Below are 55,560 nucleotides of genomic sequence, written 5' to 3'. Positions count from 1 at the left end.
CGCCGCCCATTCGCTGGGAACGCTTTGGCAGGGGCGAAAGATTGGCACGATTGGGAAAATCGGCTGTTTCTCTTTTCAGTCCTACAAGATGATCAACGCGGGCGAAGGGGGCATCTTGATCACCGATGATGCCGATTTGGTGGCCCGTGCCATCATCATGTCGGGCGCCTATGAGCATAATTGGAAGAAACACGCAGCCCTGCAAGACAGCTTTGCCACGTGGCAGAACCGGCTGCCGCTTTACAATCTGCGCATGTCGAACCTGTCGGCGGCGATCATCCGCCCGCAACTGTCGCATCTGCCGCGCCGGGTGGCGGATGGGCTGCGCAATCATGATCACATGGCCGCGCGGCTGGCGGCCTCACCGTTGATCGATGTGCCAAGCCCGCTGCCCGGAGAGACCCGCGCGCCGGATTCGATCCAGTTCAATCTGGTGGGCCTGCCCGATGCCACGATCCGTGCCTTCGCCGCGGCGGCAGAGGCGGCGGGTGTGAAGGTGCAGGTCTTTGGCCAGAGCAGCGATAACGCCCGGGCTTTTTGGAACTGGCAATTCATCGAAGACCTGCCTGACCTGCCGCGTACCCGCGCCATGTTGATGCGGGCCTGTGACGTGCGCCTGCCGGTTCAGTTGACGCTGGATGAGATCGACGCTGTGGCGGATGTGATCTTGGCGGCGCTGGCCGATGTGGCGGATGCGCAGGCCGCATAGGGTGCACCGAAAGGAGGGAGGGCAGGGCTCCCTCACCGGGAGTGGGTCAGTTCAGCTTTGACAGTTTGTCTTGCAATTCGGCCAACTGCTTTTTGATCGCATCCAGATCATCGCCCTGTTCGGCCTGCTGCTTGGGTGGTTCCGGTGCGGTCGATTTGGCCCAGCCCCCTGTCATCGCTTTCATGAAGGCTTCTTGCTGCGCCTGCATCGCTTCCATGCCGGGCATTTTGGCCATTGGGTTCATCGCGCTCATGTTTTCGACCACTTTGCTCTGCCCATCGCGGAGCATGTCGAAAGAAGCCTGCAAGAACTGCGGCACCACCGAAACATTGCCCGACATATAGCTGCGGACTAGATCGGTCAGCACATCGACCGGCAAGACGGCTTCGCCCCGACTTTCGTGTTCGGCGATGATTTGCAACAGATATTGCCGTGTCAGGTCATCGCCAGACTTCAGGTCAACGATCTGAACCTCACGGCCATCGCGGATGAAACCGGCGATATCCTCCAAGGTGACGTAATCGCTTGTTTCGGTATTGTAGAGCCTGCGGCTGGCATAGCGTTTTATCAGCAAGGGCTTCGGTTTGTCCGCCATGATGTTACTCCCGACCAGTGGTGCTGCATCGCAGCTTAGGACAGGGATCAGCAAATAGAAAGAGCGCATGACAAAAGGGCAGGCCCGATTGGACCTGCCCTTTTTCTAGGCATCATGCCGAGAAGATAAAACCGACGGGCGGTTTACTTCACGGTGGATTTCTTAGCAGCAGCCTGAGCGTTCTCGGCTGTTTTGGTCGCTGCGGCGGTGGCGTCGCTCTGGAATTCTTTGCCAGCCGACATCATCAGCTCAACAGTGTCCATCTGCACCTTTTTCGCGATCTCGGCGAAGGCGGCCATATGCTCGGCCGCGGATTCAGCGGAGGCGGAAGCGAAATCGGTCATCGCTTTGGCGTAGTCTGTGGGCTCGGCTTTGACTTTGGTCATCTCGGTCAGGCGGGACAGAGTTTCTTTGGTCCAGGCGGTGGAGATATCAGCCGATTTTTCAGCCGCGTCAAAAGCAACGCCCGAGAGTTTCTCGTTCAGGGAGGCGGTGTTTTTGAATGCGTCTTGCATGGCGGCGTTATCCACGGGGAAAGCGCCCATAATGTCTTTGAACATCGCGGTCATGTCAGGTGTCTTGGTCATGTCTCAATCCTTTTACTGCTACTGTGGCAAGGGAGCGGGAAGACCCGTCCGTTTCGCGTCTGACCACAATATAGATGCCGCAGTGCAGCATTTCAAGGTTTTTTCTGCATTGCAGCATAAGCTGCTTAGCGCGCTAAGATTACGTAAGGTAATCAGTCATTTGCCTTGCGGGCCACATAGGCGCCCGGCGCGTCGCCAAGTACCTCGCGGCCATCATCGCCGGGAAAGCGCGCGGGAATCATAGTGCCTGCACGTTTGACCAGCCACTTGCCCCACCGCGGCCACCATGACCCTTCGTGATAAGTTGCGGCCTCGCGCCAGGCTGCGTAATCTTGGCTAAGATCACCGTTCACATAGTGGCCGTATTTATTGCGGCTGGGCGGGTTCACGATGCCCGCGATATGGCCTGATTGCGCCATGATGAAGGTCTTGTCCTTTGAACCCATCTGCTGCACGCCGCGGTAGCAGTCTTTCCACGGCGCGATATGGTCGGTCTCGCAGGCCACAGCGCAGAGCGGCACCTCGATATCGTCGAGGGTCAGCCGCTCGCCCAGCAGTTTATACCCGCCCTCGGCCAATTCATTCCGCTGGCACAGGCCGCGCAGATATTGCATCGCCATTTGCCCCGGCAGATTGGCCCCGTCCCCGTTCCAATAGAGCAGATCAAAGGCCGGTGGGGTCTCTCCCATCATATAGCTGCGCACGGCGGGGCCATAGACCAGATCGTTGGAGCGCAGAAAAGAGAATGTCCGCGCCATGACCACGGAGGGCAGGATGCCCTTGTCCGCCGTCTCGGCCTCGATCCCGTCGATGAAGTCATTGGTGAGGAAGGGCTGGAATTCGCCCTGATCCGAGAAATCGGTGAGCGCGGTGAAGAAGGTCGCGGATTTGATCGACGTGTCGCTGCGTTTTTTCAACAGCGAGAGCGTCAGCGCCAGCGTGGTGCCTGCAATACAATAGCCGACGACATTCACGCGCTTTTCATCCGTGATCGCCTTCACCTCTTCAATCGCTGCGAGGTAGCCTTCTTCGACGTAATCCTCCATGCCGATCTGGGCATAGCTGACATCGGGGTTCACCCATGAGACGACGAACAGCGTGTGCCCCTGATCGACAAGCCATTTGACGAGGCTGTTCTGCGCCTTGAGGTCGAGGATGTAGAACTTGTTGATCCATGGGGGGAAGATCAGCAACGGGGTCTTGTGCACCTCTTCGGTGCTGGGCGTGTATTGGATCAGCTCGAACATGCGGTTGCGAAACACCACCTTGCCGGGCGTGGTGGCGATGTTACGGCCCAACTCAAAGGCGCTGTCATCCGCCAGTTTGACGACCAACTCGCCGTTGTTGGCCTCCAAATCAGCGATCAGGTTTTCCAGCCCCTTCACAAGACTCTCGCCTTCTGTCTCTACCGCGCGCTCCAAAACATCGGGGTTGGTGGCAAGGAAATTGGTCGGCGACATCATCGCGATGATCTGCTGGCTGAAATAGACCAGCCGCTTCTTCTCGGCCGGTTCCATGTCTTGGGCGTCTTCGACCGCTTGGCGCAGCGCTTCGGCGTTGATCAGATACTGCTGCTTGATGAAGTTGAAATAGGGATGGGTTTGCCACAGCGGATTGGCAAAACGTTTGTCGGTGGGCGCCTCCCCCTCGACCGGGGCCAGCCCGCCCTTGGCCAGCGCCTGCTGCGCCTCGACGAAATGGGCGACCGATTTGGTCCAATAGCCCATCTGATGCTCCATCAAGCGGGCCGGATTTGTCATCGCCTCGGCCCAGTAAGACTGTGCTGCTTTCGCGAAAAGTTGTTGGTTCGGCCCATCCAACGCGGGCTGATGGCCCTCGCGCTGCGACATCACGCGGGTCAGGCGCTTACTTAATTCTTCAACCTTTTTCAGGTTTTGCGCCATTCGAGACAGGGCTTGAGGCTCAACAATCTCGGGATTTTCGGATTCTGTTGTCATCTTAACCCTTACCTCCTATCTTTGCAGGTGCAGCATAAAGGAGCCCCCACATGCGCTATATGGCCACCTACGACATGATGGAGTCCATCCGGAATACCAATCAATGGCTCGGCGCTTCGGCGCTTGCTATGGCATCCTACCCGGCTTTTTCTCTGTTTCCAAACCCTGCGATGGAATGGTTGGCGGCATGGGGCGAAGTGACGGAGCGTAGTTTCGCCCGCATGGTCGTGAAACCCGACTGGGACATTCCCCCAGTGGTCGGCCCCACGGGCCAAGATTGTCTGGTCAGCATCGAGCCGGTGATGGAACGCCCCTTTGGCGATCTGCTGAAATTCTCGGTCCAAGGCCGCAAAGAGACGGGCCGCAAGGTTCTGCTGGTTGCGCCAATGTCCGGTCATTATGCCACGCTCCTTCGGTCCACCGTGATCTCCCTGCTGCCTGATTGCGACGTCTATGTGACAGACTGGCACAATGCGCGTGATATTCCAGTTAGCGCAGGCAAATTCGACATCGAGGATTATACGCTCTACCTCGTTGATTTCATGCACCACCTTGGCCCCGACACCCATGTGATCGCGGTTTGCCAGCCTGCCCCGCTGACCTTGGCGGCCACCGCCTATCTGGCCGAAGAAGCGCCCGAAGCGCAGCCGCGCACACTGACGCTGATCGGCGGGCCGATCGATCCTGATGCCACGCCGACGGATGTGACTGACTTTGGCCATAGCGTGACCATGGGCCAGCTTGAGCAGATGATGATCCAGCGGGTCGGCTTTAAATACGCGGGCGTGGGCCGCAAGGTCTATCCCGGTCTGTTGCAACTGGCGTCTTTCATCTCGATGAACAATGACACCCACCGCGATGCGTTCACCAATCAGATCACCCGCGTGGCGCAAAAAGCGGCGCATGAGCATGACAAACACAACAAGTTCTACGACGAATACCTCGCCGTGATGGACATGCCGGCGGAGTTCTATCTGTCGACCGTGCAGCGCGTGTTTAAGGAACGTGAGATCGCGCGGAACGTCTTTACCGTGGCGGGCCGTCAGGTCGATATCGGCAAGATTACCACGGTGGCGGTCAAAACGGTTGAGGGCAGCAAGGATGACATCTCTGCTCCCGGCCAATGCATCGCGGCGCTTGATCTGCTGACCGGTCTGCCTGATTCCAAAAAGGCCAGCCATCTTGAAGATGGGGCGGGCCACTACGGGATTTTTGCAGGCAAAAGCTGGCGCAACAATATCCGGCCCTTGGTGCTGGACTTTATCGATGCCAACAATGGCCAGCCCGAGCCGAAAACGCCCGAGCCTCAGAAATCCGAGTCTCAGAAACCCGTGTCTCAGAAATCTGCGCCCAAGAAGGCCGACAAACCGGCAGCGGCCTGAGCCGCCGCCCTATTGCAGCACCAGAGGTTGATGCAGCCAGTCGCGCAGCGCGGCGGTTGTGGCCTCTGGTGCCTCTAGGCTGGGCCAATGGCCTGCATCCTCCAGCACCGTCAGCTTGGCGTAGGGGATCATCTCGGCCATGAAGGCGTGGCGTTTGACGGGGCACAGCGCGTCATGCTCCCCACAAAGCACCAGTGCCGGCACCTTGCATTTGCGCAGCACCGCTTGCTGGTCCCGCCGCCGTTGCAGGGCACGGGACTGGCGCACAAAGGTATCGCCGCCCAGTGTCTCGGCCATTTCCATCGCGCGGGTCAGCACCTCGCCCCGTCCCTTGCCGGGGGCGAGAAAGCCCGAGGCCATCCGCGCCTGCATCGCCTCCCCCAGCTTGCCGGATTGCGCCATGATGATCTGCGGCTCCCGGTCCGCGGCGATGGCGGGCAGTTCGGCCAGCACCTGCGTCGCCAGCAAGGCAATGCGGCTGATCCGGTCGGGGGCGCGACGCAAAAGCTCCAGCGCCACCACACCGCCCATGCCCTGCCCCACCAACGCGAAACGCGGTGGCAGTTGATCCAAAAGGCCCGAGGCGATCTCTTCGATCCGTTCTCCTTGGGTGATCGGAGCCAACACCACCGTGCTGCGCGGGGAGAGCGCTCGGACCTGTGGTGTAAAGACACGGGCGTCGCACATCATGCCGGGCAGCAGAACAAGCGGCTCAGCCATTGCGCAGGATCCGCTGCGGTATGCGGTTGAAATGACGTGGTTTCATGCCGTCCCCCTTGGGTTTGGCGGTCTCTTAGCATGGGTGGTTTGGGGTGGCATCGGGGGCGCGACCTTATCGGCGGTTCCATGCCCGCGCCTTGGGTCAGCCCTCTCTACCGGTAACCTCGTTTATTGCCGCGACGATCATCGCCAGACAGCGCGCATCTGAGAAGCGGTGATCGGCGTCTTTGACCAGCGTCAGTTGCATATCAGGGCTCTGCGCGTGCTCCAGTAGCCGCACCGCCGTGGCCGTGCTGACGGCGGTGTCCGCCGTGCCCTGCAGCAGCCGCACGGGGAACGGCAAGTCGAGCGCTTCCCGCAGCACCAGCCGCTTGCGCCCATCCTCGATCATGCGGCGGGTGATGACATAGGGCTCCATATAGTCCGACGGCAGTTCGACCTGCCCGACCTCTGCCAACGTCTGTTTCTGCGCCTCGGTGAAGTTCGCCCAGTATCCGTCTTCGGTAAAATCAGGTGCAGCCGCGATGCCGACCAGCCCGGCAATACGCTCAGGCCGCTGCCGCGCCAACAGCAGCGCCTGCCAGCCCCCCATGGACGACCCCACAACGATCAGCGGCCCCTCGGTCAGCGCCGTAACTGCAGCCAGCGTATCTTCGTGCCAATCGCCGATGCAGCCTTCGGCAAAGCTGCCCGAGGATTCCCCATGACCGGAGTAGTCGAACCGCAGAAAGGCCCGCCCCTCGGCCCGCGCCCAGTCTTCGAGATAGACCGCCTTGGTCCCCATCATGTCGGACTTCAGCCCGCCGAGGAAAACAACGCAGGGCCCCGCCCCGTCGGTCTTGTGATAGGCGATGCGCCGTCCCTGCGGCGTGTCGATGAATTTACTGTCTGACATGCTGCCTCCGTCTTTGGCCCAATCATGGGCATCGCCGCGGATGAGGGCAAGTCAGTCCTCGGAAAGATGCTCAACCTCCGGCAGCCAATGGGCCAGAACCGCGGCGGCAACCGCCATCACGGCAAAGAGCATTAGCGTCGCCTGCGCCCCGATCAGCGCAGCACCACCGCCCAGCACCCCGGCCAGCAGCAAAAGCAATCCGATCACCGTATTGCTCACGGCGGCATAGGCGGCGCGGTGGTCTTTCGGGGCCATGTCGACCAGATAGGTCGAGCGCCCCTGCCGGACGCCATGATAAGCGATCATCAGGATGAACAGCACGCCGGGCATCGCCCAAACCGCCTGCGCCAAACCAAGGAACCACAGCCCCACCGCCAAGGCGATCGCCACCGCGCCGACGATGCCCGTCAGCATCAGCACCCGGCGGCTCGACATATCTGACAGCCGCCCCCAGACATATGAGCTGACCAAGGATGCCAATGCCGAGGCCAGCACCAAGGCGCCCAACTGCCCCAACTGCCCGCCCTCCGACGATCCGGCCAGCACGACCAGATAGGGCGGCGCAAGGGCGGTCGATACCAAAAGCCCACGCACCAGAATGAACAGCCACAGGTCGCGATTGCCGCGCAGCAGTTTGAAATCCACGCCATCGGCCTTTTCGGTCTCGCTCGGCGTTTCTTTGATCGTTGAAAAAAGCAGCGCCGCCGCGACCCAAAGCCCCGCCGCCAGCGCAATCGCCACCACGACGACACCGCGGCTTTGAAACAGGCCCGACATCAAGAGCCCGGCGAAGATCACCACCCCGACCGAGGACACGGACCCCGCCAAACCGGTCACCGATCCACGCCGGGTTTTGCCCACGGTCTTGCCCAGAATTTCCTTGAACGACACCGAACAGGCGGCGCGGCAAACGGCCAGCAGCGCGAGGGCCGCGCAGATGGCATAGCCCGCCGTGGCCCCCTCAAGGCTCAGCGCGGCGAGGGCGATCAGCGCCGCCGCCACGCCCTGCCCGACCGAGCCCCACACCCAAGCCCATTTGCGCCGCGCCATGCGCTGCACCACGCCCGCCAGCGCGATCTGCGGCAAAAGCGATCCGGCCTCGCGGATCGGCACTAAGGCCCCCGCAAAGACCGCAGGCGCGCCGAGGGCACTCAGCAGCCACGCCAACACCAGCTTGGGATCGATCAGCCCATCGGCCACTTTTGTCATCGACAACGACAGGATATGGCGCAGCCCATTACGCGCCTCGGCCCGCTGCGCCTTGTCGTCCAACCCCGGTGCCGGGTCATCCGCCCCCGAAATCGTCTCGAAAGCGCGCTGCGCCGTGTCGTCTTGCATGCGACCCATCCTCGTTGTTGCCCGCCTGACATAGCGCGCCGCCGCAGGGCCGCAACTTGCCTGCCCAAGGTCCCGCTCGCATTGACAAAACGCCCCCGCCCCGCCACATAGGCGCAACACATAACCCGCAACCGGGCGTCTCGTAGGCGCCAAACCGACGAGGAGCGCCCAAGATGGCCCAAATCTCCCTCACCCTTCCCGATGGCAATAGCCGCCAATATGACGCTGGTATCACCGCTGGCGAAGTGGCTGCCGAGATCTCAAAATCCTTGGGCAAAAAGGCCATCAGCGCCACCGTCAACGGTGCGCATTTCGATCTGGCGTGGCCGATCGAAGCGGACGCCGACATTGCGATCCACACCATGGCCGACGAAGAACAGGCCAATGAACTGGTGCGCCACGATCTCGCGCATATCATGGCCCGCGCCGTGCAGGAAATCTGGCCCGACACCAAGGTCACCATCGGCCCGGTGATCAAGGATGGCTGGTACTACGACTTTGACCGCAAAGAGCCCTTCACCCCAGAAGACCTCGGCGCGATCGAAAAGAAGATGAAAGAGATCATCAACAAACGCGATGCCGTCCGGACCGAGGTTTGGGACCGCGCCCGCGCGATCAAACATTACGAAGACTTGAACGAGCCCTATAAAGTAGAGCTGATCAACGCGATCCCCGGCGATGAGCCTTTGCGGATGTATTGGCACGGCGATTGGCAAGACCTCTGCCGTGGCCCGCACCTGCAACACACCGGCCAAGTGCCAGGCGATGCGTTCAAGCTGATGTCCATCGCCGGTGCCTATTGGCGCGGCGACAGTGACCGCGCGATGCTGCAACGCATCTACGGCGTGGCCTTCACCGGCAAGGAAAAGCTGCGCGCGCATCTCAACATGCTCGAAGAAGCCGCCAAGCGCGACCACCGCAAGCTGGGCAAAGAGATGGGCCTGTTCCACATGCAGGAAGAGGCACCGGGCCAAGTCTTCTGGCACCCCAACGGCTGGCGCATCTACACCACCTTGCAGGACTACATGCGCCGCATGCAGGACCGCGACGGCTATGTCGAGGTGAACACCCCGCAGGTCGTCGACCGCAAACTGTGGGAAAAATCCGGCCACTGGGACAAATACCAAGAGAACATGTTCATCGTTGAGGTCGATGAGGAGCATGCCCGCGAAAAGGCGGTGAACGCGCTCAAGCCGATGAACTGCCCCTGTCACGTGCAGGTGTTTAACCAGGGCCTGAAATCCTACCGCGACCTGCCGCTCAGGATGGCCGAGTTCGGATCCTGCGCGCGCTATGAGCCTTCGGGGGCGCTGCATGGCATCATGCGGGTGCGCGGCTTTACCCAAGACGATGGGCATATCTTCTGCGCCGAGGATCAGATCACCTCGGAAACCGCCAAGTTCATCGCCTTTCTGTCGAAGGTCTATGCCGACCTCGGGTTTGAGAACTGGACCATCAAGCTCTCCACCCGCCCCGAAAAGCGGATCGGTTCCGATGAGACATGGGACAATATGGAGCAGGCGCTTGGCGATGCTTGCAAGGCCGCGGGCTATGACTTTGAGGTGCTGGAGGGCGAAGGCGCTTTCTACGGGCCGAAGCTGGAGTTCACTCTGACCGACGCCATCGGGCGCAACTGGCAATGCGGCACCCTACAGGTCGATGCCAACCTGCCCGAGCGGCTGGAGGCGAGCTTCATTGGGCAGGACGGCAACAAGCACCGCCCTGTGATGCTGCACCGCGCCACTTTGGGCAGTTTCGAGCGTTTCATCGGCATCCTGATCGAAGAACACGCGGGCAAGCTGCCCTTCTGGCTGGCCCCGCGTCAGGTGGTCGTGGCCTCCATCACGTCTGAAGCGGATGACTATGTGGCCGAGGTCGTCGAGACCCTGAAAGCCGCTGGTGTGCGTGCGGAAGCCGACATGCGTAATGAGAAGATCAACTACAAAGTCCGTGAGCATTCGGTCGGCAAAGTGCCGGTGATCCTCGCCGTCGGGGCGCGTGAGGTTGAAGAGCGTACCGTTTCCGTGCGCCGTCTGGGGCAAAAGCAGACTTCGGTGCAGCCGCTGGATGCACTCACCGCCGAACTGGCGCAGGACGCGACCCCGCCTGACCTGCGCTAACGGCTTGTAACAAATCTGCGCTCCGGCGGTCTTGCGGGCAGCTTGCCCCCTGCCCGCCGGAGCGTTTTTGTAACAATCATTCCCTTCCTGCGCGGGAAGGTTACAATTTTCGCTAGTTTTCCGCGTGATTTCTGACGGGACCGTGACGCACTCCCTCGTGACTGGCTTGTGAGGAAGCAGGCTGCTCTAGTAAACCTGTTCAAACCATCAGGAAGGAAACGACAATGTCCACCACACTCAAAACCGCCGCCATCGCAGGGGCCGTCGCCGCCGCGCTGAGCAGCCACGCCACCACCGCCACCGCCGCTTCGCAAGAGAAATGCTTTGGCGTTTCGCTGGCCGGTGAGAACGACTGCGCAGCGGGCCCCGGCACCACCTGCGCGGGCACCTCTGTGACCGATTACCAAGGCAACGCATGGACCCTCGTTGACGAAGGCACCTGCGCCGAGATCGACCTGCCCGAGATGGCAGACGGGACCGAGCGGACCGGCTCTTTGGAAGCGCTCGACCGCGACCTGCCCGCTTAATCTATAGCGTTCCGGGCGGCATCCCCGCCCGGAACCCCGCCCCGCAACATGCCGGAGGCCGTTATGCGCGACGATACCCCCCCTGTTACAACACTGCCCAATGCCCCCGGCGTCGGATTTAAATCTCGACATTTCGATGGCTTGATGGCCGATCCTGGCCCAGTCCGCTGGATCGAGGTGCATGCCGAAAACTACATGGGCGACGGCGGCCGCCCCCATGCGCAACTGCGCGCATTGCAGGAACGTTTCGCCCTGTCGGTCCATGGTGTCGGCCTGTCGATCGGGGGCGAAGGGCCGCTGGACGCGGCCCATCTGGCACGGCTCAAAACCCTCTGTGACCGAACGCAGCCCGCGTCCTTCTCCGAACATTTGGCGTGGTCGACCCATGGGATGGAGTATCTCAACGATCTCCTTCCGCTGCCCTACACCGAGGAAACGCTGACCCGTGTGGCGTCACATATCAACCAAGTCCAAGATGTCTTGGGTCGGCAAATGCTGCTGGAAAACCCCTCCAGCTACCTTGCATTCGCGGAATCCGACTTGTCTGAAACAGACTTTTTGACAGAGATTATAGCGCGCACCTCCTGCGGTCTCTTGCTGGATGTCAACAATGTCTTCATTTCGGCCACCAATCTCGGGCTGTCGCCACAGGGCTACATCGACGCCTTTCCGACAGACCATGTTGGCGAGATTCATGTGGGCGGCCATGATGACGACACTGACGATCACGGTGCGCCACTTTTGATCGACAGCCATGGCAAACCGGTCGTCGATCCTGTTTGGGACCTGCTAAGCTACACGCTGGCCCAAACCGGGCCAAAGCCGGTGCTGGTCGAGTGGGACAATGACGTGCCCGACTGGCCCGTCCTACGGGCCGAAGCCACCCGCGCCGCTGAGGTGCTGGTGTGACCGACCAACACAGCTTTCGCGCGGCCCTGCTTGATCCGTCACGGTCTGCACCCGATGGGCTGCGCGATGGCCGGGGGCAACCGGCGGGCGCGCGCTATGGCGTCTATCGCAACAACGTCACGCATTCCCTGATCGCCGCGCTCGAAGTGGCCTTTCCCCTTGTGCGCAAGCTGATCGGCGCCCGCAACTTTGCCGAACTGGCCCCCCTCTACGTCCGGGCGCATCCGCCGACATCACCGATGATGATGCATTACGGCACGGATTTCCCCGCCTTTATCGCGGCTTTCGCCCCTTTGGCCAAGATTGGCTACCTCGCCGATGCGGCACAGCTCGACCTCGCGCTGCGTGCCTCCTATCACGCGGCTGACGCGGTTCCGCTTGATCCGAAGGTCTTTGAAACGCTTGGCCCCGATGCAGTGATGGGGGCAAGGCTCACCCTCGCGCCTGCCACTCGCATCTTGCGGTCAGACTGGCCGCTTTTCGACATCTGGCGCTATAACTTCACCGAGGACGCGCCCAAGCCCCGCAGCGCAGCGCAGGATGTGATAATCACCCGCCCCGCCTATGATCCCGCGCCGCATCTGCTGCCGCCCGGCGCGGCGCACTGGCTCTCCCACCTCGCCGACGGCGTGCCGTTTGGGGCGGCTCATGACGCCACGGTGACTGCCCAGCCAGCGTTTAACCTCGCCGCGGCCCTGACCCTTGCCCTGAGCCACGGTGTCTTCAGCGCAATTTCCTTGGAGGGCAGTAAATGACCCAGCTTCTCACCCTATACCGCAACGCCGCCGACCGTCTGGAGCGGGCCGACTGGCTGCTTCCGACCCTCGCCCGGTTCCTCTTTGCCGCAGTGTTGCTGGTCTATTTCCTGAATGCCGGGCTGACCAAACTCGGGCCCGGCCCCTTGGGCCTCCTTACCCCATCCACCGGAGCCTATGCGCAAATCTTCCCCCGCGTGTTTGAGGCCGTAGGCTATGACAGTGACGCGCTTGGGGTGTTCCATTGGCTCGTCGTCGTCGCCGGAACGGTGGCGGAATTTATCTTGCCGCTGCTCATTGTCTTTGGCCTGCTGACCCGACTGGCGGCACTGGCGATGGTGGGCTTTGTCGTGGTGCAATCCCTCACCGATCTTTACGGCCATGGCAGCGCGCTTGGCGCGTGGTTCGACCGCTTTCCCGATGCCCATATCCTTGACCAGCGGGCGCTCTGGGTGTTCTTGCTTTTGGTACTCGTCGTCAAAGGAGCCGGCCCATTGTCACTGGACCGGCTGATTACAGGCCGAAGTTAAAGCATCGCATGAACGTCAGCTTCTATCTCTTTGTTCCAACCTAGAAATAGCTTGTCACCCACCGAGATCAGAGGCCGTTTCATCAGCGCTGGATGAGCTTCTATCAGGGCGAGCGGGGCCTGCTTGCGCGTCTCTTCATCCAGCCCCCGCCAAGTGGTGGAGCGGGTGTTGAGCAAGGCCGCGCCAAATTGCTCATGGGCCTGCGTTAAAACCGCCCTTGGCACGCCCGCCTCCCGAACATCGACCAACTGCGCCTCTGGCAGCGCCTTTTTCGCCTTGCGACAGCTGTCACAGTTTTTCAGCCCATAAATTAGCACATCCGTCTCCCTCAACCACGCGATCGCGCCCCCAATTGCGGGTTTCGCACCTGATCGCTTGATTTTTTCCAAGTCCGCGCGATCTTTCTATTATGGCGGGTCGCAATTCAATCGCTTTCGCCATTCTGCTCGACGCAGAGACGCAAAGACAAAGGAGGCGCGGAGATTATGCCAACTGGCACCGTGAAATGGTTTAACACCACCAAAGGCTACGGGTTCATCGCCCCCGAGAGCGGCGGTAACGATGTATTTGTTCATATTTCAGCGGTCGAACGCTCTGGCCTGACCGGCTTGGCGGACGATCAAAAGGTCAGCTACGAGCTGACCGAAGGCCGCGACGGTCGGCAGATGGCCACCGATCTCGCCCTGCTTTAGCCACGACAGCGCAAAAGAACACCCGGCGTCCCGCGCCGGGCGTTGCTTGAGAGTTCACTGATACGAACAGCCCTTTGCCCCGACCGGGCAAGGCACGCGGGCTGACCGACGCAGTGCAGCCGTGCGATGGCGGTGAGGGTGGCGGTGGACAACCGGATGCGCTTTGACCTCTGCATAGGTCATGGGCTGGTTCGGTGTCCCGCAGCCAATCGCGCCGCCAAGCGTCACCGGCTGCAATCCAGCCGGGCAATAATTCGCGCTACTAGGATAGGCATAGACCTTAGGCTCGGCCGAAGCCTGACCGGCCAAACCCGCAGAAAGCAGCCCTACCGCCGCGGCAATAGCTGTCGTTAGACGCATGATAATCCTCGCAATTATATACAATATGAACGAAGATTGCCGGGGCGCTTTCATCAAGTCCAGTCTTTTATGGCAGTGCGCCTTTAACTCAACCGCGCCGGAAGCGTCGCATAACCGTGAAAACGGATGCGCCCGCCGCCCTGACGCGCCGCGCTGATTTCATAGTCCGGGTAACGGTTCAGAAAGCGTTGGAGGGCGATTTTCCCTTCCATCCGTGCCAAGGTCAGCCCCACGCAGACATGCGGACCACCGGCAAAGGCCAGATGCCGATTGGGTTTGCGCCCGATACCGAATTTCGTCGGTTCCTCAAAGACTTCCGGGTCGCGGTTGGCCGCTCCGATGCAAAGATGCAGGTTGGTCCCCGCGGCAATCTCCACCCCGCCGATCGTGACGGGGGCCGTGGTCTCGCGGTTGCCGAACTGATTGGGCGAACGGAAGCGCAGCACCTCTTCGATACAGGGGCCGATCAGCGCGGGCTCCGCCAGCAATCGCGCCTTTTGATCCGGGTGGTCATGGAGCAGCGCGAGGGCGCTGCCGATCAGGTTGGTGGTCGTCTCATGGCCTGCGTTGAGAATAAAAATGCAGTTTTGAATCAACTCGATCTCGGTCAACTGCCCGCCGTCATCTCCGGCAATGAGCCGCGTCAGCACGTCGGTTTCAGGATCCCCCGGATCAGCCCGGCGCCGGGCGATGAGGTCTTGCAGATAGGCTTTGAACGCGCGCACCGCAGTATGGCCCGCCTCCAACTCCGCTTCGCTCAAGGTAGGCTCCAGCGCGCCGAGAATTGCCAGCGACCAGTCCCGAAGGGGCCCGCGTTCTTCCATCGGGACGTCCAGCAGGTTGCCGATGATCTGCACCGGAATGCAACTGGCATAGTCCTCAATTAGGTCCGGCCTGGGGCCCAGCCCTTCCAGCAGACGGTCGACCGTGTCGATCAACCCCGGCTCCATCCGTGCCAGCGCCTTGGGCGTCAGGGCCGATGTCATGATCCGCCGCACCCGGGTGTGCAACGGTGGGTCATTGAACACGAGGCTTGTGGTGTGATGCTCAAATAAGGGGCTGCCGGGGCCGAATTTCGGTGCGAAGGCCAGCTTTTTGTCCGAGATATAAAGCGTGGTGTCGCGGTAAATCGCGTTCAGGTCCGCGTGGCGGCAGATCAGCACAGAGCCATCGGGCTGGCGCAGCACCGGGGCCTCGCGCAGCAGGCGGTCGTAATGGGGGAATGGGTTTTCGACAAACCCCTCAGGCGGTGCGGACAGATCAAACATAGGCCGCAGTGATGCGTGCCGCGCGGCCTATGTCAATGGTTGTCACCGGCGGCGCAGCCACTCCCGCGCGATGGCGCGCGGGCCCTTGGCGCGCAGGCAGAGATTGCCAAGCTCAATCCATTCTTCGGGGTCAAACTCGGGGAAAAATGCGTCTGCCGCGTCGATTTCCACGTCGACTTCGGTCACCAAGAGCCGATCCGCCAAGGGCAGAAGCGCGCGGTAGATGCCTTCGCCGCCGATGCCGTAGACCCGGCGATACCCCTCGGCCGCGCAATGGCCCAAGGCCGCCTGCGGGTCGCGCGCCACATGGACGCCCTCAATATCAGTACTGGAAACCACGCAATTCAGACGGTTCTTCAAAGGCTTGAACGGCAGGCTTTCCCATGTGCGGCGCCCCATGATGATGGCACCGCCGGTGGTTTCGCGCTGAAAGAATTTCAGGTCTTCGGGCAGCGACCAAGGGATATCCCCGTCTTTGCCAATGGCACCATTGCGGGCGCGGGCGACGATCAGGCTCAGCATCAGACGGCCACCGGCGCTTTGATAGCTGGGTCGGGGTCATAGCCTTCGAAGGTGAAATCCTCATAGCGGAAATCAAAGATCGAGCTCACCTCGCGGTTGATCCGCAGCTTTGGCAGCGGCTTGGGGGTGCGCGCAAGTTGGGTCTGCACCTGTTCCAGATGGTTGGAATAGATATGCGCGTCGCCCATCGAATGCACGAAATCGCCCGGTGCGTAGCCAGTGACATGGGCCAACATCTCCAGCAGCAGCGCGTAGGAGGCGATGTTGAACGGCACGCCAAGGAACATATCCGCCGAGCGCTGATAAAGCTGCAAATGCAGCTTGCCGCCCGCGATGCGTACCTGCCATAGCGTATGGCAGGGCGGCAGCGCCATCTGATCTACCTCGCCGGGGTTCCACGCCGAAACGATCAGCCGGCGGCTGTCGGGGGTCTTGCGGATCGCCTCGACCAGCTTAGCGATTTGATCGACTTGACCGGCCTGATGCAGCACCGTCCCATCGGGCTGCGGCATCGGCTCACCCACCATCGGAAAACGCCGCCATTGATGGCCATAGACCGGGCCGAGGTCACCGTTCTCATCGGCCCATTCGTCCCAGATGCGAACGCCATTTTCCTTGAGGTAGCCGATGTTCGTGTCGCCCGAGAGGAACCACAAAAGTTCATGCACGATGGATTTCAGATGCAGCTTCTTCGTCGTCACCAGCGGGAAACCATCGGCCATCCGGTAGCGCTGTTGCATCCCGAAATGAGAGATCGTCCCCGTTCCCGTGCGGTCGGTCGAGGTCACCCCCTGCTCCAGCACTTCGCGCAGCGCATCATGGTACTGTTTCACGCAGCCCCCCTCACGTTATCCGTGGCATTTGTCTTTGCATACCCTTCCACGCCACGCGCCTCAAGGCGGCTTTGCGGGGGCAATCGCCTGACAATGCCGTTGCCGCCTTTGACACCCGTGGTTTCGCGCCTAAACTCTCTATCAAAGCGCGGCGGGCATATTTTGCCGCTTCCCGTTTTGTGACGACTTTTTGACGACGAATTTTCGGCCCGAACAGGGTGTTTCATCCCTCCCCAAGCGGCCCAACTGAAGGAAAACCGATGCCCATCAAATACTTGCATACAATGGTGCGCGTGAAGGATCTGGACGCCTCTATCGCATTTTACAAACTTCTGGGCCTTGTGGAACGGCGCCGGATCGACAACGATGGGGGCCGGTTCACGCTGGTTTTCCTCTGCCCGCCGGGCATGGACGATGGCCATGCGGATGTGGAGCTGACCTATAACTGGGACGGCGATGACGCGCTGCCCAGTGACAGCCGCCATTTTGGTCACCTCGCCTATACGGTCGAGAATATCTATGAGACCTGCCAGCACCTGCAAGACAACGGCGTGACCATCAACCGCCCGCCGCGCGACGGGCGCATGGCCTTTGTCCGCTCGCCCGACAATATCTCGGTCGAATTGCTGCAAGAGGGTGACGCCCTGCCCGCGCAGGAACCTTGGGCCAGCATGGAAAACACCGGTCATTGGTAAGGCTCTGCATCAGTGCCCTGCTGGCGCTGATGCTCGCGCCCATGGGCGCAGCGCGGGCGGGCCTTTGTCGTCACGCGCGGCGTCCGGTGCGTGATGTGCCCTCTTCGGTCGCCCCAAAGGAGGGGCCGCCGGGGCTGAACGGATCGCTGGGATGATCCGCGCGGCCCTCGCCCTTTTTCTCACGATCAATGCCATTCCATCGGCCGAGGCCGCTTGTCGGCAGGCGCTTGCCTTGGGGCTGGATGTCTCTGGTTCGGTCGATGCGCGAGAGTATCGGTTGCAGATCGGTGGTTTGGCCGACGCGCTGAACGATCCGCGTGTGCGGGACGCCCTGCTGGCGCTGCCGGAGCATGGCGTCGACCTGATGATCTATGAATGGAGCGGATCCAGTGATCAGACGGTGATCTTACCTTGGACCACGTTGAGCGATGCGGCGGCGCTTGAGGGGGCCATCGCACTTTTGCGCAGCACCGAGCGGCGTGAGGCGTCTCCCGGCACGGCATTGGGGGATGCGATGCAGTTTGGCGCAGGCCAGTTGGCGACGCGCGGCGCCTGCCAGAAACACACGCTGGATATCTCGGGCGACGGCATCTCGAACTTCGGTCCGCGGCCCCGGGATATACGCGACAGGTTGCAAGCCCAGCCCCTTGGGCCGCAGGAGCTGATCATCAACGGTTTGGTGATCGGCGCGGAAGACCCGGCGCTTGGCGACAGTCAACAGGGCGAGGTCGGCGCGCTGGCGTCATACTACCGGGCCGAAGTCATGCTCGGCCCCGGCGCTTTCGTTGAGACGGCAGAGGGGTTTGAGGACTACGCCCGCGCTATGACACGCAAGCTCTTGCGGGAAGTGGAGGGGAGGGTCTACTCGAACCTCATCCCTCCTGCCCGCGATCAGTAGATATAGCGGATCTGATCCGTCCAATACCGCTCCATCCGTTTGAGAGAGCGGGTGATATCCTCGATTCCTGCATCGCCCAGCACGCCCTTGTTTTCCATCCCATCGGCATGGCGCGAGAAAAGCTCGGCCACCACATCGCGGATATAGCGCCCCTTTTCGGTCAGCCGAACGCGGACGGATCGGCGGTCAATCTCGCAGCGCTGGTGGTGCATATAGCCCATTTCGACCAGCTTCTTGAGGTTGTAGCTGACGTTGCTGCCCTGATAGTAGCCACGGCTTTTCAGCTCGCCCGCGGTCACCTCGTTATCGCCGATGTTGAACAAAAGCAGCGCCTGCACGGCGTTGATCTCTAACACGCCGACACGTTCGAATTCGTCCTTGATCACGTCCAGCAGCAAGCGGTGCAACCGCTCGACCAAGGACAGGGACTCAAGATAGCCTGCCATAAAACCCTTTATGGCCATCGGCTGCGCAGCGGGGTCTTGAATGCTCATGCGAAATCTCCGGTTCACCTTGTTCGAACCGGAAACTCGCTGAAAAATCAGAATAATTCGTTAAACCCTTTCGGGTTTTTTGAATCAGCCCCGCGCCTCGGCCAATTGCCCGCGGATATCCGTGACCAATGCTGCATAGTCGGCGGGGGCCTCGGCCTGTCCGCTCACCCAAAGATAGAGGTCGTGGTCATTCTCATTGAGCATCTGATCATAGAGCGTAAGCCCCGCGTCATCCATCTGCGGCAGCCGCGCCTCGGCATAGGCCGATAGGATCAGGTCCATCTCTTTGATGCCCCGGCGCATGGAGCGCATTTGCAGGCGTTTCAACCGGTGTTCATGGACCTCAGGCATCTGCGGGCTCCGTCATAAGGCGCCGAATGCGCTTTTCCATTTTCCCGACAGTCTCGGCCTTTTTCAGCAGGTCGCTGCGCAGGGCGCGCATGTCGGCCAGCACCTCTTCAAGATCGACGCGGCGCGCGGTTTCGCCCGCTTCGGGAGCATCGACCCCTTCGCCTTCGCCATTGATCAGCCACATCATAGAGACATTGAGCAGCCCCGCCAGCATCGAAAGCCGGTTGGCGCGCGGCTCGGACAGGTCTTCTTCCCAGCCGCGCAAAGTCGCCAGACGCACGCCCAGCCGTTTGGCCAGCATCGCCTGTGTCATGCCGGTCTGTTCGCGGGCCGCCGCGACCCGGTCGCCAAAGGTGGCGGCCTCGGGGCCGTACCAGTCAATCTCGTCGGTCATGCTTTATCTCCTGCCAGACACCCTTGCCGGGTGCGGGGACGCCCCCTATGAACGTGGGGATATTCATAAGCAACCCGAGGCTGAAATGGAACTGCTGTCCGCGACCCTTGATCGGGTCAAACCGTCGCCCACCATCGCCGTCACCACCAAGGCGGCAGAACTCAAGGCCGCGGGGCGCGATATTATCGCACTTGGCGCGGGCGAGCCGGACTTTGACACACCGCAGAACATCAAAGACGCTGCAGTGGCCGCGATCAACGCGGGCAAGACGAAATACACAGCCGTCGACGGCATTCCCGAGTTGAAACAGGCGATCTGCGCCAAATTCAAACGCGACAACAGGCTGGACTATACGCCGTCGCAGATCAGCGTCGGGACGGGGGGCAAGCAGATCCTCTACAACGCGCTGATGGCCACGATGAACCCCGGCGAAGAAGTCGTGATCCCCGCGCCCTATTGGGTCAGCTACCCCGATATGGTGCTGCTTGCAGGCGGCACCCCGGTGATTGCGCCTGCGACACTGGAGAATAACTTTAAGCTCACCCCAGAGGCGCTGGAAGAAGCGATCACGCCGAAGACCAAATGGTTCATCTTCAACTCGCCCTCGAACCCCACCGGGGCGGGCTACAGCCGGGACGAGTTGAAGGCGCTGACCGATGTGCTGATGCGGCATCCGCATGTCTGGGTGATGAGCGACGATATGTACGAGCACCTCGCCTATGACGGTTTCGCGTTCTGCACTCCGGCCGAGGTGGAACCCGCGCTTTACGACCGCACGCTGACCGTCAACGGCGTGTCCAAAGCCTATGCCATGACCGGGTGGCGCATCGGCTATGCCGCAGGCCCGGAGAAGCTGATCGGCGCGATGCGCAAAATCCAGTCGCAAAGCACGTCGAACCCCTGCTCGGTCAGCCAGTGGGCCGCGGTTGAGGCGCTGAACGGCACGCAGGATTACATCGCTGAGAACAACGAGATGTTCGTGCGCCGGCGCAATCTGGTGGTTGAGATGCTCTCGGCTATCGACGGGATCACCTGCCCGACGCCCGAGGGGGCGTTTTACGTCTACCCCTCCATCGCCGGGCTGATCGGTAAGACCTCGGCGGCGGGCACCAAGATCTCGGATGATGAGACCTTTGCCACCGCGCTGCTTGAGGAAACCGGCGTGGCGGTCGTCTTTGGCGCGGCCTTCGGTCTTTCGCCGAATTTCCGCGTCAGCTACGCTACGTCTGACGACGCGCTGAAAGAGGCATGCACCCGCATCCAGACTTTCTGTGCCGGGCTGACGTAAAGGCGAACCATGGCAGGCGATCTTCCCGACTATTATTTCAGGATCCGCGAGAATGGCGCGGCGGTGTTTCGGCTGGATGCCGCAAACCGCCAGCGCCGGATCGAGATGGAGCAGATCGCCGTCGTCAACATCCGCAACGGTGAGGTAAAGCCTCACGGGCAGCACCGTCTAACCGATGCCGATAAGTCCGAGATCGCCCGCTGGACAAAGGCGCGCCGCGAAACCCTTGCCGCGCGGGAGATTGACGACATCCGCCGCGCGGTGGATTATCTGAACCTCACCACCCAATGGGCGCAATCGCGCGCCACGGACGCAGAGCTTGAGGCGGTGACGGATGACTTGCTGTTGGCAATGCATGATCTGCGCAGCACGCTCGTGCGCAAAAAGGCGGATCGAATGGATCGGGGCTGAGAGTTACCCGGCCAGCGACTTGACCGTGACGCCCCAGAACCGCGCGTTGAGCAGCAGCCCCGCAACGCCCAGCCCGGCCACCAGACCGGCCCAAATGCCCATCGCTCCGAACCCCAGCGTGAAGCCAAGGAAATAGGAGCAGGGCATGCCGACCACCCAATAGCTGATCGCGGCCATCACCATCGGGATCTTGGTATCCTGCACCCCGCGCAGCAGGCCAAGCGCCACCACCTGCGCCCCGTCGACCAGTTGGAACAGAGCCGCCATCACCAACAGCCCAGTGCCGATGGCAAGGATCTCAACCCGTGCAGGCTCGTCCTCTTGCATGAAAACCGAGATCAACGGCTCGGGCCAGCCCACAAAACCGACCATAGTGATCAGCGCAAAGACCAGCGACAGGACCGTGACAATCACCGCCCCGCGCTTCATATGCGGCACGTCGCGGCGGCCATAGGCATTGCCCGCGCGGATCGTGGCGACATTGCTCAGCCCCAGATGCACCATGAAGGTCAGAGAGGCGAGCTGGATCGCAATCCCATGCGCCGCCAGCGGGATCGTCCCCAGCCAGCCCATCATCAACGATGAGGCCGCAAACAGACCGACTTCGCTTAGCGTGGTCAGACCAATCGGCAGCCCCAGCGTAAAGACCCGCACCAGCATCTGCGTATCAACCCGCCAGAGCCGCACGAACAGACTGTGTTGCGGCAGGGCGATCAGCACGTAGATCACCACCCCGATCAGCGAGACGCATTGCGTCGTGACCGAGGCCACCGCCGCGCCCATCACGCCAAGCTCCGGCGCGCCCCAGTTGCCGAAGATCAGCGCGTAGTTCGCCATCGCATTGATCACGGCGGCCAGCAGCGTGATCCACAGCACGACCTGAGTCCGCTCCAAGGCAGCAAGGTAGGATTTCAGCACCATCACCAGCAGCGCGGGCACAATCCCCCAGCCTGCGACTTTGAGGTAATCACCCGCCGTATCGGCAAGGTTGGGCCCCTGCCCCAGCAGGTCCAGCACCGCAGGTGACCAGATCATCGCGGGCAGCGCGATCATCGCAAAACCCACCGACAGCCACAGCCCCATGCGCGTGGCGCGGCGCAGGCCAATCTCATCATCCTCGGCGTCATAGGCGGCCACCAGCGGCATCACCGCCATGGCAAAGCCCGAGCCAAAGATGAACAGCACGAAGAAATAGGTACTGCCCAGAACAACCGCCGCCAGCGCCTCGACCGAATACCAGCCCAGCATGACCGTATCGGTCACCCCGATGGCCATCTGTGCCAGATGTCCGCCGATCAGCGGCAGGCCAAGCGTCAGGATCGCCCGGACGTGATTGCGGTTGGTCATTACTTTGGTCATGGGCCAGCCTTACGCCGGGCCGCTGCAAAGGGAAAGTCCGGTTTTTGCGCTCTGCCATAGGGTTGCGGGGCTTTCTTGCCCTGATTTTGCCATGAATTCCTTGCGTCTGCGGCCCTGAGCGGCAAAGCTGATGGCAGGAGGGCTCGCGATGGAACCAACACGGACCGAAACCCGCCGCGTGAACGGTCAGGAGATTTTCATACGCCATTGGGGCGATGAGAACCTGCCGCCGCTGCTCATGCTCCATGGCTTTCCCGAATATGGCGGCGCATGGCGCGATCTGGCCCCGCTGCTTTGCCAGCACTTCCATTGCATCGCCCCCGACCAGCGCGGCTATGGCCAAAGCAGCGCGCCCGAAGGGATCGAACCCTACGCGATGGCGCATCTTATGGCCGATATGGCCGCGTTGATCGGGGACAGGCCGGTGACGGTTTTGGCGCATGACTGGGGCGCTTCGGTGGGCTACGCACTGGCGATGTTCCGGCCCGAGTTGGTGGCCCGGCTGATCATTCTCAACGGCGTGCATCCCGTGCCTTTTCAGCGTGCCATGGCCGCAGGCGGTGCACAGTCGCGCGCCTCGCAATATATTAACGCGCTGCGCGCCGAAGGCAGCGCGGTGAGGCTGGCCAAAGACGACTTCGCCGGGCTGCTAAAGCTCTTTTCGGCGTATATGGACCTGAGTTGGCTGACGGCAGAGCGGCTTGAGGATTACCGCGCGGAATGGGGGCGTCCGGGGCGGCTGAGGGCGATGATCAACTGGTATCGCGCCTCCCCCCTGCAGGTCGCGCCCCCCGGCAAGCCCCTGCGCGACCTGCCAGAATTCCCGGTTGAACGTTTGCGCGTGAACTGCCCGCATCTCCTGATCTGGGGGGCCGAGGATACCGCCCTTTTGCCCGAAGCCACCGCGGGGCTGGAAACCTTTGCGCCAGACCTTACCCGGGTTGAGATAGAAGGCGCGGACCACTGGTTGCACCACCAAAAACCGTCGGTTGTAGCACAGGCAATCCTTAATTGGTGCGGGGCGCGGCCCTTGTAAAATGCGCAACCAAATGTATATTGAGATGTGTATTCAGGAGCCACGCCATGACTCGCATCCATACCAACCACATCGCCACCATGACCGAAATGCGCGAACCGCATAAGGTATTGGAACGCTCTGGCGGCAAACCCGTGGCGGTGATGAAGAACTCACGCTGTGTGGGGTATTTCGTACCCGCCGAGGCGACCCTGCAGGAGGAGCCGCGCGTGGCCACGCTGGATGAGGTGATGGAGAGCATTGCCCGCAGAAAGCACATCAACCAGCCGGTTCTGGACTATCTCAAAGATAAATGACCTATGTGCTGCTTTCACCTGACCTCGTCGTCAGGATCCACGATTCCGCGTTAAACCCCGGTGAGTTGGCCGGCATGGCCTTAGACAAATCGCTCGAAGGAGCGCTGGCACGGGTCGACAACCGACTGGTCTACGGCATGATCGAAGATGTCTTTGACCTCGCTGCGGCTTATTGCGTGGCGGTTGCCACTGGGCATGTCTTTAACGACACGAACAAGCAAACCGCGCATCTCGTTCTCGATATCTGTCTTGATCTCAATGGGGTGCAACTTGACCACGACACCGTCGAAGCCGGCGACCTGATCCGCGAAGTCGCTCAACGGCGCATCGACGAAGACACCCTCGCCGATTGGCTACGCGCCAAGGCCACCTGACCACTCCAAATCCGGCCCATTAGACAAACCCGCGATTGCCCCCGGCGCGCGGGGCTGTCAAAATGGCCCCCACCCACAAACAAAGAGCAGGCCCGCATGACCGATCTTCTTTCCGGCCAGGAACCCACCGAATACGATGCCTCCTCCATCGAAGTGCTGGAGGGGCTGGAGCCTGTCCGCAAGCGCCCCGGCATGTATATCGGCGGCACAGATGAACGCGCCCTGCACCACCTCGTGGCCGAGGTGCTCGACAACTCAATGGACGAAGCGGTGGCGGGCCATGCCAACCGGATCGAGGTGGAGCTGAACGCCGATTATTCGGTCACCATTCGCGACAACGGCCGCGGCATCCCGATCGACCCGCACCCGAAGTTTCCCGACAAATCCGCGCTTGAAGTAATCCTCTGCACGCTGCACGCGGGCGGCAAGTTCTCGGGCAAAGCCTATCAGACCTCGGGCGGTCTGCACGGGGTTGGTGCATCCGTGGTTAACGCGCTGTCGGATTCGATGGTGGTGCAGGTCGCGCGCAACCGCGAACTGTTCGAACAACGTTTCTCCCGCGGGATCCCGCAAGGCCCGGTGGAGAAGATCGGCGCGGCGCCCAACCGGCGCGGCACCACGGTGACTTTCCACGCGGATGAGCAGATTTTCGGCGCCCACCGTTTCAAACCCGCCCGCCTGCTCAAGATGGTCCGCTCCAAAGCCTATCTGTTCTCCGGCGTCGAAATCCGCTGGAAATCTGAGATTGAAGACGGCAACACGCCGATGGAGGCGACTTTTCACTTCCCCGGCGGTCTGGCTGATTACCTGCGCGAAACACTTGGCAAATCAACCACCTATGCCGAAAACCCCTTTGCCGGAACCGTCGAGTTCCAAGAACGCTTTGGCGTGCCGGGCAAGGTGGAATGGGCGATCAACTGGACGCCCGCGCGTGACGGCTTCATCCAGTCCTACTGTAACACCGTCCCGACGCCCGAAGGCGGCACACATGAGGGCGGCTTCTGGGCCGCGATCCTGAAGGGCATCCGGGCTTACGGCGAGCTTGCGAACAACCGCAAGGCCAAGGACATCACCCGCGACGACCTGATCACCGGGGGCTGCGCGCTGGTATCCTGCTTTATCCGCGAGCCAGAATTCGTCGGCCAGACCAAAGACCGCCTCGCCACGACCGAGGCCGCACGTTTGGTCGAGAACGCCGTGCGCGACCACTTTGACAACTGGCTGGCAGCAGACACCAAATCCGCCGGTGCGATCCTCGATTTCCTCGTCCTGCGCGCCGAGGAACGGATGCGCCGCAAGCAGGAAAAGGAAACCGCCCGTAAATCCGCCACCAAAAAGCTGCGCCTGCCCGGCAAGCTGACCGACTGCACCAGCAAGACCCGCGAAGGCACCGAGTTGTTCATCGTCGAGGGCGACTCGGCGGGCGGCTCTGGCAAGGGCGCGCGCAACCGCAATACGCAGGCGCTGCTGCCGCTCAAGGGTAAAATCCTGAACGTGCTCGGGGCAGCCTCCAGCAAGATCACCACCAACGCTGAGATTAACGACCTCTGCGAAGCGCTTGGCGTCGGCATGGGCACGAAATTCAACCTCGACGATCTGCGCTATGACAAGATCATTATCATGACCGACGCCGACGTCGACGGCGCGCATATCGCGTCGCTGTTGATGACGTTTTTCTTCACCCAAATGCGGCCGCTGATCGACGCGGGGCATCTGTACCTCGCCTGCCCGCCGCTGTTCCGCCTGACGCAGGGGGCGAAACGGGTCTATTGCCTTGATGAGGCAGAGAAAAACATGTGGTTGGAGAAGGGTCTCGGCGGCAAAGGCAAGATCGATGTGAGCCGCTTCAAGGGTCTGGGCGAGATGGACGCCAAGGACCTGAAAGAGACCACGATGGACCCTGCAACCCGCAAGCTGATCCGCGTGACCGTGGATGAGGACGTGCCGGGCGAGACCGGGGATCTGGTGGAGCGGCTGATGGGGAAAAAGCCGGAGATGCGGTTCGCGTATATTCAGCAGAACGCGCAGTTTGTGGAGGAGTTGGATGTTTGAGGGGTAGAACGCCCCCCGCGTCGATAGCTCGGATTCTTCGTCAAGAGTCCGGCTTTGGATGTGCCGTTTGCGGCTGTCCAATAATCGAATATCATCACATTATTGAGTGGCGAGAAGAAAAACACTTTGATCCCGAGCATATGGTTGCCCTCTGCCCGAGCCATCACTCAGAGTATGGAAAACTCCCAAAGTCCAAATCCTACTCGGTCAAAGCCAACCCAATCAACCTCCGCAATGGAAGAATAAGCGGCTATCTAGGCGGTAACAAAGAACAAAAGCTGCTTAGGCTCGGTTCTATGATCGTAGAGGACTGCGTGTCTGCAATCGACTATGGCGGAAATTCGATTATTTCATATCGCCAGATAGACGGAGAGTTCAGACTAAACGTCTTTATTCCTGACGAAGAATTTTGGCCAGAGGTTGAGATAAAACAAAACAACATGGCTGCTAGTATCGGGCAATTCTGGGACATCGAATTTAAGACAAATTGGGTTAAGTTCCGCCGTGCAAAAGGAAACGTATTTTTGACCATCGACTTTCGAGGGGAGGAGGTTGAAATTGACGGCGAGCTTACGCTAGGGGGAAACCTAATCTCGCTATCTGAAGCTCAAAACCGCATGGGCGGCGGAACCTTTAAGAACGTTAAAATGCAAAATTGTCATACGGCGCTGGCTATAGGTCCAGATGGCCGTGTCTTTCGCCCAAACTACGCCATGCGGTCTCCACGGCCTTGGTATATGCCTAGAAAGCACTAGCCCCCGTCCGTCCCAGGCCGCGCCTGTCCGGGGCTCCGCCCGTTCAGACCTCGAACTCTCCCCCGGAGAGTTTGCGAGACGGTGTTCACCTTCCCCCACGGGGAGGGCGCACATGCGGGCACCCCGCGGCTTGCGCCGCCCTCCGGGCTGAAAAGGTCCACTGGTCCTTTTCTAAGTAGCCCTCCGGCCCGAGGTCGGGCGCGGCCCTACCGTTTCGCACCCAGCCCAATCTTTCCCCTTGATCCGCCGCCCCCACCGGTCCTAACTCCCCCCATGATCCGCGCCCTCCTCTTTCTCCTCCTCCTCACCGCCTGCGGCCGACCGCTGACGGAGAACGAGCGCGCCTATCTCGCCACCATCCACGGAGCTTCCGTCAACTACGACCGCGTGCGCTTGCACGACGGTGCCCCGACCCGCGCCGTTACCTTCACCCGCAAGCCGCGCCCACGCACCACCTGCCGTGAGCGCATCCTGCCGCCGCAGGAAGGTGACACCGTGACCTCCAAACCCGCCGCCGTGGCCCTGTTCAATAACGTGCTTTTCGACAAGGACTGGTACCTCGAAGACTACCTGCCCGATCACCCCGACCGCATCGGGCTGATCGCCGCGATGCTGCTGGCGCATGAGATCACCCATGTCTGGCAATGGCAGAACCGCCGCCTCACCGGCTATTCGCCGCTGCGCGCAGCCTCAGAGCAGTTCACCAGCGCAGACCCCTACCTCTTCGAGGTCGACACCCAGCCGCGCTTTCTTGATTTCGGCTATGAGCAGCAGGGCTCAATCGTTGAGGAATTCGTCTGCTGTCGCGCGCTCGACCCGCAGGCGCCGCGCACCAAACGGTTGCACGCGATGCTGTCCGAAGCCATGCCCGTCGCCCCCCTGCCCCAGAGCCGCCCCTATGACGTGGGCCTGCCTTGGGACGGGGTCGAGCTTGAAAATATCTGCCGGTAACCCCGTCTCGGCTCAGACCGGCACCAGCTGCCCCGCCTCAAGCCGGATCTGCCGGTCCATGCGGGCGGCCAGTTCGAGGTTATGCGTGGCAATCACCGCCGAAAGCCCTGTGCCGCGCACCAGCGCCATCAGCGCCGCAAACACCTGATCCGAGGTCGAGGGGTCGAGGTTGCCCGTGGGCTCGTCCGCCAGCAGCAGACGCGGCGCATTGGCCAGCGCCCGGCAAAAGGCCACCCGCTGCTGCTCACCGCCCGACATGGCGGCGGGGCGGTGGTCGGCCCGCTCGGCGATGCCGACCTGCGCCAAAAGTTCACGCGCCCGCGCCTCGGCCACCTTGCGCGCCACGCCATTGGCAAGCTGCGGCAGCACAATGTTTTCCAGCGCCGTGAATTCGGGCAGCAGGTGGTGGAACTGATAGATAAAGCCCACATCCGCCCGGCGCACCCCGGTGCGCTTGCGGTCGCTCTGCCCCGTCAGGTCATCGCCCGCGATCTCAACCGTGCCGCTGTCAGCCGTATCCAGCAGCCCCGCGATGTGCAGCAGGGTCGACTTGCCCGCGCCCGAAGGGGCAACCAGTGCCACGACTTCACCGGGCGCGACCGTCAGGTCTATGCCGCGTAGCACCTGCACCTCATTCGGCGCGCCGGGGTTGTAGGCTTTGGAGATGCCGGTCAGGCGCAGGACGGGATCATTCATAGCGCAGGGCCTCCACAGGGTTCATCCGCGCCGCGCGGCGGGCGGGGAAAATCGTCACGACAAAGCTCAGCCCGAGCGACAGCCCCACGGCAGAGAGCACATCGCCCAGTTGCAGTTTCGCGGGCAGGAAGTAGATGCCGCGGATCGAGGCATCCCAAGCATTGCCGCCGCTGAGGTAGTTCACGAAGGCGAAAATCTGGTCGACGTAGATCGCAAAGAGCACGCCCAGCACCACGCCTGCGGCGGTGCCGATGATTCCCGTGAACGCGCCGCAGATAAAGAACACCCGCAGCACCGAGCCCTCAGACAGCCCCATGGTGCGCAGAATGCCAATGTCGCGGCCCTTGTTCTTGACCAGCATGATCAGCCCCGAGACGATGTTCATCGCGGCGATCAACACCAGCACCGAGAGGATCACGAACATCACCCGGTCCTCGATATCCAGCGCCGACAGGAACGAGCCGGACGCATCGCGCCACGTCCAGACCTGCGCCCGGTCGCCCGCCGCCTGCATCAAGGCCCGCGCCATGGCGTCAACGCTTTCGGGGTCTTCGACCATAACCTCCAACTCATCCGCGACGCCCTCGCGGTTGAAAAAGCTCTGCGCCTCGGTGATCGGCAGATAGACACGTATTTTATCAATATCATAGCGCCCGGCAGAGAAGATATAGACCACTTCATAACCGTTCACCCGCGGGCTGGTGCCAAAGGCGGTTTTCACCCCATTGGGCGAGATCAGCTTGATCGTGTCACCGACCTGCACGCCCAAGCTCTGCGCCACGCCGCTGCCGATGGCGATGCCTTCCTCAAACCGACCAATGTCACCGAAGGAACGCTCTGAGGGCTGGATGCCGGGGATGGTCATCAGATCATCCGATGCGATGCCAAAGACCTCGACGCCCGCGTTGGACTGCCGCCGGTTCGCCATGACCTGCTGGCGCACCAAGGGGGCCACGCGGGTCACGCCGGGCACTTTCGCAACCTCGGCGGCCATTTCGGTATAGTTGGCGATGGTGCGGTCGATCTGGCCGGTCTCTTGCACCTCGCCCATCGTGTAAACCGTGACATGCGCGTTGGCGCCAAGGATCGTGTCGACAAATTCGGCGCGAAACCCTGAGCGAACCGACAGCGTGGCAATCAGTGCGAAGACCGCGAGCGTGATGCCGATCAGGCTGATCCATGTCATCACGCTCACCCCGCCCTCGGCGCGGCGGGCGCGCAGGTAGCGCCAAGCGATCATCCATTCAAAGGCCGCGAATGGGGCGGTGCGTGTGGGTTTGCTGGCCATGCGGGAGGGCTCCGGTCTGAGGTGCGCGCAACCTGAGGCTTTGCCCCAGAAGGGTCAAGAACGCAATGCCCGGCGGCGGCGGAAGCGCGCGGGCCATGTGGGCAGCCAGAGGAACAGCCGCGCGAAGGCGGCTCCGGCGATGAAGCCTATGGTGGCGAAGATCAATTCGGCACGGCTGCGCGGCGCGGTGGGCGAAAACTTCTGCACGGTTGCGCGCAACGCTTCTGCGTCAGGTGCGCGCAACAGGTAATAACTGCGCAGGAACGGACCCGCCGTTTGCAGTCGCGGCACCTGCGCCTCAAGCGCCATGTGCCTTTCGATGTTGCGGGTCAGATCGATACGTCGGCGTTCCAACAAGGCCGACCCACGCAGCCGCGCAATCGCGGCCACTCGGTCAAGCCCGGCGGTGCGGGCGGCAGCATCAAAATGCGCTACAACACCGGAGAGCGTTCGCTCTGCGGCTTCTAGCTCAAACACATAGGCCCGGGTGAACCCCGGGCCTTGTGCGGCAATCCCTGCCCCTATGATCCCACCGGCCAATGTCAGCGCCCGCAGGATCATCGCAGCGCTCAGACGATACCGGCGTAGATTTTCGCCAGCTTTTCGACCGCCTGCTCGGGCGGCAGCTCTTCGCTTTCACCCGTGCGGCGGCTGGTCAGTTCGACCACGCCGTTTTTCAGCCCGCGCGGGCCGACGGTGATGCGCCATGGCAGACCGATCAGGTCCATCGTCGCAAACTTCATGCCAGCACCGCCTTTGCGGTCGTCATAAAGAGGATCGAGGCCCAGCGCCTTGAGGCTCTTATAGAGCGCATCGCAGGCCGCATCGGCTTCCTCGTCGCCTTGCTTGAGGTTAACGATCCCCGCATGGAACGGGGTCACGCCCTCAGGCCAGATGATACCCTTGTCGTCATGGCTGGCCTCAATGATCGCGCCCAGCAGGCGGCTGACGCCGATGCCGTGGCTGCCCATATGCACCGGCACCTGTTTGCCGTCGGGGCCTTGGACCTTGGCATTCATCGCGTCGGAATATTTCGTGCCGAAGTAGAAAATCTGCCCCACTTCGATGCCGCGCGCGGTGCGCTGGCGTTCTTCGGGCACCTTGGCGAAAAGCTCGGGGTCGTGGGTCTCATCGGTGCGGGCGTAGCGCGAGGTGAACTCATCCAGCACAGCGCGGCAAGCGTCGTGATCGCTGGGGTCAATCTCGCGGTCGCCAAAGGTCAGATCGGTGATCTCGCTGTCATAGAAGACTTCCGATTCGCCCGTCTCGGCCAGCACGAGGAATTCATGCGTGTCATCGCCGCCGATGGGGCCAGAGTCGGCGCGCATCGGGATCGCTTGCAAGCCCATCCGCTCATAGGTGCGCAGATAGCTGACCAAATGGCGGTTGTAAGCGTGCAGCGCGTCCTCTTCGGTGAGGTCGAAGTTGTAGCCATCCTTCATCAGGAACTCGCGGCCTCGCATCACGCCGAAACGCGGGCGGATCTCGTCGCGGAACTTCCACTGGATGTGATAGAGCGTCAGCGGCAGGTCTTTGTAAGACCCAACATGGCTGCGGAAGATGTCGGTGATCATCTCCTCATTCGTGGGACCGTAAAGCATATCGCGGTCCTGGCGGTCGCGGATGCGCAGCATCTCGGGGCCGTAGGCGTCATAGCGGCCCGATTCCTTCCACAGATCCGCCGATTGCAGCGTCGGCATCAGCATCGGGATATGGCCCACGCGCTGCTGCTCTTGGTGCACAATCTCCTCGACCTTGCGCAGCACCTTGTAGCCCAGCGGCAGCCAAGAATAGATCCCCGCGCTGGATTGCTTGATCATCCCCGCCCGCAGCATCAACCGGTGGCTGACGATCTGCGCCTCGGCCGGGTTTTCCTTCAGCACGGGCAGAAAATATTGGGACAGACGCATGGTGTTTCCTCATTGAGCGAATTGCCCCCTGACTAGTGCATGTCAAGGGGCGAGACAATCACATCGCACAGGCCGCGCGAGAGTTTGGCCACCCGCGGCGCACTGCGCCCATCTCTCGAGCGGCCTGTACACAACGGACGACGTGCTGCCCTGATGGTCGCCCGATCTCCCCCCCAGTCAAGCAGCCAAGACTTGAAACGAAACGCCACATGGGCGATGTGAGAACATTCCCTGCCGGAGAGCATCATGGCCCTGCCAATCCGAGACCAACTGAAATACTGGGGCATCGCTGCGGCGGTGTTCATGGTGGCGTTGTGGTTCATGGGCGACGTGCTGCTGCCCTTCCTGCTGGGCGGGGCGATTGCCTATTTCCTCGATCCGGTGGCCGACCGGCTGGAGCGACTGGGGCTGAGCCGTGTGATGGCCACGGCGCTGATCACCGTGGCGGCTCTTTTGATCTTCGTGCTGATGGCGCTTTTGGTCATCCCGACGCTGGTGAACCAAACCGTCAACCTGATCGAGACCGCGCCCAAGGTCACTCGCAATTTCACCGATTTCATCACCGACCGTTTCCCCTCGCTGTTGGACGACGATTCGACGCTGCGCACCTCGCTGACCACCTTGGGCACGACGATCCAAGAACGCGGTGGTGAGCTGTTTCAAACCGCACTGGCCTCCTTTGCCTCGCTGATCAACATCCTGCTCTTGTTCGTCATCGTCCCCGTGGTCGCCGTCTATCTGCTGCTCGACTGGGACCGCATGGTTGCCGCCATTGACCGGCTGCTGCCGCGCGACCATGCGCCGACGATCCGGCAATTGGCGCGGGAGATCGATGCGACACTCGCCTCCTTCGTACGCGGCATGGGCACGGTCTGCCTGATCCTTGGCACCTATTACGCCGTGGCGCTGATGCTGGTGGGGCTGCAGTTCGGCCTCGTCGTCGGTTTCGTGGCCGGTTTGGTTACTTTCATCCCCTACCTCGGCGCATTGATCGGTGGGGCGCTGGCGATCGGGCTGGCGCTGTTCCAATTCTGGGGCGACTGGGTGTCGATCGGGCTGGTCGCGGGAATCTTTGTGCTGGGCCAGATCGTCGAGGGCAATCTGCTAACGCCGAAGCTGGTCGGCAACTCCGTCGGGCTGCATCCGGTCTGGCTGCTGCTGGCGCTGTCGGTCTTTGGCACACTCTTTGGCTTCGTCGGGCTGCTGGTCGCGGTGCCCGTGGCCGCCGCCATCGGGGTGATCGCGCGTTTCGCTACGGCGCGGTACCGTGAAAGCGTGCTGTACATGGGCCGTGAGCCTGAAACGACGGTCGACGAGGACATCCGCTGACATGGCCCATCAACTCGGGTTGAACCTGCCCAGCCGAACGGCTCTGGGCCGCGATGCTTTCTTTGTCGCCCCCTCCAACGCGATGGCGATGGCGATGGTCGACGGCTGGCGGGGTTGGGCCGGCGGCAAGCTGGCGCTGACCGGGCCGCAAGGCTCGGGCAAGACGCATCTGACGCATGTTTGGGCGGACTTGTCGGGCGCCCGCATCATCAGTGCTGCCGACCTGCTGGAGGCCGACATTCCCGCCCTCGCCCGCGGCCCCCTCGCCGTCGAAGATGTCCATCTGATCGCCGGGAACGCAGAAGCGCAAACGGCCCTGTTTCACCTGCACAACCTCGTACTGGCCGAGGGGCAGGCGCTTTTGCTCACCGGCACGGGGCCGGTGGCCCATTGGGGGCTGACGCTGCCCGATCTGGTCAGCCGGATGCGCGGCGCCACGATGGTCGAGATGGAAGCACCCGATGACGCACTGCTTTCCGCACTGCTGGTCAAGCTTCTGGCCGACCGGCAGTTGACGCCGAAACCGGAGTTGATCAACTACCTGATGACCCGGATGGATCGTTCCTTTGCCGCTGCCATCGCGCTGGTTGACCGGCTGGATGCCGCCAGCCTTGCGCAGAAGCGCCCGTTGACTCGCGCACTGGCCGCGCAGGTGCTGGACATCGCCCCGCCCCGCGCGTGATACTGGAATAATTAACGCAAGCCTTCGCAAACCCGTTACATTCCAATGTCATGAGGCCCGCATGACCCAAGCTGATTTCCTGCAAGCGCCCTTTCCGCCCGCCACCGATCTGCCCGAGCTTGATACCGCCGGGCCGGGCCGTTTCTTTAACCGTGAGCTAAGCTGGCTCGACTTCAACTGGCGGGTGCTGGAAGAAGCCGAGAACCCGCGCGTGCCGCTGCTGGAACGGCTGCGCTTTCTGTCGATTTCAGCCACCAATCTGGATGAATTCTATACCGTGCGGGTCGCGGGGCTGCGCGAACTGGCCCAAGCGGGCAATACCACCGCCGCCGCCGATGGGCTGAGCCCCGGTGAGCAATTGGTGCTGATCAACGAAGACGCGCGCAACCTGATGATGTCCCAACAGCGTGTGCTGGTTGACCTCATGACCGAGATGGACGCGCAGAACATCATGCTGGAACGCGCCGCCGACCTGACCGAGGCGGACCACAAACATCTCGAAGGGGTCTTTCTCAACCAAGTCTTCGCCGTGCTGTCGCCGCTGGCGATTGACCCGGCACATCCCTTCCCCTTCATCCCCAACACCGGCTATGCGCTGGCTTTGCAACTGGAACGCAGCCGCGACAAACGCCCCCTGCAAGCGCTGCTGCCGATTCCCGGCCAGATCGACCGCTTCGTGCCCCTGCCCGCGCCCGATGGTTGCCTGCGCTACCTGCAGCTCGAAGACCTGTTGATCATCAACATCCCCAACCTCTTTCCGGGCTACAAACTCAAAGCGCATTTCGAATTCCGCGTGCTGCGCGACAGCGATCTTGAAGTGGAAGACGAGGCCGAAGACCTCGTGCGGGAATTCGAAGTCGCCCTGAAACGCCGCCGCCGGGGGGAGGTCGTGCGTCTGACCCATTCCGCCGGCGCCCCGGAAAAGCTGAAATCCGTCGTCATGCGCGAGCTTTGCGTGCGGCCCCAAGACGTGATCGAAATCGAAGGCATGCTCGGCATCGCCGATCTGTCGAAACTGGTAACCGACGCCCGGCCCGACCTTCTGTGGCCGCAGTTCACCCCGCGTGTGCCCGAGCGCGTCAGCGACCACGATGGCGATATGTTCGCCGCGATCCGGCAAAAGGACATGCTGCTGCACCACCCCTATGAGACCTTTGATATGGTGGTGCGCTTCCTTGCCCAAGCGGCGCGGGATCCCGACGTGGTGGCGATCAAACAGACGCTCTACCGCACCTCACGCGACAGCCCGATTGTCAGCGCGCTCTGCGAGGCTGCCGAGGATGGTAAATCCGTCACCGCCTTGGTTGAACTGAAAGCCCGCTTTGATGAGGCCGCCAATATCCGCCAGTCACGCCGCTTGGAACGCGCGGGCGCGCATGTGGTCTATGGCTTTCTCGACCTCAAGACCCACGCCAAGATCTCGACCGTGGTACGCCGCGAAGGCGATCAACTGGTGACCTATACCCACTACGGCACCGGCAACTACCACCCGATCACCGCGCGGATCTATACGGATCTGTCGCTTTTCACCTGCGACTCGAGCCTTGGGCGCGATGCCACGAAAGTCTTCAACTTCCTCTCAGGCTATGCCCCGCCAGAGCAGTTGGAAAACCTCGCCATTTCCCCCACCACGCTCAAGCCGCGCCTGCTTGAGATGATCGCCACCGAGGCTGACCATGCTCGCGCCGGGCGGCCTGCCGTGATCTGGGCCAAGATGAACGCCCTGATCGACGCCGAGGTGATCGACGCGCTTTATGATGCCAGCCAAGCGGGAGTGGAAATCAGCCTTGTCATTCGCGGCATCTGCGGGCTGCGCCCCGGCGTTAAGGGGCTGTCGGACAACATTCGCGTCAAATCCATCATTGGCCGTTTTCTGGAACACAGTCGCATTGTCTGCGTCGGCAACGGCCACGGGCTGCCGCATAAAAAAGCGCGGGTTTTCATGTCTTCCGCTGACTGGATGGGCCGCAACCTCAACCGCCGGGTCGAGACTTTGGTCGAGATCGAGAACCCGACCGTCAAGGCGCAGATCACCAGCCAGATCATGGCCGCCAATCTGGCTGACGTTGCGCAAAGCTGGGTCATGGGGCCGGATGGCAAATTCACCCGGCCCGCCGTGCCGGAGGGGACGTTCGCGTTTAACTGCCACCGCTTCTTTATGGAAAACCCCTCGCTTTCGGGGCGCGGCAGCGCGGGGGCGTCGGATGTGCCCAAGCTGACCCATACCGAGGATTGACCTATAGAGAGGTCCGTTAGCAATTGACCTCACCGCGCCCCTGCGCCAATTATCCCTTCAAACGGATGGCCCGCAGGAGCATTGATGGCAGACCAGACCGACCCTTCCCGAGCCGCCCCCGTCCCTGAGACCGGCGTGGCGGAACTGGGCCTTTTCGCGAAACCGTTGTTTCAGGATCCGGGTGCGCGCGCGCTGGCGCGGGTGGGCGTGGTGGATGTGGGCTCGAACTCTGTCCGCCTTGTGGTGTTCGACGGCGCGGCGCGCTCTCCGGCCTACTTCTACAACGAAAAGATCATGTGTGCCCTTGGCGCTGGCATGTCTGAGACCGGCCACTTGTCGCCCGAAGGCCGCGCCCGTGCCCTCTCGGCGCTGCGGCGGTTCAGCAAGCTGGCCGATGGCATGGGCCTGTCGGAACTCACGGTCGTTGCCACCGCAGCGGTGCGCGATGCCAGCGATGGGCGCGAGTTCTGCGCCGATGTGCTGCGCGAAACCGGCCTGCGCATCTGGGTGATTGACGGCGAGGAAGAGGCCCGGCTTTCGGCCCAAGGGGTGCTGCTGGGCTGGCCCGGCGCTTACGGCCTTGTCTGCGACATCGGCGGCTCTTCGATGGAACTGGCGGAAATCTCTGGTGGGCGCGTCGGGCGGCGGGTGACCTCGCAACTCGGGCCGCTGAAATTGCGCGATCTCAAGGGCGGTGCCAAGGGGCGGCACGCCCATATCAAAGAGGTCATCACCGGCCTTCAGGAAAAGATGGGCAACCAGCGCGACCGGCTGTTCCTTGTAGGCGGCTCATGGCGCGCTATCGCGCGGATCGACATGTACCGCCGGGGCTATCCGCTGCATGTTCTGCATGAATACCGCATGACCGTGACCTCGGTCCGGGAGACGGTGAAGTTCATCCAAGCCTCTGATTTGGAAGAGTTGCGCAGCGCCTGTGGCGTGTCGTCGAGCCGGATGTCACTGGTGCCCTACGCCGCCGAGGTGCTAAGCCGTCTGGTCAAAACCTTCCGCCCCAAAGACATCGCCATTTCCAGCTACGGCATCCGCGAAGGCATGCTCTATGAGCAGATGCCGCAACGCCTGCGCGACCGTGATCCGCTGATTGAGGCCTGCTATTTCGCCGAAGCCAAAGACGCGCGGATGCCCGGCTTTGGTAAGGTGCTCTATAACTTCATCCTGCCGCTCTACCGCTCTGCCCCGCATGCGCGCAGGCGGTTGGTCAAAGCGGCCTGCCTCCTGCATGATGTCAGCTGGCGCGCGCATCCCGACTACCGGGCCGAGACCTGTTTTGACAACGCCACCCGCGCCAACCTTGGCGGGCTCAAACACGCGGAGCGGATTTATCTGGGGCTGGCGCTGCTGCACCGTTATTCCAACAAACGGGAAAACACCCGGTTCGAAGACCTCTATGAGATGGTCGACGAAAAGACCCGGTTGGAGGCCGAGATCCTTGGCAAGGCCATGCGCTTTGGTGCGATGCTCTGGATGGACAAGGGCGAACAGCGCGGCGAATTGCGCTGGTTCCCCAAGAAAAAGCAGTTGGAACTGTGGCTCACCCCCGACATGGTGCCGCTCTTCGGTGAGGTCGCAGAGGCCCGACTGAACTCGCTCGCCAAATCGCTTGACGCCGAAGTCCATGTGCGCACCGGCAAGCGCCCTCCGAAATAGCCCGGGTTACAGGTCGATCTGGGGGGCAGGCTCGGTCGGCGTGTCTGGTGGCACCATCGGATGATCCGGCTTGCGGCGAATGATGATATCGCCGTTGGGCTGCATCTCGGGCGCTTGGTATGCGCTCCAGTCTTCAACCTCATCCAACAGTTCCGTCAGCTTCGGCCCCATCTCCCGCGCGAAATCACGCAGGGCGGGGCGCATGGCTTCGGTAAAGCCTTCGAAGCCTTCCATGACCGGGCCCATTTCATCCATAATCCCGTCCATGAACATCTGCGCGCCGCGCTCCATCAAGCCGAGGCCGCGTTCTTCGTTGTCCTCTTGCGCGTGGGCCGCGAGCGGCAGCATCGTGCAAAGGGCGATAAGGGGCATGAAACGTGTCATGCAATTGATGTAGGCGGCGCGTTCGGGATTTCTAGTCTTCTGCCGATGCACGGGCACAAGCCCGCCTAAAGGTCGACATCCAGCGTGACCGGAAAGTGATCCGACGCCGCAAGAAGCGCATCACGCAGGGCCACGTTTTGCCAGCAGGCGGGGTCATCCATCGGGTGCCAAATGCGCCAGCGGGCATCCCGGGCCTGAATTTGCGGCGTGACCATGATGTAGTCCAATAGCGCCTGAAGGAAGCGTTCTTCGGGCGCGATCCAAAACCGCGCGCTGGTGGGCGCGGCCCCCAAACGTCGGCTAAGCGCCTGTTTGGCATGCGGATCAAAGAGCGCCCCCGCCCCCTCCCCCAGCACAATCTCGACCGAAGACCGCCCAAACAGGCTCTCGAACTCATCCAGCCCCGGCCCGTCGTTCAGATCACCCATCACCATCACCGGCCGATCTGCCGCCAGATGCGTATCGATCCGCCGCCTGAGCCAGATCGCCTGCGCCAACTGCTTGCGCCTGTTGGCGATGGCGATGCGCAGCACATCGGCCTCCGACTTGGCCCCATGGGGCGCTTTGGATTTCAGATGCGCGCCGATCATCTGAAAAGCAAACCCAGCCTTCGTGGTCACCTCCAACTCCAGCGGCGGTTTGGAGAAGACCACGGCATCCTCTGTCGCATCCACGTCAAGATCAATCCGTAGTGTCTGATCAAAGCGCGGGGCATCAGCAGCGGCCAGCGGCGCATGGCGGGCCGTGAGCTTATCGGGGTCATAAAGCAGCGCAATCTCTTGCTCTGTATCGTTGGAGAACCCCATGACGGCCTCCCGCGCGCGTAAGGCAAACCGCGCGGCGAAATGCTTTAACGCTGCCACGGTGGACTGCCGCCGCCCTTGGTTCGGCGCCTCAATCACCATCACCGCATCGGCATCCAGCGCGCCGAAAACCAGCCCCAAAGCCGCCGTCTGCTGCGCACGGGTCACCTGATAGCGCGAAGACCATTCACCGTCGTCGTAGAGCTGATTGTCATCGTCAAAAAGGCTCGCGAACCACTCGACATTGTAAGTCGCGATGCGCATCAAGCGTGTTTGCCCGAGATCGTTTCCCACGCGCGGTTGATGTCGATCATGCGTTTTTCGGCCATTTTGATGGCTTCTTGCGGCAAGCCCCGCGCCACCAGCGCGTCGGGATGGTTCTCCCGTACCAACCGCCGCCACGCCTTGCGGGCTTCCTCAAGCGTGGCATGGGGGCCGATGCCCAGAACTGTGCGCGGCAGGGGCGAGCTGTCGGGCACGAACCGCGCTTTGAGCGAGGCAAAAGCCTCCTCTCCCATGCCAAAGATCGCAGCCACATCTTCGAGAAAGGCGTTTTCGTTCGGGTGATAGATGCCATCGGCCATGGCGATGTGAAACAGCCCCTCCATCAGATCATGCAGCATCTCGGGCTGGTCGTTGAACATGCTGGCGATGCGTTTCGCGTATTCCTCAAACCCGGTGACATCCTGCCGCGCAAGGTTAAAGACCCGCGCAGCGCCGTCTTGGTCCCCTTCGGCAATCTGGAACACTTCGCGAAAGGCGGTCACCTCGTCGCGGGTCACCAGCCCATCAGCCTTGGCCATCTTCGCGCCCAAGGCGATGACTGCGATGGTAAAGGCGACCGAACGTTCGGGCGGGCTGCGCAGACGGTCAAAAACGGCCGACAGCCCCTCGCCCGCGGTGAGGGCTGACAAAGCTTCGGAGATGCGCGTCCAGATCGACATGGGCTGACCCTTTGGTATTCGGCCCCCAGCTTAACCGCTGGCACCGGGGAAGTCAGGATGCTGACAGGGTTTTTTGCATCAAGATCAGATCAAGCCATTGGCCGTGTTTGCGCCCGACTTCGGGCATCCGGCCCACCTGCGCAAAGCCCAGTTTTTCATGGAAAGTCACAGCGCCCGGATTGGCGCTGCTGATCGCGGCGACCATGACGTGATGGCCCTGCGCCGCTGCCGCCTCGACCGCCCGCGTCATCAAGCCGCGCCCCAGCCCCTGCCCCTGTGCGGCGTCCGACAACACGATGCTATGTTCGACCGTCGCGCCGTAGCCCGGACCGCCGCGAAAGCTGCCGTAGGTGACAAAACCCATGACTTGCCCTGAGTCTTCGGCCACCCAGAAGGCACCGGCGCGGGCGGCGATCAGCGCGGTGATATCCTCTGGCGTCTTTTCGTCGGTGGTAAAGGTCGAGAGGCTGACGCGGATCATGCCGTTCCATAGGCCCGCCACGGCAGCGGCATCGCGCCGCCCTGCCGGGCGGATCGCGCGGCCCGTTTGGGCCGCGCCCGTTTCAGCCTGCATCACTTCCGGGTCTCGCGGATCAGCTTGAGGATATCCTGCGCAGCCGTCGGGATGTTCGTCCCCGGGCCAAAGATCGCCTTGACGCCCGCGTCCTGCAAAAACTTGTAATCCTGTTGCGGAATGACGCCGCCACAGATCACCAGAATATCCTCGGCCCCTGCACCCTTCAGCGCCTGAATAAGTTGCGGTGCCAATGTCTTATGCCCCGCCGCTTGGCTGGAGATGCCGACGACATGCACGTCATTGTCCACCGCATCCTGCGCGGCCTCGGCGGGCGTCTGGAACAGCGGGCCCACGTCCACGTCAAAGCCGATATCAGCGAAAGCCGTGGCGATCACCTTAGCGCCCCGGTCGTGCCCGTCTTGGCCCATCTTGACCACCAACATGCGCGGGCGGCGGCCTTCGGCCTCGGCGAACTCATCGACCGATTTCTGGATGTCAGCAAAGCCCGCGTCGCCCTCATAGGCCGCGCCATAGACGCCCGAGAGCGTCTTGACCTCGGCCCGGTGCCGCCCGAATTCTTTCTCCATCGCCATGCTGATTTCTCCCACTGTGGCGCGTGCGCGCGCGGCTTCAACCGCCGCGTCGAGCAGGTTGCCGCCCTCGGCGGACCGCCGTGTCAGTTCCGCCAAGGCGGCGGTGCATGCCGCGTCGTCCCGCTCGGCCCGGATACGCTCCAGCCGCGCAACCTGACCGGCGCGGACCTTGACGTTGTCCACGTCCAAGATGTCGATCGGCTCTTCCTTGTCGCGGCGGTACTTGTTGACGCCCACGATCACCTCGGTGCCACGGTCGATGCCCGCCTGACGCTGGGCCGCGGCTTCCTCGATGCGCAGTTTCGGCATGCCGGAGGCCACGGCCTTGGTCATGCCGCCCATCTCTTCAACTTCCTCGATCAGATTCCACGCTGCTTCGGCCAGATCAGCGGTCAGCTTCTCGACGTAGTAGCTGCCCGCGAGCGGGTCGACGACGTTAGTGATGCCGGTCTCTTCTTGCAGGATCAGCTGGGTGTTCCGAGCGATGCGGGCAGAATGCTCCGTCGGCAGGCCGATTGCCTCATCAAGCGAGTTGGTGTGCAGCGATTGCGTACCGCCCAGCACGGCGGACAGCGCCTCGTAAGCGGTGCGCACCACGTTGTTGTAGGGGTCCTGTTCCGCGAGGCTCACGCCAGAGGTCTGGCAATGGGTGCGCAACATCGACGACTTGGGGTTTTTCGGTTCGAACTCCTCCATGACCCGCGACCAAAGCAGACGCGCGGCGCGCAGTTTGGCGGCCTCCATGAAGAAGTTCATGCCGATGGCAAAGAAGAACGACAGACGCGGCGCGAAACGGTCCACGTCCATGCCGGCGGCGATCGCGGTGCGCACATATTCGCGCCCGTCCGCGATGGTGAAGGCCAGCTCTTGCACGAGGTTCGCGCCCGCCTCCTGCATGTGGTAGCCCGAGATCGAGATCGAGTTGAACTTCGGCATGTGGTCCGAGGTGTATTCGATGATGTCCCCGATGATCCGCATCGACGGTTCCGGCGGGTAGACATAGGTGTTGCGCACCATGAATTCCTTGAGGATGTCATTCTGGATCGTCCCCGAGAGCTTGGCGCGGTCGTGGCCCTGCTCTTCGCCAGCCACGATGAAATTGGCGAGGATCGGGATCACCGCGCCGTTCATCGTCATGGAGACCGACACCTGATCCAGCGGAATGCCGTCGAAGAGGATTTTCATATCCTCAACCGAATCGATGGCCACACCGGCCTTGCCCACATCGCCCTCAACGCGCGGGTGATCGCTGTCATAGCCCCGGTGCGTTGCCAGATCAAAGGCCACCGAAACACCCTGCTGCCCGGCGGCCAGCGCGCGGCGGTAAAAGGCGTTGGATTCCTCAGCCGTCGAAAAACCTGCATATTGCCGGATCGTCCAAGGACGGCCCGCGTACATCGTCGCCTTCACGCCGCGCGTAAACGGCGCTTCGCCGGGAATGCTGCCGAGATGCTCCAGCCCGTTCACGTCGTCGGCGGTATAGAGCGGTTGTACGTCGATCCCCTCCAACGTCTTCCACGTCAGATCATCAAGGCTGCGTCCGCGCAATTCGCCCGTGGCCAGTTCCTTCCAGCGTGTCTTGGCGTCCTTTTGGTCGGATGTCATATGCTTGTCCTTCTCCCTTAACGCCGGGCGGCAGGCATGGGCCTGCGCATCACCGGCGGCTGAATTGTCACGGGGCGCGCCCTCACGGGGATAAATGCCCCCTGCGGCGCTTTGCCCTTCGCAAAATGGTACAGGCCCCCTATATCTGAAGGGACAGGAGCCTTGATGAAACGTTTGATCTCACTAGTTTTTGCAGGATTGATCGCCAGCACAGCGATTGCCCAAGGGGCCGATACCCTGATGGAGGATCCGCTGTTCCTGCCCGCCGATATGGCCGATATCAGCGTCTTCCAATGGAAAAAGCGGCCCGTTCTGGTCTTTGCCAATTCCGAGAACGATCCGGCATATGTCGCGCAGATGGAATACCTCCGCGACCGCGAGGAAGAGTTGCGGCTGCGTGATGTCATCGTGCTGACCGATACCGACCCTACCGCGCGCAGCGCGCTCAGGCTGCGGATGCGCCCGCGGGGCTTCATGCTGGTGCTGGTCGACAAGGAAGGCCAGATCGAGCTGCGCAAACCCTTTCCATGGGACGTGCGCGAGATCACCCGCAGCATCGACAAGATGCCGCTGCGCCAGCGTGAAATCAGAGAGGCAAAGGAGCGCGACGTCATCCGTTGATGCCCCGCGCCCTGCCCGCCCTGATCGCCAGCGCATCGCACCCTATTCGAACTCCATGATGACATCGTCCACCGCAAGGCTGTCGCCCGCGCCAGCGTTGACCTTGCTGACGATGCCCTTCTTCTCGGCGCGCAGGATGTTCTCCATTTTCATCGCCTCGATGGTGCAGAGCGCTTGGCCCTCTTGGACCTCGTCACCTACTTCAACGTCGAGTTTCACCACCAGACCCGGCATCGGGCAGAGCAGCATCTTGGAGGTGTCGGGCGGCAGCTTCTCGGGCATGAGGGCCGCCAGTTCCGCCTGACGCGGGGTGCGGACATGGACTTTCAGATCCGCGCCGCGGGTGCGGATGCGAAAACCGCCAGAGATTTTGCCAACCTTCAGCACCAAAGGCGCGCCATCAACAGTCATTTCGGCCAGTTGGTCACCCGGTGTCCAATCGCCGCTGACCCGCATTTCGCTGCCGTCGGAGAAAGCCACCGTCGCCCCCTCAGGATCGGCCTTGGTGACCACATCAAAGTTTTCACCCTGCAGCTTGACGTTCCAATCGCTACCGACCTTGCGCTCGTGGTTGTCCATCCGGCCCGAGACACGGGCGCGGCGAATTTCGCCGACGCGGTGCATCGCAGCGCAGGCCGCAGCGATGCGGCGCAGCTCGCCCTCAGGCAGGGTCACACCCTCGAAACCTTCGGGATATTCCTCGGCGATGAAGGCGGTGGTCATCTCGCCCGAGACGAATTTCGGGTGATCCATCACGGCAGAGAGAAACGGCAGGTTATGCCCGATGCCCTCAACCTCGAAACTGTCGAGCGCCACGCGCATCTTCTCAATCGCCTCGGCCCGGGTCGGGGCCCATGTGCAAAGCTTGGCGATCATCGGGTCGTAATACATCGAGATTTCGCCGCCCTCAAAGACGCCGGTATCGTTGCGCACGGCCATCTCGCCGCTCGGTGCATCGCCCTGCCATGTGCCTTGCTCCAGCAGCGGGCCGGCGGCCACTTCCTGCGGCGGGCGGTAGCGGGTCAGACGGCCAATGGACGGCAGGAAGCCGCGGTAAGGGTCCTCGGCATAAAGGCGGTTTTCGATGGCCCAACCGGTCAGGGTCACGTCATCTTGGGTGATCGACAGTTTCTCGCCATTGGCGACGCGGATCATCTGCTCGACCAGATCAACACCGGTGATCAGTTCGGTGACCGGGTGCTCCACCTGAAGGCGGGTGTTCATCTCAAGGAAGTAGAAATTCTTGTCGCCATCGACGATGAATTCCACCGTGCCCGCGCTGGTGTAGCCCACGGCCTGCGCCAGAGCGACGGCCTGTTCGCCCATCGCTTTACGGGTGGCTTCGTCAAGGAAAGGGCTCGGCGCTTCTTCGACAACCTTCTGGTTGCGGCGCTGGATCGAACATTCCCGCTCGCCCAGATAGACGCCATTGCCATGCGCGTCACAAAGCACCTGAATTTCAATGTGGCGGGGCTGGGTGACGAATTTTTCGATAAAGATACGGTCATCACCAAAGGAGTTCGCGGCCTCGTTCTTGGACGACTGGAAACCCTCGCGGGCCTCTTCATCATTCCAAGCGATCCGCATGCCCTTGCCGCCGCCGCCAGCCGAGGCTTTGAGCATCACCGGGTAGCCGATTTCGTTGGAGATTTTCACGGCCTCGTCGGCGTCTTCGATCAGACCCATATAGCCCGGCACGGTCGAGACACCCGCCTCCTGAGCGATCTTTTTGGAGGTGATCTTATCGCCCATCTTTTCAATGGCGCCAACGGGCGGGCCGACGAAAGCCACGCCAACAGCGTCAAGCGCCTCGGCAAACTTGCTGTTTTCGCTTAGAAAACCATAGCCAGGATGGACCGCCTGCGCGCCAGATTGCTTCACGGCCTCCATCACCTTGTCGATGACGATATAGGACTGGTTCGCGGGCGGCGGGCCGATGTGAATGGCCTCATCCGCCATTTCCACATGCAGCGCCTGCGCATCCGCATCGGAATAGATCGCCACGGTGGTCAGACCCATCTTCTTGGCGGTCTTGATCACGCGGCAGGCGATTTCGCCCCGGTTGGCAATGAGGATCTTGTCAAACATCAGCAGTTCCTTTGACGGTAACAGGCCACGCAAAATGCCGCGTCAGCCAAAGCTGCGCGGGTGCCTGTAGAGATAAAGATGGAGGGGGAAACCGCCCTGCCCGCGCCGATGGCAGGCAGAGCGGTTAATGGGGCGAGATCAGTTACATTTGCCGGGGTTAAGCTGGCAATAACCGACGTTAGCTGCGGCGCCGATGGCTGCGCCCTGCGCCAGCGACCCACCTGTGACGGCTGCCGCGCCTGCGCCGACGGCTGCGCCGCCCAAACCCTGTTCGCCGATGGTGTTGCCACATGCGGCAAGACCGGCTGTCGCGCCAAGCGCGAGAATGATGTTACGAATTGACATGTGCCTGTTCCTTCACTGCTATCTACTGTCCGACCAACGCCCTGCCGTTTGACAAGTTCCCGGTCAATTTTCCGGGCCGTTGCCCTGTGGCGCGAAAACCACCCCGCCGAAAAGTCGGGCAGCGCGGCGCGGTTGCGCAGCGGCTGCCCGTTAGGGGAAGGGGTATGGTCTTCATGTCCGACGGCACGAAGAGCAAAAGACGCGCCGCCAGCCACGCAAAACCTGCCCCAAGCCTGCGCCAGCGCCAAGCACGCCCTTTGAGGCGGCCGGACTTCGGCAAGGCTGTGCTGATCTGCGTAGAGGCGGGGCGACATCATGCCGATCAACCCTCGAAAGCTTCGGGGAAGGCGGCACGGGCTGCGGCCACATCGAGCACAAGCAAAGCTTCGTAATCGGCGGGGTCGAAGGGATCAGTGGCCGGCAGCACCTCGCGGCCAAAGAGCCACGACAGACGGCCCGCATCCAGATTGCCGCGCTCGAAAGGATGCTCGCCAAAGGCTTCCCACAGGGCTTTGACAAAAGCGGTGTCAGCACGACGGTCCGGCGCCCGGCGGTCAGGGCGACGCTCACGCCGGGTGATCGGCGTGACCCCCTTGGGGTTCGGACGGCGAATTGTGAATTGGAAATCGGTGCCGGGCAGTCGCCCGGGGAACCCGCGATGTTTCAGCATATAGGCGGGCATCAGACACCCCTCCCGGTTGCAGGGGTGGCTGGGATCAGGGCAGGCGCAAACGCCTGCCCTGCAACGGCATTATTTGTACTTGCCGGTGTAGACGGGCTCGACCGAGATGGGCTCGGGCTCAACCACGACGAACTCTTCTTCTTGCTGTGCGCAGGCCGAAACAGCTGCGACGAAACCGATAGCTGCCAGCAACTTGATGCTCTTGGACATGTATATCTCCTATTAATGTTAAATGAACCTGACGCAACAACATGCCGGCCAAGCCCGGGTTCTGAGGTAAGGGATACGTGGGTATTCCTTGACCGCATCATATGCGATTCACATAGCAATGGATATGGTTGCAAGCGCAATCGGTCGCGCTGTGACTCCAAAGCATCATTCCAATTGGAGGATCGGCGGATTCTTGCAAGATCATGCCTGCGCATCACAAACCCTCCCAGATGCAAGCGTCATCTTGGGCACGGAAAGCTTCGAAATATTGGGTCGCCTCGGGGTCGGCCGCGCCGAATTCCACCGGGCGGTCAGCAAGGGAGACGACGATCACCTGCCCCGCAAGCGCATGTTCGGTCATGTAAGGGAGGGCGACCACCGCGCAGAGATGCTCCATGTCCGGAGCGGCGAGGTCATAGGCGATGGCCTCCGGCCCTTTGGCGATCTGCGGCGCGATGAACCGAAAGCGCAGCCAAGTCTCACCGCCCAGTTCCTCGACAAGAACCTCTTGCAAGTCAATCGCTTGCCCCGATGGAACGTCAATCGCCCGTGCTGGAGACGTGAGCCCCCCCGCCAGCAAAGCGGGCAGGCAAGCCCGGCGCAGCAGAGCGCCTAGTGATTGCGCAAAGCGTCGATCAGTGCGTCCTTGTCCATATCCGAACGCCCCTCGATCCCGAGTTCCTGCGCCCGGTCGTAGAGGTCGTCTTTGGTCCAATCCTCGTAGGGCGGCTGTTTGCCCCCCTTCTTGCCGGGATGCTGGCTGTCGTTGTCCTGCGCATTGGCGATGCGGGCGGCTTTCTCCTTGCTCGCCCCATCCTCGCGCAGGGACTTGTAGGTCTCTTCGTCCTTGATCGATGAATTCGGCATGATCTGGCCCTCCTTTGCAAGGAAAACCACCCAGTTCGCCGAGGGTTCCGCGCGCGGCTTCGGTGGGATCGGTATTTAAGAAAGGATGAAGCTGCATGATGGTGCTCAGAGCGGAATGTTGTCGTGTTTCTTCCACGGGGTCTGCACTTTTTTGTTGCGCAATGACGCGAAGGCGCGGGCGACCCGTTTGCGGGTGCTGCGGGGCTGGATCACCTCGTCGATGAAACCGCGTTCGGCGGCGACAAAGGGATTGGCGAAACGGTCTTCGTAATCCTTCGTGTGTTTGGCGATCTTTTCGGGATCGTTCAGATCCTTGCGGTGGATAATCTCTGTCGCGCCTTTGGCCCCCATCACGGCGACTTCGGCGGTGGGCCATGCGTAGTTGAAATCCGAACGCAGGTGTTTGGAAGCCATCACGTCATAGGCGCCGCCATAGGCTTTGCGCGTGATGACGGTGACCATCGGCACGGTCGCCTCGCCATAGGCGAAGAGCAGTTTCGCGCCGTGTTTGATGACGCCGCCGAATTCCTGACCGGTGCCGGGCAGGAAGCCGGGCACATCCACGAGGGTCAGGATCGGGATTTCGAAAGCATCGCAGAACCGCACGAAACGGGCCGCTTTGCGCGAGCTATCAATGTCGAGGCAGCCCGCCAGCACCATCGGCTGGTTGGCGACCACGCCGACGGTACGGCCTTCAAGACGGATGAAACCGGTGATGATGTTCTTGGCGAATTCCTCTTGGATTTCGTAAAAGTCGCCCTCATCCGCCAGTTTGAGGATCAGTTCCTTCATGTCATAGGGGGTGTTGGCATTCGACGGCACCAGCGTGTCGAGCGAGGGTTCGATCCGGTTGGGATCGTCGAAGAAGGGGCGGACCGGGGGTTTCTCGCGGTTGTTGGCGGGCAGCAGATCGACGAGGCGGCGTACTTCGGCCAGCGCTTCGACGTCATTTTCGAACGCTGCATCGGCGACAGAGGATTTGCGCGTGTGGGTCGAGGCGCCGCCCAATTCCTCGGCGGTGACGACTTCGTTGGTGACGGTTTTCACCACGTCGGGGCCGGTGACGAACATGTAAGAACTGTCTTTAACCATGAAGATGAAGTCGGTCATCGCGGGCGAGTAGACCGCGCCACCCGCGCAGGGGCCCATGATGACGCTGATCTGCGGGATCACGCCGGAGGCTTCAATGTTGCGCTGGAAAACCTCGGCATAGCCCGCGAGGCTTGCCACGCCTTCTTGGATACGTGCGCCGCCGGAATCGTTAATGCCGATCACGGGCGCGCCGTTCTGCACCGCCATGTCCATGATCTTGCATATTTTCTGGGCGTGGGTTTCCGAAAGGGAGCCGCCGAAGACGGTAAAATCCTGACTGAATACATAGACGAGGCGACCGTTGATCGTGCCCCAGCCCGTAACCACACCATCACCTGCGGGCTTTTGATCCTGCATGCCGAAATCGGTGCAGCGGTGGGTGACGAACATGTCGAATTCCTCGAACGAGCTTTCGTCGAGCAGCAGATCGACACGCTCCCGTGCGGTGAGCTTGCCGCGACCGTGCTGCGCATCGATCCGTGCCTGACCGCCGCCCAAACGCGCATCTTCGCGGCGCCGCTCCAGTTGTTCGAGAATGTCTTTCATGACGCACCCCTATTGTGATTTCGACCAGTCTATCGGAGGAGCGCAACTGACCAAAGAGCAATTTTGCAAATTTGCAAAATCAATACAGGCGAACTTAAGCAAAATGAAAAGTTGCAAAACAATCTAGTTAACATGGACATTTCCCATGCCCCCGACTACTTGCATTTGCATGAGCGATATCCCCAAAGTCCGGTATCTAGATCGGACGACCCCGCCCCATATTTCAACGCTGATCCTGCTGGCCGGGCTTTCGGCCATGGTGATGAACATCTTTCTGCCCAGCCTGCCGAAGATGGCAGAGCATTTTGGCACGGATTACGCGGTGATTCAGCTTTCGGTGCCGCTTTATCTGTTCTTCAGTGGCATACTGCAAATCTTCATTGGGCCGATATCCGACAACCTCGGGCGGCGGCGCGTGATGCTTTGGGGGCTGGGCCTGTTCCTTGCCGCCACAGTCGGCTGCTTGCTGGCCCCGAACATTGCCGTGTTCCTCGTCTTTCGTATGGCGCAGGCCGTGATCGCCACGGGGATGGTGCTGAGCCGTGCGGTGATCCGCGACCTTTATACCCAAGACGAATCGGCCTCCATGATCGGCTATGTCACCATGGGCATGGCGCTGGTGCCGATGATCAGCCCGGCTTTGGGCGGCTTGTTGGAGCAGGGGTTTGGCTGGCAGGCGTCATTTTGGGCGATGCTGATCCTCGGCGGGCTAGTGTTCTGGGTGGCTTGGGCGGATTTGGGCGAAACAGCCCGCGCCAGTGGCAAATCGCTGGGCCAGCAGTTCGGCGAATACCCTGAACTGCTCCGCTCGCCGCGGTTTTGGGGCTATGCGCTTGCGACGGGCTTCTGCTCGGGCGCTTTCTTTGCCTATCTTGGCGGCGCGCCTTTCGTCGGCACCGTGGTTTTTGGGATGGAGCCTGCGGTGCTGGGCCTATATTTCGGCGCGCCCGCGATTGGTTATTTCATCGGCAACTTCATCACCGCGCGCACCGCGACCCGCTTTGGCGTCAATACGCTGGTGCTCTGGGGCTGCATCTCAAATGCCGTGGGCGGCACGGTTTCGCTGTTGATTTTCCTTGCGGGATACGGCTCCCCGCTCAGCTTCTTCGGGCTGATGACGCTGGTGGGGCTGGGCAATGGTCTGTGCATTCCCAACGCCACGGCCGGGATGCTGTCGGTGCGCCCGCATCTGGCGGGCACGGCCTCTGGGCTTGGCGGGGCGATTATGATCGTCGGTGGCGCGGCGCTGAGCGCGCTGGCCGGGGCCCTTCTCACGCCAGAGACGGGGGCCTATCCGCTATTGTGGTTGATGCTGCTGACCGCCATCGCCTCGGTCGCCTCCATCTGGGTGGTGATCCGGCGCGAGAAAGCCTTGGGGCTTTAACCTAGCAGTACCCCCGCCTCGGGCTTGCGAGCGGGGGTTTGCAAAGCTACGCTGCCGCGAAATGCAAATTTGCAAAGGTGCGCGGATGGCGATCCAGAAACTCTATGCCGGTGTGAAACTGCGAGAGACCCGCACCCGTGCGGGGCTGACGCAGAAAGACTTCGCCGCCCGGCTTGGCGTCTCCTTGCCCTATCTCAACCAAATGGAGAACAACAACCGGCCCGTCAGTACCAATGTGGTGCTGGCACTGGCGTCGGAGTTCAGGCTCGACGTGACCGAGCTTTCCAGCGGAGATGGAGAGCGATTGGTGAGCGATCTGCGCGAGGCGCTGGCCGATCCGATCTTCGCCGGAAAGACACCCCCGGTGGCCGATCTGCGCCTCACCGCCTCCAACGCGCCGGGTCTGGCCCATGCGTTTCTCGCCCTGCACCAAAGCTACCGGCAGGTGCATGAACGACTGGCCTCGCTGGACGAAGCCTTGGGCCGCGAGGACGCTCGGGCGATGCCCTCCCCTTGGGAGGAGGTGCGGGATTTCTTTCACTATTGCGACAATTACATTGATGCCGTCGACCGCGCGGCAGAGCATTTCGCCACCCGCGCCGGCAGCGGTAACGATACGCGGGCGACCGCGGCAACCGCGCTTGAACGCGCTGGCGTGACCGTGATCTTTGAGGATGACGACCGCCTGCGCGCCTATGATTCCGCGCGCAAAACGCTGCATCTGTCGGCCCGTGCAGCCCCTGAGACGCAGACCTTTCAAATGTTGCTCCAAGTGGCGCTGACCCAGCAGGACGCGCTGCTCGAGGCAACGCTTGATCTTGCCCGGTTCCACAGCGCCGCCGCCCGGGATATCGCCAAGATCGGGTTGGCCAATTACTTTGCTGGGGCGGCGCTGCTGCCTTATGGGCGATTCCTGCAAAAGGCGCAGGACTGCCGCCATGATCTGGAGGTGCTGGCCGGGCGTTTCGGCGCCTCGATTGAGCAGGTTGCGCACAGGCTTTCGACGCTCCAGCGGCCCGGCGCAAAGGGGGTGCCCTTTTTCTTTGTGCGGGTCGATCAGGCGGGCACGATCACAAAGCGCCATTCTGCCACCCGGTTGCAATTCGCGCGTTTTGGCGGGGCCTGTCCGCTTTGGAATGTCCACCGCGCGTTTGAAACGCCGGGAAGGTTCTTGCGCCAATTGGCCGAAACGCCGGACGGGGTGCGCTATATCAGTCTGGCGCGGGACATTTCGAAGCCGGCGGGGCGGTTTGGCGCGCCGGTGCGGCGTTATGCGATCTCGCTGGGATGCGAGGTGCGCCATGCGGCGGCACTCGTCTATGCCGATGGGCTGGATGTCACCCGCAGCGATGCCTTTGAACCAATTGGCATTTCCTGCCGCATTTGCGAGCGACGGGATTGCCACCAACGCTCCGTCCCGCCACTGGAACGGCAGTTGGTCGTCGACCCGCATCTGCGCGACACCCTGCCCTACCGGGTGGAGTGATCAGCGCAGCGCCCGCCGCCAGCCAGCACCGCGGGCTTCTGCTTCGGAACAGAACCAACGCTCCCCGTTGCGGATGCTGATGCGGGTGCGGCTATAGAAATCCTGGCCCGGCATATGGTAAATCTTGACCCCCTTGGCGCTGATATTGCCCTTGATCTGGCAGCTCCCCTCAGGCCGGGCCGGTTCTGAACCGCTGCGGCGGGTCACGCGGTAGCGGGCCGGAGAGACGGTTTTGAACCCATGAATGCCACGCCCTGCGACAAAGGCTGCTTTTTCCTCCAGGTCATAGTCCATCGAATATTTCCGATAGGCAAAGGCCAGCCCCTCTTGCACAAGCGCCTGCCCCACGTCGACACCGCCGACTTGGCAGCGGGCGACGATGCGATCATATCGGTCGCGGTCCAGCGCTTCACAGCGCGCTTCGACCCCTTGGTATCTGTCGCGCACCTCTCTCGTCGTCCAATCACCGCAGGCCCAAGCCTGCCCGTCATCGGTTTCGCAGGTCTGGCTTGCCTCAAGCGCGTCGATTCCGTGCAAGCGGATGCGCGTGCCGCCAAGATCGAAGGTATCCCCATCAATCACGCGCACCACACCCGACACGGTCTGCGCCCCAGCCGATACTGCTGCGAAACTCAGCGTGAGACTGAGGGCGAAAAGTGAACAAATCTTTAACATGGGGCAGGTATGACGCCCTGCCCCACCAGCTTCAAGGGAGGAGATTAAGACAGGTTAATGATCAGCGCTGCGCCACCTGCCAATTGGGATGCAGCCAAGGTTCGTCATTCGCCCGAGGCAGCGGATCGCGGCCCAAAAGCAGGTCCGAAACCTTTTCCCCCACCATGATCGAGGGCGCGTTAAGGTTGCCATTGGTGATGCGCGGAAAGATCGAACTGTCGGCCACCCGCAGCCCTTCAACCCCAATCACCCGCGCCTGCGGATCGACCACGGCGTTCGGATCGTCGGCCGCGCCCATGCGGCAGGTGCCACAGGGATGATAGGCGCTTTCCGCATGTTCGGCGATGAAACTGTCAAGCTCCGCATCCGATTGCAGCGCGTCGCCGGGTTGGATCTCATGTTTGACGAAAGGCTTGAAAGCCTCCTGCGCGAAAATCTCACGTGTGAGGCGGATGCAGGTGCGGAACTCCTCCCAATCGTCGGGATGCGACATGTAGTTAAAGCGGATTTTCGGCGCATCTGCCGGGTCGGCTGACCGCAGGGTGATGTCGCCCCGCGACTTAGAGCGCATTGGCCCTGTATGAGCTTGAAACCCGTGCCCCTCCGCTGCCGCCTGCCCGTCGTAACGCACGGCGATGGGCAGGAAATGGTATTGAATATCAGGGTATTCCACGCCGGGCTTCGAGCGGATGAAGGCCGCAGATTCAAACTGATTAGAGGCGCCCATACCGGTCTTGGTAAAGAGCCACTGCGCGCCGATGACAGCCTTCGACAGCAAGTTCCAATGTTTATAGAGCGTGATCGGCTGGCTGGAGGCCATCTGAATATAGAGCTCCAAATGGTCTTGTAGGTTCTGCCCAACGCCGGGACGGTCCGCGACGACATTAATGCCGTGCTGCGCCAGATGGCCCGCCGGACCGATCCCTGATAGCATCAGCAGTTTCGGCGAGTTGATCGATGACGCGGCCAGCACCACCTCGCGCTGCGCACGGATGACCTCTGTGCGGTTGCCGCGCTTGACCTCGACCCCCACGGCGCGGCCCTCTTCGATCACCACGCGCTGCGCCAGCGCGCGGATCAGCGTCACATTCCCGGTTTTCTGTGCAGGCCGCAGGTAGGCATTGGCCGCCGACCAGCGCCGCCCGTTCCAGACCGTCTGCTCCATCGGGCCAAAGCCCTCTTGCTTCTCGCCGTTGTAATCTTCGGTCATCTGATAACCGGCCTGCGAGCCCGCCTGTACGAAAGCGTCAAACAGCGGGTTCTCGCGCGGGCCGCGGCTGACGTGCAGCGGGCCGTCTGTGCCGCGCCACGCCGCATCGCCGCCATGGCCGTTTTCGTGCCACGTCTCCATGCGTTTGTAATAGGGCAACACGTCGGCATAGCCCCAGCCCTGCGCGCCGCTTTCTTCCCAATGGTCGAAATCCTTGGCATGGCCGCGCACATAGACCATGCCATTGATCGATGATGACCCGCCGATCACCTTGCCACGCGGGCAGACCAACTTGCGGTTGTTCAAATGCGGCTCAGGCTCGGATTTATAGCCCCAGTCATAGCGTGGCATGTTCATCGGATAGCTAAGTGCCGCGGGCATCTGAATAAACGGCCCCGCGTCGCTGCCGCCATGTTCGATGACGATCACCTTCCGCCCCGCCTCGGCCAGACGGTAGGCCATGGCGCAGCCCGCAGACCCCGCCCCGACGATTACAAATTCAGCTTCCATTCCACTTACCTTCCGCAAATCCGCACGGGTGCGGGGCAGCGCCCGACGGTGTCGGCTTTATGCGCTGCGGCCTAATTTTCCGTTGCTTAGAACGGCGCTTCGACATCGCCCATGCGGACGTAGACCGACTTCAACTGGCTATAATGGTTGATCGCCGCCTTAGAGTTTTCGCGGCCCACGCCGGAGTTTTTCATGCCCCCAAAGGGCGCTTCGACGGGCGCGTCATTATAGGTGTTGATGTAGCAGGTCCCCGCCTCAAACCCGGCGGCCACGCGGTGTGCGCGGGTCAGGTTTTGGGTAAAGACACCAGCGGCGAGGCCGAATTCTGTGGCATTGGCACGGGCCATGACCTCGGCCTCATCCTCAAAATCTAGCACGGCCATGACGGGGCCGAAAATCTCTTCGCGGGCGATCACCATGTCGTCTTTGACATCCGCGAAGACGGTGGGCTGCATGTAGAAACCGTCGCGCTCGATCCGTTTGCCGCCATAGACCAGCCGCGCGCCCTCGGCCTCCCCCTTCGCCACATAGTCCAGCGCGATCTGCATCTGGCGGTCGCTGACCATGGGGCCAAAGCTGGTATCGGGGTCCATCGGGTCGCCGATCACGGCGTTATCCAACCGCTCGGCCAGACGCGCAAGAAACGCCTCCTTGATGTCGCGGTGCACAAAGACCCGCGTGCCGTTCGAACAAATCTGGCCGGAGCTATAAAAGTTGCCCAAGATCGCGCCGCTCACGGCGTTGTCGATATCCGCATCTTCAAAGACGATCATGGGGGATTTGCCGCCCAATTCCATCGTGACATGTTTGATGCCCTCGGCGGCGGCTGCATAGACCTTGCGGCCCGTCGGAACGGAGCCAGTCAGCGACACCTTGTCGACGCGGGCATCGGTGACCAGCGACTGGCCCACCTCGCCCATGCCCTGCACCACGTTAAACAGGCCCGCAGGCAGCCCAGCCTCAATGAGTATCTCAGCCACTTTCAGCGCGCAGAGCGGTGTTGTTTCGGACGGCTTGAAGATCATCGCATTGCCGCAGGCAAGCGCTGGCGCGGCTTTCCAGCAGGCGATCTGCGTGGGGTAGTTCCACGCGCCGATGCCCACGCAGAGGCCAAGCGCCTCGCGGCGGGTATAGA

59 protein-coding genes (2 of these 59 only partly in view) are annotated in these 55,560 nt (G+C 61.7%); 25 read left to right on the top strand and 34 right to left on the bottom strand.

Translation table 11 applies throughout. From position 1 onward, the window contains the following. On the top strand, positions 1 to 709 hold the 3' portion of the coding sequence (locus T8A63_RS05015; protein ID WP_322345156.1) for a DegT/DnrJ/EryC1/StrS family aminotransferase. 470 nt of this gene lie to the left of the window's left edge; the window shows 709 of its 1,179 coding nt (coding positions 471-1,179); its start codon lies off the left edge, out of view; the stop codon is at positions 707 to 709. Between the two features lie 46 nt (positions 710 to 755). Here T8A63_RS05015 and phaR read toward each other — a convergent pair whose 3' ends face one another. The 3 genes from phaR to T8A63_RS05000 form a co-directional block, all read right to left on the bottom strand. Continuing rightward, positions 756 to 1,304, bottom strand: coding sequence for a polyhydroxyalkanoate synthesis repressor PhaR (gene phaR / locus T8A63_RS05010; RefSeq protein WP_067622929.1), 549 nt, complete (start codon positions 1,302 to 1,304; stop codon positions 756 to 758). Between the two features lie 143 nt (positions 1,305 to 1,447). Then, entirely contained in the window at positions 1,448 to 1,891 is a 444-nt protein-coding gene (locus T8A63_RS05005) for a phasin family protein (protein ID WP_067622858.1), read from the bottom strand. 152 nt (positions 1,892 to 2,043) lie between these two features. After that, positions 2,044 to 3,849, bottom strand: a complete 1,806-nt coding sequence (locus T8A63_RS05000) for a class I poly(R)-hydroxyalkanoic acid synthase (RefSeq protein ID WP_322345155.1) — start codon at positions 3,847 to 3,849, stop codon at positions 2,044 to 2,046. A gap of 50 nt (positions 3,850 to 3,899) precedes the next feature. Between T8A63_RS05000 and phaZ the strand changes: the two genes are divergently transcribed. Next, positions 3,900 to 5,231 (top strand): polyhydroxyalkanoate depolymerase, encoded by a 1,332-nt coding sequence (gene phaZ, locus T8A63_RS04995; RefSeq protein ID WP_322345154.1) that lies wholly within the window; start codon positions 3,900 to 3,902, stop codon positions 5,229 to 5,231. A gap of 9 nt (positions 5,232 to 5,240) precedes the next feature. On the opposite strand, the gene T8A63_RS04990 is transcribed toward phaZ, so the two are convergent. From T8A63_RS04990 to T8A63_RS04980, 3 genes are all read right to left on the bottom strand, one after another. Then, positions 5,241 to 5,951: an alpha/beta hydrolase gene (locus T8A63_RS04990; RefSeq protein WP_322345153.1), complete on the bottom strand. Its 711-nt coding sequence runs from the start codon at positions 5,949 to 5,951 to the stop codon at positions 5,241 to 5,243. Between the two features lie 142 nt (positions 5,952 to 6,093). Further along, a complete protein-coding gene (locus T8A63_RS04985; protein WP_322345152.1) occupies positions 6,094 to 6,846 on the bottom strand; it encodes an alpha/beta hydrolase in 753 nt (250 codons plus the stop codon). 51 nt (positions 6,847 to 6,897) lie between these two features. Then, positions 6,898 to 8,184, bottom strand: coding sequence for an MFS transporter (locus tag T8A63_RS04980; RefSeq protein WP_322345151.1), 1,287 nt, complete (start codon positions 8,182 to 8,184; stop codon positions 6,898 to 6,900). 173 nt (positions 8,185 to 8,357) lie between these two features. Here T8A63_RS04980 and thrS point away from each other — a divergent pair, with 173 nt between their 5' ends. From thrS to T8A63_RS04955, 5 genes are all read left to right on the top strand, one after another. Further along, positions 8,358 to 10,304 (top strand): threonine--tRNA ligase, encoded by a 1,947-nt coding sequence (thrS, locus tag T8A63_RS04975; RefSeq protein ID WP_322345150.1) that lies wholly within the window; start codon positions 8,358 to 8,360, stop codon positions 10,302 to 10,304. A gap of 224 nt (positions 10,305 to 10,528) precedes the next feature. Continuing rightward, positions 10,529 to 10,831: a DUF2282 domain-containing protein gene (locus tag T8A63_RS04970; protein ID WP_067622878.1), complete on the top strand. Its 303-nt coding sequence runs from the start codon at positions 10,529 to 10,531 to the stop codon at positions 10,829 to 10,831. Positions 10,832 to 10,894: 63 nt separating this feature from the next. Continuing rightward, positions 10,895 to 11,740, top strand: coding sequence for a DUF692 domain-containing protein (locus tag T8A63_RS04965; RefSeq protein WP_322345149.1), 846 nt, complete (start codon positions 10,895 to 10,897; stop codon positions 11,738 to 11,740). Next, on the top strand, positions 11,737 to 12,495 hold the full coding sequence (locus T8A63_RS04960; RefSeq protein WP_322345148.1) for a DNA-binding domain-containing protein: 759 nt from the start codon (positions 11,737 to 11,739) through the stop codon (positions 12,493 to 12,495). The genes T8A63_RS04965 and T8A63_RS04960 overlap by 4 nt, the downstream gene beginning before the upstream one ends. Next, complete coding sequence (locus T8A63_RS04955; RefSeq protein WP_322345147.1) at positions 12,492 to 13,025, top strand: DoxX family protein; 534 nt, start codon at positions 12,492 to 12,494, stop codon at positions 13,023 to 13,025. The genes T8A63_RS04960 and T8A63_RS04955 overlap by 4 nt, the downstream gene beginning before the upstream one ends. Here the strand turns inward: T8A63_RS04955 and T8A63_RS04950 are convergent. After that, complete coding sequence (locus T8A63_RS04950; RefSeq protein ID WP_322345146.1) at positions 13,022 to 13,342, bottom strand: ArsC/Spx/MgsR family protein; 321 nt, start codon at positions 13,340 to 13,342, stop codon at positions 13,022 to 13,024. The two genes, T8A63_RS04955 and T8A63_RS04950, sit on opposite strands and share 4 nt — an antisense overlap. A 168-nt stretch (positions 13,343 to 13,510) precedes the next feature. On the opposite strand from T8A63_RS04950, the gene T8A63_RS04945 reads away from it, so the two are divergent. After that, on the top strand, positions 13,511 to 13,717 hold the full coding sequence (locus T8A63_RS04945; protein ID WP_067262111.1) for a cold-shock protein: 207 nt from the start codon (positions 13,511 to 13,513) through the stop codon (positions 13,715 to 13,717). A gap of 54 nt (positions 13,718 to 13,771) precedes the next feature. On the opposite strand, the gene T8A63_RS04940 is transcribed toward T8A63_RS04945, so the two are convergent. The 4 genes from T8A63_RS04940 to T8A63_RS04925 form a co-directional block, all read right to left on the bottom strand. After that, a complete protein-coding gene (locus T8A63_RS04940; RefSeq protein ID WP_300055700.1) occupies positions 13,772 to 14,077 on the bottom strand; it encodes a hypothetical protein in 306 nt (101 codons plus the stop codon). Positions 14,078 to 14,160: 83 nt separating this feature from the next. Beyond that, positions 14,161 to 15,345 carry a cytochrome P450 gene (locus T8A63_RS04935; protein ID WP_322345145.1) on the bottom strand — a complete coding sequence of 395 codons (1,185 nt, stop codon included), beginning with the start codon at positions 15,343 to 15,345 and terminating at the stop codon, positions 14,161 to 14,163. A 42-nt stretch (positions 15,346 to 15,387) separates the two neighbouring features. Continuing rightward, positions 15,388 to 15,867: a dihydrofolate reductase gene (locus T8A63_RS04930; protein WP_067622893.1), complete on the bottom strand. Its 480-nt coding sequence runs from the start codon at positions 15,865 to 15,867 to the stop codon at positions 15,388 to 15,390. Further along, complete coding sequence (locus T8A63_RS04925; protein ID WP_259945410.1) at positions 15,867 to 16,700, bottom strand: thymidylate synthase; 834 nt, start codon at positions 16,698 to 16,700, stop codon at positions 15,867 to 15,869. Before T8A63_RS04925 ends, T8A63_RS04930 begins: the two co-directional genes overlap by 1 nt. Before the next feature lie 260 nt (positions 16,701 to 16,960). On the opposite strand from T8A63_RS04925, the gene T8A63_RS04920 reads away from it, so the two are divergent. Next, positions 16,961 to 17,395, top strand: coding sequence for a VOC family protein (locus tag T8A63_RS04920; RefSeq protein WP_067942520.1), 435 nt, complete (start codon positions 16,961 to 16,963; stop codon positions 17,393 to 17,395). Positions 17,396 to 17,546: 151 nt separating this feature from the next. Beyond that, entirely contained in the window at positions 17,547 to 18,293 is a 747-nt protein-coding gene (locus tag T8A63_RS04915; protein WP_322345144.1) for a DUF1194 domain-containing protein, read from the top strand. Here the strand turns inward: T8A63_RS04915 and T8A63_RS04910 are convergent. From T8A63_RS04910 to T8A63_RS04900, 3 genes are all read right to left on the bottom strand, one after another. Further along, positions 18,287 to 18,787: a MarR family winged helix-turn-helix transcriptional regulator gene (locus T8A63_RS04910; protein WP_067942516.1), complete on the bottom strand. Its 501-nt coding sequence runs from the start codon at positions 18,785 to 18,787 to the stop codon at positions 18,287 to 18,289. The two genes, T8A63_RS04915 and T8A63_RS04910, sit on opposite strands and share 7 nt — an antisense overlap. 84 nt (positions 18,788 to 18,871) lie before the next feature. After that, on the bottom strand, positions 18,872 to 19,138 hold the full coding sequence (locus tag T8A63_RS04905; RefSeq protein ID WP_067941403.1) for a succinate dehydrogenase assembly factor 2: 267 nt from the start codon (positions 19,136 to 19,138) through the stop codon (positions 18,872 to 18,874). Then, a complete protein-coding gene (locus T8A63_RS04900) occupies positions 19,131 to 19,532 on the bottom strand; it encodes a helix-turn-helix domain-containing protein (RefSeq protein ID WP_067622907.1) in 402 nt (133 codons plus the stop codon). Before T8A63_RS04900 ends, T8A63_RS04905 begins: the two co-directional genes overlap by 8 nt. A gap of 85 nt (positions 19,533 to 19,617) precedes the next feature. Between T8A63_RS04900 and T8A63_RS04895 the strand changes: the two genes are divergently transcribed. Further along, complete coding sequence (locus T8A63_RS04895) at positions 19,618 to 20,820, top strand: pyridoxal phosphate-dependent aminotransferase (RefSeq protein WP_322345143.1); 1,203 nt, start codon at positions 19,618 to 19,620, stop codon at positions 20,818 to 20,820. 9 nt (positions 20,821 to 20,829) lie between these two features. Next, the gene (locus tag T8A63_RS04890; RefSeq protein WP_067622908.1) at positions 20,830 to 21,231 is read left to right on the top strand and encodes a hypothetical protein; all 402 of its coding nucleotides are present in this window, start codon (positions 20,830 to 20,832) and stop codon (positions 21,229 to 21,231) included. Between the two features lie 3 nt (positions 21,232 to 21,234). On the opposite strand, the gene T8A63_RS04885 is transcribed toward T8A63_RS04890, so the two are convergent. After that, positions 21,235 to 22,590, bottom strand: coding sequence for an MATE family efflux transporter (locus T8A63_RS04885; RefSeq protein WP_067622910.1), 1,356 nt, complete (start codon positions 22,588 to 22,590; stop codon positions 21,235 to 21,237). A gap of 148 nt (positions 22,591 to 22,738) precedes the next feature. On the opposite strand from T8A63_RS04885, the gene T8A63_RS04880 reads away from it, so the two are divergent. The 6 genes from T8A63_RS04880 to T8A63_RS04855 all read left to right on the top strand — a co-directional run bounded on the left by T8A63_RS04880 (position 22,739) and on the right by T8A63_RS04855 (position 28,054). Further along, positions 22,739 to 23,626, top strand: coding sequence for an alpha/beta hydrolase (locus T8A63_RS04880; protein WP_322345142.1), 888 nt, complete (start codon positions 22,739 to 22,741; stop codon positions 23,624 to 23,626). Positions 23,627 to 23,673: 47 nt separating this feature from the next. Continuing rightward, the gene (locus T8A63_RS04875; RefSeq protein WP_093926785.1) at positions 23,674 to 23,922 is read left to right on the top strand and encodes a hypothetical protein; all 249 of its coding nucleotides are present in this window, start codon (positions 23,674 to 23,676) and stop codon (positions 23,920 to 23,922) included. Beyond that, on the top strand, positions 23,919 to 24,296 hold the full coding sequence (locus tag T8A63_RS04870; protein WP_322345141.1) for a type II toxin-antitoxin system death-on-curing family toxin: 378 nt from the start codon (positions 23,919 to 23,921) through the stop codon (positions 24,294 to 24,296). The genes T8A63_RS04875 and T8A63_RS04870 overlap by 4 nt, the downstream gene beginning before the upstream one ends. 96 nt (positions 24,297 to 24,392) lie before the next feature. Then, positions 24,393 to 26,348, top strand: coding sequence for a DNA topoisomerase IV subunit B (parE, locus tag T8A63_RS04865; protein ID WP_067940875.1), 1,956 nt, complete (start codon positions 24,393 to 24,395; stop codon positions 26,346 to 26,348). 314 nt (positions 26,349 to 26,662) lie between these two features. After that, complete coding sequence (locus T8A63_RS04860) at positions 26,663 to 27,103, top strand: hypothetical protein (protein WP_322345140.1); 441 nt, start codon at positions 26,663 to 26,665, stop codon at positions 27,101 to 27,103. Positions 27,104 to 27,376: 273 nt separating this feature from the next. Continuing rightward, positions 27,377 to 28,054, top strand: coding sequence for a hypothetical protein (locus tag T8A63_RS04855; protein WP_322345139.1), 678 nt, complete (start codon positions 27,377 to 27,379; stop codon positions 28,052 to 28,054). 12 nt (positions 28,055 to 28,066) lie between these two features. Here T8A63_RS04855 and T8A63_RS04850 read toward each other — a convergent pair whose 3' ends face one another. From T8A63_RS04850 to proS, 4 genes are read right to left on the bottom strand one after another with little or no spacing between them, the layout of a single operon-like run. Beyond that, complete coding sequence (locus T8A63_RS04850) at positions 28,067 to 28,750, bottom strand: ABC transporter ATP-binding protein (RefSeq protein ID WP_322345138.1); 684 nt, start codon at positions 28,748 to 28,750, stop codon at positions 28,067 to 28,069. Next, positions 28,743 to 30,038 (bottom strand): lipoprotein-releasing ABC transporter permease subunit, encoded by a 1,296-nt coding sequence (locus T8A63_RS04845; protein WP_322345137.1) that lies wholly within the window; start codon positions 30,036 to 30,038, stop codon positions 28,743 to 28,745. The genes T8A63_RS04850 and T8A63_RS04845 overlap by 8 nt, the downstream gene beginning before the upstream one ends. Positions 30,039 to 30,092: 54 nt before the next feature. Continuing rightward, complete coding sequence (locus T8A63_RS04840; RefSeq protein WP_322345136.1) at positions 30,093 to 30,599, bottom strand: DUF2937 family protein; 507 nt, start codon at positions 30,597 to 30,599, stop codon at positions 30,093 to 30,095. A gap of 8 nt (positions 30,600 to 30,607) precedes the next feature. Then, positions 30,608 to 31,948: a proline--tRNA ligase gene (gene proS, locus T8A63_RS04835; protein ID WP_322345135.1), complete on the bottom strand. Its 1,341-nt coding sequence runs from the start codon at positions 31,946 to 31,948 to the stop codon at positions 30,608 to 30,610. A 246-nt stretch (positions 31,949 to 32,194) separates the two neighbouring features. Here proS and T8A63_RS04830 point away from each other — a divergent pair, with 246 nt between their 5' ends. The 4 genes from T8A63_RS04830 (at position 32,195) to T8A63_RS04815 (ending at position 37,863) form a co-directional block, all read left to right on the top strand. Further along, entirely contained in the window at positions 32,195 to 33,277 is a 1,083-nt protein-coding gene (locus T8A63_RS04830; RefSeq protein ID WP_067625350.1) for an AI-2E family transporter, read from the top strand. Position 33,278: 1 nt separating this feature from the next. Beyond that, positions 33,279 to 33,959: an HdaA/DnaA family protein gene (locus tag T8A63_RS04825; RefSeq protein WP_322345134.1), complete on the top strand. Its 681-nt coding sequence runs from the start codon at positions 33,279 to 33,281 to the stop codon at positions 33,957 to 33,959. Between the two features lie 61 nt (positions 33,960 to 34,020). Beyond that, positions 34,021 to 36,195 carry an RNA degradosome polyphosphate kinase gene (locus tag T8A63_RS04820; protein ID WP_322345133.1) on the top strand — a complete coding sequence of 725 codons (2,175 nt, stop codon included), beginning with the start codon at positions 34,021 to 34,023 and terminating at the stop codon, positions 36,193 to 36,195. Between the two features lie 84 nt (positions 36,196 to 36,279). Further along, positions 36,280 to 37,863 (top strand): Ppx/GppA family phosphatase, encoded by a 1,584-nt coding sequence (locus tag T8A63_RS04815; protein ID WP_067626893.1) that lies wholly within the window; start codon positions 36,280 to 36,282, stop codon positions 37,861 to 37,863. Positions 37,864 to 37,869: 6 nt separating this feature from the next. Here the strand turns inward: T8A63_RS04815 and T8A63_RS04810 are convergent, their stop codons facing one another. The 5 genes from T8A63_RS04810 to scpA form a co-directional block, all read right to left on the bottom strand. Continuing rightward, positions 37,870 to 38,235, bottom strand: coding sequence for a hypothetical protein (locus T8A63_RS04810; protein WP_322345132.1), 366 nt, complete (start codon positions 38,233 to 38,235; stop codon positions 37,870 to 37,872). A gap of 77 nt (positions 38,236 to 38,312) precedes the next feature. Beyond that, positions 38,313 to 39,314, bottom strand: coding sequence for an endonuclease/exonuclease/phosphatase family protein (locus T8A63_RS04805; RefSeq protein WP_322345131.1), 1,002 nt, complete (start codon positions 39,312 to 39,314; stop codon positions 38,313 to 38,315). Beyond that, positions 39,314 to 39,994 (bottom strand): molecular chaperone DjiA, encoded by a 681-nt coding sequence (locus T8A63_RS04800; protein ID WP_067630240.1) that lies wholly within the window; start codon positions 39,992 to 39,994, stop codon positions 39,314 to 39,316. Before T8A63_RS04800 ends, T8A63_RS04805 begins: the two co-directional genes overlap by 1 nt. A 52-nt stretch (positions 39,995 to 40,046) precedes the next feature. Continuing rightward, complete coding sequence (locus T8A63_RS04795; protein ID WP_322345130.1) at positions 40,047 to 40,568, bottom strand: N-acetyltransferase family protein; 522 nt, start codon at positions 40,566 to 40,568, stop codon at positions 40,047 to 40,049. Next, on the bottom strand, positions 40,568 to 42,709 hold the full coding sequence (gene scpA / locus T8A63_RS04790; RefSeq protein ID WP_322345129.1) for a methylmalonyl-CoA mutase: 2,142 nt from the start codon (positions 42,707 to 42,709) through the stop codon (positions 40,568 to 40,570). The genes T8A63_RS04795 and scpA overlap by 1 nt, the downstream gene beginning before the upstream one ends. Positions 42,710 to 42,874: 165 nt before the next feature. Here scpA and T8A63_RS04785 point away from each other — a divergent pair, with 165 nt between their 5' ends. Beyond that, complete coding sequence (locus tag T8A63_RS04785; RefSeq protein WP_322345128.1) at positions 42,875 to 43,330, top strand: DUF4174 domain-containing protein; 456 nt, start codon at positions 42,875 to 42,877, stop codon at positions 43,328 to 43,330. 42 nt (positions 43,331 to 43,372) lie between these two features. On the opposite strand, the gene T8A63_RS04780 is transcribed toward T8A63_RS04785, so the two are convergent. From T8A63_RS04780 to T8A63_RS04750, 7 genes are all read right to left on the bottom strand, one after another. After that, positions 43,373 to 45,418: an acetyl/propionyl/methylcrotonyl-CoA carboxylase subunit alpha gene (locus T8A63_RS04780; protein WP_322345127.1), complete on the bottom strand. Its 2,046-nt coding sequence runs from the start codon at positions 45,416 to 45,418 to the stop codon at positions 43,373 to 43,375. Between the two features lie 138 nt (positions 45,419 to 45,556). Then, a complete protein-coding gene (locus T8A63_RS04775; protein WP_067630227.1) occupies positions 45,557 to 45,763 on the bottom strand; it encodes a hypothetical protein in 207 nt (68 codons plus the stop codon). 322 nt (positions 45,764 to 46,085) lie between these two features. After that, entirely contained in the window at positions 46,086 to 46,433 is a 348-nt protein-coding gene (locus tag T8A63_RS04770; protein WP_067630248.1) for a hypothetical protein, read from the bottom strand. Between the two features lie 81 nt (positions 46,434 to 46,514). Next, positions 46,515 to 46,655, bottom strand: coding sequence for a hypothetical protein (locus T8A63_RS04765; protein ID WP_162931863.1), 141 nt, complete (start codon positions 46,653 to 46,655; stop codon positions 46,515 to 46,517). A 214-nt stretch (positions 46,656 to 46,869) separates the two neighbouring features. Further along, positions 46,870 to 47,235, bottom strand: a complete 366-nt coding sequence (locus tag T8A63_RS04760; RefSeq protein WP_300055785.1) for a DUF6497 family protein — start codon at positions 47,233 to 47,235, stop codon at positions 46,870 to 46,872. Positions 47,236 to 47,267: 32 nt separating this feature from the next. After that, entirely contained in the window at positions 47,268 to 47,522 is a 255-nt protein-coding gene (locus T8A63_RS04755; protein ID WP_322345126.1) for a Rho termination factor, read from the bottom strand. A 105-nt stretch (positions 47,523 to 47,627) separates the two neighbouring features. Beyond that, positions 47,628 to 49,160 (bottom strand): acyl-CoA carboxylase subunit beta, encoded by a 1,533-nt coding sequence (locus T8A63_RS04750; protein ID WP_322345125.1) that lies wholly within the window; start codon positions 49,158 to 49,160, stop codon positions 47,628 to 47,630. Positions 49,161 to 49,329: 169 nt separating this feature from the next. On the opposite strand from T8A63_RS04750, the gene T8A63_RS04745 reads away from it, so the two are divergent. Together T8A63_RS04745 and T8A63_RS04740 are read left to right on the top strand one after the other, a co-directional pair. Further along, complete coding sequence (locus T8A63_RS04745; protein ID WP_067935149.1) at positions 49,330 to 50,544, top strand: multidrug effflux MFS transporter; 1,215 nt, start codon at positions 49,330 to 49,332, stop codon at positions 50,542 to 50,544. Positions 50,545 to 50,629: 85 nt separating this feature from the next. After that, the gene (locus tag T8A63_RS04740; RefSeq protein ID WP_322345124.1) at positions 50,630 to 52,030 is read left to right on the top strand and encodes a helix-turn-helix domain-containing protein; all 1,401 of its coding nucleotides are present in this window, start codon (positions 50,630 to 50,632) and stop codon (positions 52,028 to 52,030) included. Here the strand turns inward: T8A63_RS04740 and T8A63_RS04735 are convergent, their stop codons facing one another. From T8A63_RS04735 to betB, 3 genes are all read right to left on the bottom strand, one after another. Then, positions 52,031 to 52,705 (bottom strand): thermonuclease family protein, encoded by a 675-nt coding sequence (locus T8A63_RS04735; protein ID WP_322345123.1) that lies wholly within the window; start codon positions 52,703 to 52,705, stop codon positions 52,031 to 52,033. A gap of 61 nt (positions 52,706 to 52,766) precedes the next feature. Continuing rightward, the gene (gene betA / locus T8A63_RS04730; protein ID WP_322345122.1) at positions 52,767 to 54,425 is read right to left on the bottom strand and encodes a choline dehydrogenase; all 1,659 of its coding nucleotides are present in this window, start codon (positions 54,423 to 54,425) and stop codon (positions 52,767 to 52,769) included. A gap of 86 nt (positions 54,426 to 54,511) precedes the next feature. Further along, positions 54,512 to 55,560, bottom strand: the 3' portion of a protein-coding gene (betB, locus tag T8A63_RS04725; protein ID WP_322345121.1) for a betaine-aldehyde dehydrogenase. 409 nt of this gene lie beyond the right edge of the window; 1,049 of the gene's 1,458 nt are visible here — the last part of the coding sequence; the start codon falls outside the window, past its right edge; it ends in the stop codon at positions 54,512 to 54,514.

Source organism: Sulfitobacter sp. OXR-159 (genome assembly GCF_034377145.1).
Lineage (GTDB): Bacteria > Pseudomonadota > Alphaproteobacteria > Rhodobacterales > Rhodobacteraceae > Sulfitobacter.
The sequence above is the reverse complement of the archived record's forward strand: the minus strand, read 5'-3'. Positions and strand labels throughout refer to the sequence as shown.

Coding starts and splice junctions, on each gene's coding strand:
- phaR (WP_067622929.1), bottom strand. CDS start 1,304: ATGGCGGACAAACCGAAGCCCTTGCTGATAAAACGCTATGCCAGCCGC.
- T8A63_RS05005 (WP_067622858.1), bottom strand. CDS start 1,891: ATGACCAAGACACCTGACATGACCGCGATGTTCAAAGACATTATGGGC.
- T8A63_RS05000 (WP_322345155.1), bottom strand. CDS start 3,849: ATGACAACAGAATCCGAAAATCCCGAGATTGTTGAGCCTCAAGCCCTG.
- phaZ (WP_322345154.1), top strand. CDS start 3,900: ATGCGCTATATGGCCACCTACGACATGATGGAGTCCATCCGGAATACC.
- T8A63_RS04990 (WP_322345153.1), bottom strand. CDS start 5,951: ATGGCTGAGCCGCTTGTTCTGCTGCCCGGCATGATGTGCGACGCCCGT.
- T8A63_RS04985 (WP_322345152.1), bottom strand. CDS start 6,846: ATGTCAGACAGTAAATTCATCGACACGCCGCAGGGACGGCGCATCGCC.
- T8A63_RS04980 (WP_322345151.1), bottom strand. CDS start 8,184: ATGCAAGACGACACGGCGCAGCGCGCTTTCGAGACGATTTCGGGGGCG.
- thrS (WP_322345150.1), top strand. CDS start 8,358: ATGGCCCAAATCTCCCTCACCCTTCCCGATGGCAATAGCCGCCAATAT.
- T8A63_RS04970 (WP_067622878.1), top strand. CDS start 10,529: ATGTCCACCACACTCAAAACCGCCGCCATCGCAGGGGCCGTCGCCGCC.
- T8A63_RS04965 (WP_322345149.1), top strand. CDS start 10,895: ATGCGCGACGATACCCCCCCTGTTACAACACTGCCCAATGCCCCCGGC.
- T8A63_RS04955 (WP_322345147.1), top strand. CDS start 12,492: ATGACCCAGCTTCTCACCCTATACCGCAACGCCGCCGACCGTCTGGAG.
- T8A63_RS04945 (WP_067262111.1), top strand. CDS start 13,511: ATGCCAACTGGCACCGTGAAATGGTTTAACACCACCAAAGGCTACGGG.
- T8A63_RS04940 (WP_300055700.1), bottom strand. CDS start 14,077: ATGCGTCTAACGACAGCTATTGCCGCGGCGGTAGGGCTGCTTTCTGCG.
- T8A63_RS04935 (WP_322345145.1), bottom strand. CDS start 15,345: ATGTTTGATCTGTCCGCACCGCCTGAGGGGTTTGTCGAAAACCCATTC.
- T8A63_RS04930 (WP_067622893.1), bottom strand. CDS start 15,867: ATGCTGAGCCTGATCGTCGCCCGCGCCCGCAATGGTGCCATTGGCAAA.
- T8A63_RS04920 (WP_067942520.1), top strand. CDS start 16,961: ATGCCCATCAAATACTTGCATACAATGGTGCGCGTGAAGGATCTGGAC.
- T8A63_RS04915 (WP_322345144.1), top strand. CDS start 17,547: ATGATCCGCGCGGCCCTCGCCCTTTTTCTCACGATCAATGCCATTCCA.
- T8A63_RS04910 (WP_067942516.1), bottom strand. CDS start 18,787: ATGAGCATTCAAGACCCCGCTGCGCAGCCGATGGCCATAAAGGGTTTT.
- T8A63_RS04905 (WP_067941403.1), bottom strand. CDS start 19,138: ATGCCTGAGGTCCATGAACACCGGTTGAAACGCCTGCAAATGCGCTCC.
- T8A63_RS04900 (WP_067622907.1), bottom strand. CDS start 19,532: ATGACCGACGAGATTGACTGGTACGGCCCCGAGGCCGCCACCTTTGGC.
- T8A63_RS04895 (WP_322345143.1), top strand. CDS start 19,618: ATGGAACTGCTGTCCGCGACCCTTGATCGGGTCAAACCGTCGCCCACC.
- T8A63_RS04890 (WP_067622908.1), top strand. CDS start 20,830: ATGGCAGGCGATCTTCCCGACTATTATTTCAGGATCCGCGAGAATGGC.
- T8A63_RS04885 (WP_067622910.1), bottom strand. CDS start 22,590: ATGACCAAAGTAATGACCAACCGCAATCACGTCCGGGCGATCCTGACG.
- T8A63_RS04880 (WP_322345142.1), top strand. CDS start 22,739: ATGGAACCAACACGGACCGAAACCCGCCGCGTGAACGGTCAGGAGATT.
- T8A63_RS04875 (WP_093926785.1), top strand. CDS start 23,674: ATGACTCGCATCCATACCAACCACATCGCCACCATGACCGAAATGCGC.
- T8A63_RS04870 (WP_322345141.1), top strand. CDS start 23,919: ATGACCTATGTGCTGCTTTCACCTGACCTCGTCGTCAGGATCCACGAT.
- parE (WP_067940875.1), top strand. CDS start 24,393: ATGACCGATCTTCTTTCCGGCCAGGAACCCACCGAATACGATGCCTCC.
- T8A63_RS04855 (WP_322345139.1), top strand. CDS start 27,377: ATGATCCGCGCCCTCCTCTTTCTCCTCCTCCTCACCGCCTGCGGCCGA.
- T8A63_RS04850 (WP_322345138.1), bottom strand. CDS start 28,750: ATGAATGATCCCGTCCTGCGCCTGACCGGCATCTCCAAAGCCTACAAC.
- T8A63_RS04845 (WP_322345137.1), bottom strand. CDS start 30,038: ATGGCCAGCAAACCCACACGCACCGCCCCATTCGCGGCCTTTGAATGG.
- T8A63_RS04840 (WP_322345136.1), bottom strand. CDS start 30,599: ATGATCCTGCGGGCGCTGACATTGGCCGGTGGGATCATAGGGGCAGGG.
- proS (WP_322345135.1), bottom strand. CDS start 31,948: ATGCGTCTGTCCCAATATTTTCTGCCCGTGCTGAAGGAAAACCCGGCC.
- T8A63_RS04830 (WP_067625350.1), top strand. CDS start 32,195: ATGGCCCTGCCAATCCGAGACCAACTGAAATACTGGGGCATCGCTGCG.
- T8A63_RS04825 (WP_322345134.1), top strand. CDS start 33,279: ATGGCCCATCAACTCGGGTTGAACCTGCCCAGCCGAACGGCTCTGGGC.
- T8A63_RS04820 (WP_322345133.1), top strand. CDS start 34,021: ATGACCCAAGCTGATTTCCTGCAAGCGCCCTTTCCGCCCGCCACCGAT.
- T8A63_RS04815 (WP_067626893.1), top strand. CDS start 36,280: ATGGCAGACCAGACCGACCCTTCCCGAGCCGCCCCCGTCCCTGAGACC.
- T8A63_RS04810 (WP_322345132.1), bottom strand. CDS start 38,235: ATGCCCCTTATCGCCCTTTGCACGATGCTGCCGCTCGCGGCCCACGCG.
- T8A63_RS04805 (WP_322345131.1), bottom strand. CDS start 39,314: ATGCGCATCGCGACTTACAATGTCGAGTGGTTCGCGAGCCTTTTTGAC.
- T8A63_RS04800 (WP_067630240.1), bottom strand. CDS start 39,994: ATGTCGATCTGGACGCGCATCTCCGAAGCTTTGTCAGCCCTCACCGCG.
- T8A63_RS04795 (WP_322345130.1), bottom strand. CDS start 40,568: ATGCAGGCTGAAACGGGCGCGGCCCAAACGGGCCGCGCGATCCGCCCG.
- scpA (WP_322345129.1), bottom strand. CDS start 42,709: ATGACATCCGACCAAAAGGACGCCAAGACACGCTGGAAGGAACTGGCC.
- T8A63_RS04785 (WP_322345128.1), top strand. CDS start 42,875: ATGAAACGTTTGATCTCACTAGTTTTTGCAGGATTGATCGCCAGCACA.
- T8A63_RS04780 (WP_322345127.1), bottom strand. CDS start 45,418: ATGTTTGACAAGATCCTCATTGCCAACCGGGGCGAAATCGCCTGCCGC.
- T8A63_RS04775 (WP_067630227.1), bottom strand. CDS start 45,763: ATGTCAATTCGTAACATCATTCTCGCGCTTGGCGCGACAGCCGGTCTT.
- T8A63_RS04770 (WP_067630248.1), bottom strand. CDS start 46,433: ATGCTGAAACATCGCGGGTTCCCCGGGCGACTGCCCGGCACCGATTTC.
- T8A63_RS04765 (WP_162931863.1), bottom strand. CDS start 46,655: ATGTCCAAGAGCATCAAGTTGCTGGCAGCTATCGGTTTCGTCGCAGCT.
- T8A63_RS04755 (WP_322345126.1), bottom strand. CDS start 47,522: ATGCCGAATTCATCGATCAAGGACGAAGAGACCTACAAGTCCCTGCGC.
- T8A63_RS04750 (WP_322345125.1), bottom strand. CDS start 49,160: ATGAAAGACATTCTCGAACAACTGGAGCGGCGCCGCGAAGATGCGCGT.
- T8A63_RS04745 (WP_067935149.1), top strand. CDS start 49,330: ATGAGCGATATCCCCAAAGTCCGGTATCTAGATCGGACGACCCCGCCC.
- T8A63_RS04740 (WP_322345124.1), top strand. CDS start 50,630: ATGGCGATCCAGAAACTCTATGCCGGTGTGAAACTGCGAGAGACCCGC.
- T8A63_RS04735 (WP_322345123.1), bottom strand. CDS start 52,705: ATGTTAAAGATTTGTTCACTTTTCGCCCTCAGTCTCACGCTGAGTTTC.
- betA (WP_322345122.1), bottom strand. CDS start 54,425: ATGGAAGCTGAATTTGTAATCGTCGGGGCGGGGTCTGCGGGCTGCGCC.